49 protein-coding genes and 4 pseudogenes (1 of these 53 only partly in view) are annotated in these 57,361 nt (G+C 68.8%); 25 read left to right on the forward strand and 28 right to left on the reverse strand.

Going from position 1 to position 57,361, the window contains the following annotated elements:
* Positions 1-626 precede the first annotated feature (626 nt).
* The gene (locus ACGFZW_RS17655; protein ID WP_393894025.1) at positions 627-1,808 is read right to left on the reverse strand and encodes a PucR family transcriptional regulator; all 1,182 of its coding nucleotides are present in this window, start codon (positions 1,806-1,808) and stop codon (positions 627-629) included.
* Positions 1,809-1,932: 124 nt separating this feature from the next.
* Here ACGFZW_RS17655 and ureA point away from each other — a divergent pair, with 124 nt between their 5' ends.
* The 7 genes from ureA to ACGFZW_RS17690 all read left to right on the forward strand — a co-directional run bounded on the left by ureA (position 1,933) and on the right by ACGFZW_RS17690 (position 10,779).
* Positions 1,933-2,523 (forward strand): urease subunit gamma, encoded by a 591-nt coding sequence (ureA, locus tag ACGFZW_RS17660; RefSeq protein WP_393894026.1) that lies wholly within the window; start codon positions 1,933-1,935, stop codon positions 2,521-2,523.
* Entirely contained in the window at positions 2,520-4,205 is a 1,686-nt protein-coding gene (locus tag ACGFZW_RS17665; RefSeq protein ID WP_393894027.1) for an urease subunit alpha, read from the forward strand. The genes ureA and ACGFZW_RS17665 overlap by 4 nt, the downstream gene beginning before the upstream one ends.
* Before the next feature lie 15 nt (positions 4,206-4,220).
* Positions 4,221-5,948 (forward strand): amidohydrolase, encoded by a 1,728-nt coding sequence (locus ACGFZW_RS17670; RefSeq protein ID WP_393894028.1) that lies wholly within the window; start codon positions 4,221-4,223, stop codon positions 5,946-5,948.
* On the forward strand, positions 5,945-7,279 hold the full coding sequence (locus ACGFZW_RS17675; protein ID WP_393894029.1) for an MFS transporter: 1,335 nt from the start codon (positions 5,945-5,947) through the stop codon (positions 7,277-7,279). Before ACGFZW_RS17670 ends, ACGFZW_RS17675 begins: the two co-directional genes overlap by 4 nt.
* Complete coding sequence (locus tag ACGFZW_RS17680) at positions 7,276-8,949, forward strand: thiamine pyrophosphate-dependent enzyme (RefSeq protein WP_393894030.1); 1,674 nt, start codon at positions 7,276-7,278, stop codon at positions 8,947-8,949. The genes ACGFZW_RS17675 and ACGFZW_RS17680 overlap by 4 nt, the downstream gene beginning before the upstream one ends.
* A complete protein-coding gene (locus ACGFZW_RS17685) occupies positions 8,942-10,372 on the forward strand; it encodes an aminobutyraldehyde dehydrogenase (protein ID WP_393894031.1) in 1,431 nt (476 codons plus the stop codon). The genes ACGFZW_RS17680 and ACGFZW_RS17685 overlap by 8 nt, the downstream gene beginning before the upstream one ends.
* Positions 10,373-10,635: 263 nt before the next feature.
* Positions 10,636-10,779 (forward strand): hypothetical protein, encoded by a 144-nt coding sequence (locus ACGFZW_RS17690; RefSeq protein ID WP_393894032.1) that lies wholly within the window; start codon positions 10,636-10,638, stop codon positions 10,777-10,779.
* A 246-nt stretch (positions 10,780-11,025) separates the two neighbouring features.
* Here ACGFZW_RS17690 and ACGFZW_RS17695 read toward each other — a convergent pair whose 3' ends face one another.
* The 6 genes from ACGFZW_RS17695 to ACGFZW_RS17720 all read right to left on the reverse strand — a co-directional run bounded on the left by ACGFZW_RS17695 (position 11,026) and on the right by ACGFZW_RS17720 (position 16,030).
* Positions 11,026-11,223 carry a LysM peptidoglycan-binding domain-containing protein gene (locus ACGFZW_RS17695; RefSeq protein WP_393894033.1) on the reverse strand — a complete coding sequence of 66 codons (198 nt, stop codon included), beginning with the start codon at positions 11,221-11,223 and terminating at the stop codon, positions 11,026-11,028.
* 1,723 nt (positions 11,224-12,946) lie between these two features.
* On the reverse strand, positions 12,947-13,126 hold the full coding sequence (locus tag ACGFZW_RS17700) for a hypothetical protein (protein ID WP_393894034.1): 180 nt from the start codon (positions 13,124-13,126) through the stop codon (positions 12,947-12,949).
* A gap of 318 nt (positions 13,127-13,444) precedes the next feature.
* A complete protein-coding gene (locus ACGFZW_RS17705; RefSeq protein WP_393894035.1) occupies positions 13,445-14,356 on the reverse strand; it encodes a tyrosine-protein phosphatase in 912 nt (303 codons plus the stop codon).
* A gap of 389 nt (positions 14,357-14,745) precedes the next feature.
* Positions 14,746-14,967, reverse strand: coding sequence for a hypothetical protein (locus ACGFZW_RS17710; RefSeq protein ID WP_393894036.1), 222 nt, complete (start codon positions 14,965-14,967; stop codon positions 14,746-14,748).
* 446 nt (positions 14,968-15,413) lie between these two features.
* Entirely contained in the window at positions 15,414-15,620 is a 207-nt protein-coding gene (locus ACGFZW_RS17715) for a hypothetical protein (protein ID WP_393894037.1), read from the reverse strand.
* A 182-nt stretch (positions 15,621-15,802) separates the two neighbouring features.
* Positions 15,803-16,030: a hypothetical protein gene (locus tag ACGFZW_RS17720; RefSeq protein ID WP_393894038.1), complete on the reverse strand. Its 228-nt coding sequence runs from the start codon at positions 16,028-16,030 to the stop codon at positions 15,803-15,805.
* A gap of 262 nt (positions 16,031-16,292) precedes the next feature.
* On the opposite strand from ACGFZW_RS17720, the gene ACGFZW_RS17725 reads away from it, so the two are divergent.
* Genes ACGFZW_RS17725 through ACGFZW_RS17735 form a run of 3 tightly spaced genes read left to right on the forward strand, consistent with a single transcriptional unit; the run spans position 16,293 to position 18,627 of the window.
* Entirely contained in the window at positions 16,293-16,769 is a 477-nt protein-coding gene (locus tag ACGFZW_RS17725) for an HD domain-containing protein (protein WP_393894039.1), read from the forward strand.
* A complete protein-coding gene (locus tag ACGFZW_RS17730; protein WP_393894123.1) occupies positions 16,736-16,957 on the forward strand; it encodes a hypothetical protein in 222 nt (73 codons plus the stop codon). The genes ACGFZW_RS17725 and ACGFZW_RS17730 overlap by 34 nt, the downstream gene beginning before the upstream one ends.
* 44 nt (positions 16,958-17,001) lie before the next feature.
* Entirely contained in the window at positions 17,002-18,627 is a 1,626-nt protein-coding gene (locus tag ACGFZW_RS17735) for an adenosine deaminase (protein WP_393894040.1), read from the forward strand.
* Between the two features lie 620 nt (positions 18,628-19,247).
* Here ACGFZW_RS17735 and ACGFZW_RS17740 read toward each other — a convergent pair.
* From ACGFZW_RS17740 to ACGFZW_RS17750, 3 genes are all read right to left on the reverse strand, one after another.
* On the reverse strand, positions 19,248-19,463 hold the full coding sequence (locus ACGFZW_RS17740) for a DUF6243 family protein (protein ID WP_393894041.1): 216 nt from the start codon (positions 19,461-19,463) through the stop codon (positions 19,248-19,250).
* A gap of 877 nt (positions 19,464-20,340) precedes the next feature.
* On the reverse strand, positions 20,341-20,916 hold the full coding sequence (locus tag ACGFZW_RS17745) for a DinB family protein (protein WP_393894042.1): 576 nt from the start codon (positions 20,914-20,916) through the stop codon (positions 20,341-20,343).
* A 565-nt stretch (positions 20,917-21,481) separates the two neighbouring features.
* Positions 21,482-22,627, reverse strand: a complete 1,146-nt coding sequence (locus ACGFZW_RS17750) for a S1 family peptidase (protein WP_393894043.1) — start codon at positions 22,625-22,627, stop codon at positions 21,482-21,484.
* A 204-nt stretch (positions 22,628-22,831) separates the two neighbouring features.
* On the opposite strand from ACGFZW_RS17750, the pseudogene ACGFZW_RS17755 reads away from it, so the two are divergent.
* Both ACGFZW_RS17755 and ACGFZW_RS17760 read left to right on the forward strand, forming a co-directional pair.
* A pseudogene (locus tag ACGFZW_RS17755) lies at positions 22,832-23,013 on the forward strand (IS5/IS1182 family transposase); the annotation flags it as partial.
* A 409-nt stretch (positions 23,014-23,422) separates the two neighbouring features.
* Entirely contained in the window at positions 23,423-23,992 is a 570-nt protein-coding gene (locus ACGFZW_RS17760; RefSeq protein ID WP_393894044.1) for a hypothetical protein, read from the forward strand.
* A gap of 113 nt (positions 23,993-24,105) precedes the next feature.
* Here the strand turns inward: ACGFZW_RS17760 and ACGFZW_RS17765 are convergent, their stop codons facing one another.
* The 8 genes from ACGFZW_RS17765 to ACGFZW_RS17800 all read right to left on the reverse strand — a co-directional run bounded on the left by ACGFZW_RS17765 (position 24,106) and on the right by ACGFZW_RS17800 (position 32,336).
* Complete coding sequence (locus ACGFZW_RS17765) at positions 24,106-24,801, reverse strand: alpha/beta fold hydrolase (protein WP_393894045.1); 696 nt, start codon at positions 24,799-24,801, stop codon at positions 24,106-24,108.
* A 361-nt stretch (positions 24,802-25,162) separates the two neighbouring features.
* Positions 25,163-25,828: a response regulator gene (locus ACGFZW_RS17770; protein ID WP_393894046.1), complete on the reverse strand. Its 666-nt coding sequence runs from the start codon at positions 25,826-25,828 to the stop codon at positions 25,163-25,165.
* Positions 25,825-26,997 (reverse strand): sensor histidine kinase, encoded by a 1,173-nt coding sequence (locus ACGFZW_RS17775; RefSeq protein WP_393894047.1) that lies wholly within the window; start codon positions 26,995-26,997, stop codon positions 25,825-25,827. The genes ACGFZW_RS17770 and ACGFZW_RS17775 overlap by 4 nt, the downstream gene beginning before the upstream one ends.
* A 42-nt stretch (positions 26,998-27,039) precedes the next feature.
* Positions 27,040-27,615, reverse strand: a complete 576-nt coding sequence (locus tag ACGFZW_RS17780; RefSeq protein ID WP_393894048.1) for a hypothetical protein — start codon at positions 27,613-27,615, stop codon at positions 27,040-27,042.
* A gap of 303 nt (positions 27,616-27,918) precedes the next feature.
* Complete coding sequence (locus ACGFZW_RS17785) at positions 27,919-29,952, reverse strand: hypothetical protein (RefSeq protein WP_393894049.1); 2,034 nt, start codon at positions 29,950-29,952, stop codon at positions 27,919-27,921.
* Between the two features lie 82 nt (positions 29,953-30,034).
* Entirely contained in the window at positions 30,035-30,472 is a 438-nt protein-coding gene (locus ACGFZW_RS17790) for a hypothetical protein (protein ID WP_393894050.1), read from the reverse strand.
* The gene (locus ACGFZW_RS17795) at positions 30,469-31,872 is read right to left on the reverse strand and encodes a PrsW family glutamic-type intramembrane protease (protein WP_393894051.1); all 1,404 of its coding nucleotides are present in this window, start codon (positions 31,870-31,872) and stop codon (positions 30,469-30,471) included. Before ACGFZW_RS17795 ends, ACGFZW_RS17790 begins: the two co-directional genes overlap by 4 nt.
* A gap of 56 nt (positions 31,873-31,928) precedes the next feature.
* The gene (locus tag ACGFZW_RS17800; RefSeq protein WP_393894052.1) at positions 31,929-32,336 is read right to left on the reverse strand and encodes a hypothetical protein; all 408 of its coding nucleotides are present in this window, start codon (positions 32,334-32,336) and stop codon (positions 31,929-31,931) included.
* Positions 32,337-33,322: 986 nt separating this feature from the next.
* Between ACGFZW_RS17800 and ACGFZW_RS17805 the strand changes: the two are divergent.
* The 4 genes and pseudogenes from ACGFZW_RS17805 to ACGFZW_RS17820 all read left to right on the forward strand — a co-directional run.
* Positions 33,323-33,583, forward strand: a pseudogene (locus ACGFZW_RS17805) (hypothetical protein); the annotation flags it as partial.
* 411 nt (positions 33,584-33,994) lie between these two features.
* Entirely contained in the window at positions 33,995-34,720 is a 726-nt protein-coding gene (locus tag ACGFZW_RS17810; RefSeq protein ID WP_393894053.1) for a hypothetical protein, read from the forward strand.
* Between the two features lie 92 nt (positions 34,721-34,812).
* Positions 34,813-35,059: pseudogene (locus ACGFZW_RS17815) on the forward strand (IS5/IS1182 family transposase); the annotation flags it as partial.
* Positions 35,060-35,261: 202 nt separating this feature from the next.
* Positions 35,262-35,852 carry a dihydrofolate reductase family protein gene (locus ACGFZW_RS17820; protein WP_393894054.1) on the forward strand — a complete coding sequence of 197 codons (591 nt, stop codon included), beginning with the start codon at positions 35,262-35,264 and terminating at the stop codon, positions 35,850-35,852.
* Between the two features lie 241 nt (positions 35,853-36,093).
* Here ACGFZW_RS17820 and ACGFZW_RS17825 read toward each other — a convergent pair whose 3' ends face one another.
* Entirely contained in the window at positions 36,094-37,875 is a 1,782-nt protein-coding gene (locus ACGFZW_RS17825; protein ID WP_393894055.1) for an NUDIX domain-containing protein, read from the reverse strand.
* Between the two features lie 824 nt (positions 37,876-38,699).
* On the opposite strand from ACGFZW_RS17825, the gene ACGFZW_RS17830 reads away from it, so the two are divergent.
* The 4 genes and pseudogenes from ACGFZW_RS17830 (at position 38,700) to ACGFZW_RS17845 (ending at position 42,374) form a co-directional block, all read left to right on the forward strand.
* Positions 38,700-39,581 carry a phosphotransferase enzyme family protein gene (locus tag ACGFZW_RS17830; protein WP_393894056.1) on the forward strand — a complete coding sequence of 294 codons (882 nt, stop codon included), beginning with the start codon at positions 38,700-38,702 and terminating at the stop codon, positions 39,579-39,581.
* A 159-nt stretch (positions 39,582-39,740) separates the two neighbouring features.
* Positions 39,741-41,531, forward strand: coding sequence for an ATP-binding cassette domain-containing protein (locus ACGFZW_RS17835; protein ID WP_393894057.1), 1,791 nt, complete (start codon positions 39,741-39,743; stop codon positions 41,529-41,531).
* 121 nt (positions 41,532-41,652) lie between these two features.
* Positions 41,653-42,075 (forward strand): annotated as a pseudogene (locus ACGFZW_RS17840) (class I SAM-dependent methyltransferase); the annotation flags it as partial.
* Positions 42,076-42,212: 137 nt separating this feature from the next.
* Positions 42,213-42,374 carry a hypothetical protein gene (locus ACGFZW_RS17845; protein WP_393894124.1) on the forward strand — a complete coding sequence of 54 codons (162 nt, stop codon included), beginning with the start codon at positions 42,213-42,215 and terminating at the stop codon, positions 42,372-42,374.
* Between the two features lie 392 nt (positions 42,375-42,766).
* On the opposite strand, the gene ACGFZW_RS17850 is transcribed toward ACGFZW_RS17845, so the two are convergent.
* Positions 42,767-43,432, reverse strand: coding sequence for a hypothetical protein (locus ACGFZW_RS17850; protein WP_393894058.1), 666 nt, complete (start codon positions 43,430-43,432; stop codon positions 42,767-42,769).
* Between the two features lie 742 nt (positions 43,433-44,174).
* Positions 44,175-44,474, reverse strand: a complete 300-nt coding sequence (locus ACGFZW_RS17855) for a hypothetical protein (protein WP_393894125.1) — start codon at positions 44,472-44,474, stop codon at positions 44,175-44,177.
* On the opposite strand from ACGFZW_RS17855, the gene ACGFZW_RS17860 reads away from it, so the two are divergent.
* The gene (locus tag ACGFZW_RS17860) at positions 44,388-44,783 is read left to right on the forward strand and encodes a DUF6333 family protein (protein ID WP_393894118.1); all 396 of its coding nucleotides are present in this window, start codon (positions 44,388-44,390) and stop codon (positions 44,781-44,783) included. The genes ACGFZW_RS17855 and ACGFZW_RS17860 overlap by 87 nt on opposite strands.
* A 308-nt stretch (positions 44,784-45,091) precedes the next feature.
* On the opposite strand, the gene ACGFZW_RS17865 is transcribed toward ACGFZW_RS17860, so the two are convergent.
* On the reverse strand, positions 45,092-45,715 hold the full coding sequence (locus ACGFZW_RS17865; RefSeq protein ID WP_393894059.1) for a GNAT family N-acetyltransferase: 624 nt from the start codon (positions 45,713-45,715) through the stop codon (positions 45,092-45,094).
* A gap of 505 nt (positions 45,716-46,220) precedes the next feature.
* On the opposite strand from ACGFZW_RS17865, the gene ACGFZW_RS17870 reads away from it, so the two are divergent.
* Together ACGFZW_RS17870 and ACGFZW_RS17875 are read left to right on the forward strand one after the other, a co-directional pair.
* Positions 46,221-47,804: a class I adenylate-forming enzyme family protein gene (locus tag ACGFZW_RS17870; RefSeq protein ID WP_393894060.1), complete on the forward strand. Its 1,584-nt coding sequence runs from the start codon at positions 46,221-46,223 to the stop codon at positions 47,802-47,804.
* Positions 47,805-48,250: 446 nt separating this feature from the next.
* Positions 48,251-48,508 carry a hypothetical protein gene (locus ACGFZW_RS17875; protein WP_393894061.1) on the forward strand — a complete coding sequence of 86 codons (258 nt, stop codon included), beginning with the start codon at positions 48,251-48,253 and terminating at the stop codon, positions 48,506-48,508.
* Positions 48,509-48,640: 132 nt separating this feature from the next.
* Here ACGFZW_RS17875 and ACGFZW_RS17880 read toward each other — a convergent pair whose 3' ends face one another.
* Complete coding sequence (locus ACGFZW_RS17880; RefSeq protein ID WP_393894062.1) at positions 48,641-48,868, reverse strand: hypothetical protein; 228 nt, start codon at positions 48,866-48,868, stop codon at positions 48,641-48,643.
* Positions 48,869-49,067: 199 nt separating this feature from the next.
* Here ACGFZW_RS17880 and ACGFZW_RS17885 point away from each other — a divergent pair, with 199 nt between their 5' ends.
* Positions 49,068-50,339 (forward strand): MFS transporter, encoded by a 1,272-nt coding sequence (locus ACGFZW_RS17885; RefSeq protein ID WP_393894063.1) that lies wholly within the window; start codon positions 49,068-49,070, stop codon positions 50,337-50,339.
* A gap of 148 nt (positions 50,340-50,487) precedes the next feature.
* On the opposite strand, the gene ACGFZW_RS17890 is transcribed toward ACGFZW_RS17885, so the two are convergent.
* On the reverse strand, positions 50,488-51,972 hold the full coding sequence (locus ACGFZW_RS17890) for an oxidoreductase (RefSeq protein ID WP_393894064.1): 1,485 nt from the start codon (positions 51,970-51,972) through the stop codon (positions 50,488-50,490).
* 456 nt (positions 51,973-52,428) lie between these two features.
* On the opposite strand from ACGFZW_RS17890, the gene ACGFZW_RS17895 reads away from it, so the two are divergent.
* Positions 52,429-52,884, forward strand: coding sequence for a hypothetical protein (locus tag ACGFZW_RS17895; protein ID WP_393894065.1), 456 nt, complete (start codon positions 52,429-52,431; stop codon positions 52,882-52,884).
* 1,441 nt (positions 52,885-54,325) lie between these two features.
* Here the strand turns inward: ACGFZW_RS17895 and ACGFZW_RS17900 are convergent.
* The 4 genes from ACGFZW_RS17900 to ACGFZW_RS17915 all read right to left on the reverse strand — a co-directional run.
* Positions 54,326-54,526 (reverse strand): SCO3870 family protein, encoded by a 201-nt coding sequence (locus tag ACGFZW_RS17900; RefSeq protein WP_393894066.1) that lies wholly within the window; start codon positions 54,524-54,526, stop codon positions 54,326-54,328.
* A 155-nt stretch (positions 54,527-54,681) separates the two neighbouring features.
* The gene (locus ACGFZW_RS17905; RefSeq protein ID WP_393894067.1) at positions 54,682-54,822 is read right to left on the reverse strand and encodes a hypothetical protein; all 141 of its coding nucleotides are present in this window, start codon (positions 54,820-54,822) and stop codon (positions 54,682-54,684) included.
* A 540-nt stretch (positions 54,823-55,362) separates the two neighbouring features.
* Positions 55,363-56,328, reverse strand: a complete 966-nt coding sequence (locus ACGFZW_RS17910) for an LLM class flavin-dependent oxidoreductase (protein WP_393894068.1) — start codon at positions 56,326-56,328, stop codon at positions 55,363-55,365.
* Between the two features lie 409 nt (positions 56,329-56,737).
* On the reverse strand, positions 56,738-57,361 hold the 3' portion of the coding sequence (locus ACGFZW_RS17915) for a DUF4232 domain-containing protein (RefSeq protein WP_393894069.1). The gene runs 111 nt beyond the window's last position; only the last 624 of its 735 coding nucleotides appear in the window; its start codon lies beyond the right edge, outside the window; its stop codon occupies positions 56,738-56,740.

Genomic DNA, 57,361 nt, shown 5'->3' on the forward strand with positions numbered 1-57,361 from the left:
TGCAGTGTGCCCCTGAACTGGCAGAACAACGGATGAGCGGTCGGGGAGATGTCGTGAAGGTCTTCGGTGGCCGTGGCAGAGCGCGATGGCTCGGAGGCCATGCCGTCGGGGTCGCCGCGACGGGACCGGCGGGTGGCGATGTAGGGCCTGCCTGGTACCGCGCTCGCCGCGGTTTCAGGGCCGCCCGTGGGTCGGGGGGCAGATCGTGGAACCGGCGGAACCTCTCTGGTGGAGTCGAGGTGCGTTCCCGAGCCGGGTTCCGCAACCGTGGCGGACGCCGGTTGATACCGGCGTCCGCGGTCTGACTCTTGCGCCTGGCGCGGATCGCATCGCCGTGCTCGGGTTCAGGAAGTGCGGCTCGCATGGGGCCGCAGCGCACTGCTGAGCATGCTCGGCGGCACGACCGTCAGCGTGGTCCTGACCGGCGTGCTCGTCGCAACCCGACCCGCGATGATACGGGGAGGAGCCGGATCAGTCCCCGGCAGTCGCGCGGACGCGCACCGTGGTCGGAGTGCAGGGTTGCTGGTGGCGCCGCTGGGTCCGCACGGCGAGCTCGATCGTGCCCGAGGTGTCCCGGAGGGTGAGCGGCACCGCGATCTGTCCGTTGTGGCTCGTTCCCCGCCGCCTCATCGCATCCGCAGCGCCACCGCCAGCAACGCCGCGTCGTCCGGCCTGCGTACGTCGCGGCCGGTCAGTTCGTGGAAACGGGCGAAACGGTGCTGGATCGTGTTGCGGTGGCAGTAGAGGGCGTCGGCGGTCTCGGCGATGGAGCCGCTGCCGCACAGGTGCGTGCGGACGGTCTCCAGGAGACGCTCCGCCTCGTTGCGGGTGACACCTGGCACCTTGAGCCCGCCCAGTACGTCGGCTGCCAGTTCTCGTCCGAAACTGCCAGCCCGGTGGGCGAGGACGTCCAGCCAGCTGTCCTCCAGGAGGTGTGGCGAACGGGCGTCCGGGGGGAGCACCTGCGCCGTTGACACGGCGAGCACGGTGGCGCGCGGCACCGCGGCAAGACCGGTCACGGATGGGGCGACCCCGCAGGGTGAGCCGTCGAGGTGACCGAGGACGTCGTCACGCGTGGTGCGGTCGCTCAGCTGCACGACGAGGACGGCGTCTCCGCCCACCATCTGCTGCTGCACGGGTGCGCCCGCCGCGCGCAGTGCCATCGCCGCGCCGCGCAGTTCCGGTCCGGCCGCCGCGGAGGACGCCGCGCTCAGGAACTGCCCGTCGCCCGAGAATCCCAGAGCGAGTCCCGCGTCTCGTACGACCGTGGGGTTGCGGCCCTCGCTCTCCAGGAGCCGCGCGAACCACATGCGCCGCTCGTCCTCCTCGAGTCGCCCCATCTCCAGGACCGTGCGCTGATAAGCCGTCATGATCCCGGTGACATGGCCTTCCACGGCCTCCCACACGTGGTAGGCGGAGCCCACGAGTTCTGCCATGTCCTGCGGTGCGGCGCGCCGCACGAGGGCCTGCCAGACCACCCGAAAGTCCAGGTGCGCCGCCGCCAGGAGCGAGTCGAGCGGTACGCCCTGCCGGGCGCGCTCCTCGCCCACTCGCTCGGAGACGCCCGCGATGTGCGGCGGCACCGGCAGCTGGGCCACCGTGCGCAGCAGCAGCTCGAACGCCTGCCATGCCGAGTCACGGAACTGTGTGTCGGGCACCCGGTCCGCGTAGGACGTGCGCACCGGGCGGACCATCTCCAGCCAGTCGCCGATCAGGCCGTCGATGTTGTCCAGGCACTGTCCTGCGAGCTGGACGATGCGCGCAGGGGGAGGTGGCAGCCCGGGGTCCAGCTGTACGGAATTGTGCATCTGACCAATTCTAGGGGATGCATGGGCGATGTTTCCCCATTGGATTTGTGCCTCGTGCCACGGAAGCTGGTGCGGTCCCTGGGCGAACCGTCCAGGTCCCGCCGACCAGGAGGGCCGCTCGACCGTGCATCTGACCCCTCGCGAACAGGAACGGCTCCAGCTGTTCACCGTGGCCGAACTCGCGCGCCGTCGCCGTGCCCGCGGCCGCCGACTCAACGCCCCCGAGGCGATCGCCCTGATCTGCGACGAGATCCTGGAGGCTGCCTGGGACGGGCTCAGCCTGGACGAGGTGATCGAGGCCGCGGGCCGGGTGCTCACAGCGGACGACGTGATGGACGGTGTCGCTGACATCGTCACGACCGTGCAGGTCGAAGCGCTGTTCCCGAGCGGCACTTCCCTGGTCGCCGTCGACCGGCCGATCGGCCTCGGCGGCTTGGAGCCCCCCGGCGCGGTCCGCACCGCCGACGAACCCGTCAAGATCAACGTGGGCCGCCCTCGCACCAATCTCACCGTGCGCAACACCGGCGACAAGATCGTCTATGTCTCCTCGCACTACCCCCTGCACGAGGTCAACCCGGTCCTGGAGCTGGACCGGGAAGCCGCCCGTGGGCTCCGCCTCGACGTCGCGGCCGGCACCGCCCTCGCCTTCGCGCCCGGCGAGGAGCGCGACGTCGCCCTCGTACCCGCCAGCCGCAAGTCCCAGGAGCGCGCATGACCAGCGTCGACCGCCGCACGTATCACGCCCTTTACGGGCCCACGACCGGCGACCGGATCCGACTCGGCGACACCTGCCTGTGGGTGGAGGTCGAGACCGACGACGGCACCCCGGGCGACGAACTCCTCGGCGGCTGCGGCAAGACGGTGCGCGACGGGCTGCTCGCCTCGCCCCGCTCAGACCGCGACTCGGCCCTCGACATGGTCGTCGCGGGCGTCGTCCTGATGGACCCCGTGCTCGGCGTACGCAAGACCGACATCGGCATCAAGGACGGACGCGTCGTGTCCGTCGGCGGTGTCGGCAACCCCGACGTCATGGACGTCGCGTACGCCATCGACTCGCACACCTCGGTCGTGCCGGGGGAGGGGCTGATCGCGACGCCCGGCGTCGTCGACAGCCATGTCCACCTCTCCTCGCCCGAGGTCGCCCCGGCCGCACTGTCCGCCGGTGTCACCACCCTCGTCGGCATGGGTCTTGGCGGCGTCTGGGAGATCGGCTGCAACCCCGCCCACAATCTGCACACCCTGATGAGTGCCTGGCAGGGCACCCCGCTCAACATCGCCTTCCTGGCCCGGGGCTCGTCCAGTTCGCGTGCGCTGCTTGATGAGATAACGCTGGCGGGGGCCGGCGGCTTCAAGATCCATGAGGACTTCGGAGCAACCCCGCGCATCATCGACAACTGCCTGGACGCCGCCGAGCAGGCCGACCTGCCGGTGGCCCTGCACACCGACTCCATGAACGAGTCGGGGTACTTGCGGGACACCCTCGGCGCCACGCGTGGGCGGACCGTGCACGCGTACCACGTCGAAGGCGGCGGCGGACACCCCGACCTCCTGGAGATCCTCTCCGAGCCGAACATCCTGCCGTCGTCGACCACGCCCACCGTCCCGTACACCCCGAACACGGTCGGCGAACTCTTCCCGATGACGATGACCGTGCACCGGCAGAACCACCACTCCGAGAGCGATGTCACGATTTCGCGCGGCCGGATCCGCGCGCACGCCATCGCCGCCGAGAACGCCCTGCACGACGTGGGTGCCATCTCCATCGTGAACTCCGACTCCATGGGGATGGGAAGGATCGCCGAGACCGTTCGCAGGACCTGGCAGCTCGCGCACGTACAGGCGCTCGCGGGCGGCGGCGGGGGAGTCGAGCGGCCCGAGAACGCACGGGTGTTGAGGTATCTCGCGAAGATCACCCTGAATCCGGCCATCGCGCACGGCCTCGCCCACGAGGTCGGCACCGTGCAGGCCGGTCGCATGGCGGACCTGGTGCTGTGGGATCCCAAGTGGTTCGGCAGCAAGCCCGAGTTGGTCATCAAGTCCGGATTCGTGGCCTGGGGCAACACGGGCTCGGGCTCGGGGTCCACCCGGCTCACCCAGCCGCGTACCTACCGGCCCTACTACGGTGCGCTCGGCGCGGCGCCGGCCCGCCTCGCCAAGGTCTTCGTCGCCGAGGCCGCGCTCGCCGACCGGGCCGCATGCGCCGCGCTGCCGAGCGGGCTCACCTACGCGCCGATCCGAGACAGCCGCGGCCTGACCCGCGCCGACATGCTGCACAACACCGCGACGCCGCGCGTGGTCGTACCCCGCGAGCCCGCCCCGGTGCTCGTAGACGGTGTCGAGACCGGCACCGCGCCCGCCACCGAGCTGCCGCTCGCGCAACTGCACCACCTGGCCTGAGAGGTACGCCCATATATGCAACTCGATCTGCTGGTGCGCGACGCCCGCATCCGCACCCTCGACCCCGAACGGCCCACCGCCTCCGCAATCGGTGTCCTGCACGGCGCCGTCGTAGGACTCGACGAGGACGTGGTCCACCTACCCGCGCGGCGGGTCCTCGACGCGGGCGGCGCCACTGTCCTGCCGGGCTTCAACGACGCGCACTGCCACACCGCCTGGTTCGGCCTGACCCTCAACCAACTCGACGTCTCCACGGCCCGCTCGGTCGAGGACGTGTATGCGGCCGTTTCCGCCTACGCCGCTCAACTCGCGCCCGATGCATGGGTATTGGGTGCCGGTCTGGAGCACAACAACCTCGGCGGGGTTTACCCGCACCGCGACGCCCTCGACCGGGCCGCGGGCGGCCGGCCCGTCTGGATCAAGCACACGTCCGGGCATGCCTGCGTCGTCAACACCCCCGTACTGCGCGCCGCCGGAGCGCTCGACGACGGCTTCCGTGATCCGGCGGGCGGGGTCGTCTCGCGCGACGAACTCGGCCGCCCTGACGGACTGTTGGAGGAGACCGCCCAGCGCCTCGTGCAGCGGCAGGTGCTCCCGTATCCGGTGGAGACCGTCGCCGACGCCGTCGGATCGGCCACCCGCCGCTACCTCGCCGAAGGCATCACCAGCTTTACCGAGGCCGGCATCGGAGGCGGTTGGATCGGTCACACGCCCGTCGAACTCGCCGCCTACCAACTCGCGCGTGAAACCGGCCGGTTGCACACCCGCGCCCAACTCATGGCCGCCTCCGACGTGCTGCATCCGCTCACCGCCCACGCCGACGACGGCATCGCCCTCGGGCTCGACCTCGGCATGCGCACCGGGTTCGGCGACGAGCGGCTCTCCCTCGGCCCGGTGAAGATCTTCCTCGACGGATCCCTCCTCGGCCGGACCGCCGCGGTCACCGAGCCGTTCTGCGGGTGTACGCAACACGGTTCAGGTAATGACCGGCCTACCGGCTACTTCCAGAACAGCCCCGAGGCCATGACCGACCTGGTCGTTGCCGCCCACCGCTCCGGCTGGACCGTGGCAGCGCACGCCATCGGGGACCGAGCCGTCGACCTCGCGCTCGACGCCTTCGCACATGCCCACAAGTCGCGGCCCCGGCCTGATGTAAGGCATCGCATCGAGCACGCCGGCATCGTCCGCCCCGACCAGCTGGCCCGCTTCGCCGAGTTGAGCGTCGTGCCCGTCCCGCAGCACAACTTCCTGCACACCTTCGGCGACGCCATGGCCGCAGCCCTCGGCCCCGAGCGCACCGCATGGTCGTACCGCATGCGCTCCTTCGCCGACCTCGGACTGCCCGTCCCCGGCAGCTCCGACCGGCCCGTGGCGCCTGGCGCCCCGTTGCCCGCGATCCAGTCGATGGTCACGCGACTGACCGAGACCGGCGTGCCGTATGGGCCGGACGAGAGCATTCCGGTTCTTGCCGCGCTGCGCGCCTGGACCGAGGGGTCGGCCCTCGCCACCGGCTTCGGCGACCGCAAGGGGCGCCTCGCCCCCGGGCGGCTCGCCGACCTCACCGTCCTGGACGGCGACCCCGTCCTTACGGACCCCGGCCGCATCGGCGCCATCGGTGTCCTCGCCACGGTCGTGGGCGGCGACCCCGTCCATGACCCGCACGACCTCACCCGCACCCCCGCACGCTCCGGTCCCCCGCCCCGCCCGGCCACCGTGGCCGCCCCTCCCCAGGAGAACGCGTGAGCACGTCCCCGAAGCCGGCCCCCAAGGACATCAGAAGGCTGTTGACCGCCGCGTTCAGCGGCACCGCCCTGGAGTGGTACGATTACTTCCTCTACGGCACCGCCGCCGCGCTCGTCTTCAACAAACTGTTCTTCCCCGACCTCGACCCGAAGGTCGGCACCCTCGCCTCTTTCGGCACCTTCGCCGTCGGCTTCGTGGCCCGGCCCATCGGCGCCGCAATCTTCGGCCACATCGGCGACCGGCACGGCCGCAAGGTCTCGTTGATCATCACCGTGGTGATGATGGGCGCCACCACCGGCTGCATCGGCCTGCTGCCGACGTACGACACCATCGGCCTCTGGGCACCCGCGCTGCTGACCGCACTCCGCTTCCTGCAGGGGATATCCGTCGGCGGCGAGTGGTCGGGAGCGATGCTGCTCACCCTGGAGCACACACCGAAGGAGAAGCACGGCAGCTACTCATCCATTCCCCAGCTCGGCTCTCCTGTCGGCACGTTGCTGTCGAGCGGTGCTTTCGCGCTCGTCGGTCTTCTGCCCGACGACGCCTTCTATTCGTGGGGCTGGCGGCTTCCGTTCCTCGTCGCCTTCCCGCTGCTCGGCTTCGCCCTCTATCTGCGCCTCCACATCGAGGAGTCCCCGGTCTTCCGCGCCATGCTGGACGACGCCGAGCGCAACGGGCCCAAGCCGGCACCGCTCGTCGAGGCGTTCCGCCGCACCTGGGGCCGCATGATCATCGGCGTCGGTGCCGCGTTCCTCGGCGTGGGCGGCTTCTTCCTGATGAGCACGTTCATCATCAACTACGGCACGGATGAACTGGGCATCGACAAGCAGACGATGCTGAATTCCACCGTCATCGGCTCCGTCGTCGAGATCCTTGTCCTCGTCCTCGCCGGACGTCTGGCCGACCGCATTGGCGCCTGGCGGGTCTGCGCGCTCGGCGCGGTCGTCACGATGATCGTCGCGCTCCCTGCCTTCTGGCTCGTCGACACCAAGGAGACCGGCCTGGTCTACCTGGGCGTCTCGCTCGGCATCGGCGCGCTCTCCATCCCGTACGCGCCGATCGGCGCCGTCGTCTCCGGGATGTTCCCCGAGGAGTTCCGCTACAGCGCCGTCGCGATGTCGTACAACCTCGCGGGCGTCCTGTCCGGCTTCGTGCCGCTCATGGCAACCTCGCTCACCAGCGCCGCCGACGGCGCGTCGTGGGGTGCAGCCCTGCTCCTGATGACCATCGCCGCCTGCACCGTCGCCGGGGCCGTCGCCGCGGGCGCGGCCCTGCGCCGGCACGGCGCTTCCCTCTCCAGCTCCGTCCAGAACGTCGAGGTCTCCACATGAACCCGCGCCACCCTGCCCGCACCGGCGGGCAGGTCCTGATCGACCAACTCACCGCACACGGCGTCGACACCACGTACGGCGTCCCCGGTGAGAGCTACCTCGCCGCGCTCGACGCCCTGCACGACGCCCCCGCCCGCATGATCGTGTGCCGCCACGAAGGAGGCGCCGCCTACATGGCGGAGGCGCACGGCAAGCTCACCGGGCGCCCCGGAGTCTGCTTCACCACCCGGGGGCCCGGTGCCACCAACGCGCTCGTGGCTCTGCACACGGCCCGCCAGGACGCCACCCCGCTGATCCTGTTCATCGGGCTCGTCCCGCGCGGCCACACCGACCGCCACTCCTTCCAGGAGCTGGACCTACGCGGCACGTTCGGCGCCAGCGCCAAGCTCGTCGAGACCATCGACGCCGCCGCCCGTATCCCCGAGTACGTCGCCCGGGCCTTCGCGGTCGCGAGCAGCGGGCGCCCGGGACCGGTCGTGCTCGGCCTGCCCGAGGACATGCTCACCGACGTCGTGGAGGTCGCCGACGCGACGCCGCTTCCGGTTCCCTCCGGGGCAGTGGCATCAGCCGAACTGGCCCGTCTGAAAGACCTGTTGACCGCTTCCCAGCGGCCGCTGGTGCTGCTCGGCGGCAGCCGCTGGACACCGCGCGCCCGGGCCGACGTACGGGACTGGGCCGAGGCCTGGTCGTTGCCCGTCGCCGTCGACTTCCGCTGCCAGGACCTGATCGACAACGACGCCGAGGTCTACGTCGGGCACCTCGGCTACGGTCGGGCCGACACGCTCGCCGAGCGGATGCGCACGGCGGATCTGCTGGTGAGCATCGGCGCGGCCCCGGGGGATGCAACCACCGACGGCTTCACCCTCCTTCCGGGCGACGGTAGGGGCCCATGCCTTGTGCAGGTGCTGCCGGAGGGGCAGCCGCCGGGCGTTCTGTACCCGCCCGAACTGCCGCTGCTGGCCGCCCCCGAGGCCTTCGGAGTAGCGGTACGCACCCTGCGCCCCTCCTGCCCCGTGCCCTGGGCGGTGACCACCAAGCAGGACCGGGCCGCACACCTGGCCTCCCGGATACCGGAGCCGGAGGCCGACCCTCTCGACCTCGGCGCGGTCTTTGCCGCCCTCGACGCAAATCTGCCCGCCGACACCGTCGTCACGTTCGGTGCGGGCAACCATGCCATCTGGGCACAGCGCTTTCTGACGTACCGCGCGGACAGACGCCAACTCGCCCCCCGCAACGGCTCCATGGGTTACGGCATCCCCGCCGCCGTCGCCGCCGCCATCGAGAGCCCGGAGCGCCGCGTAGTTTCCGTAGCGGGCGACGGCTGCTTTCTGATGAACGGTCAGGAGCTCGCCACCGCCGTCGCTCAAGGTGCCGCACCCCTCGTCCTCGTACTCGACAACTCCCAGTACGGCACCATCCGCCAGCACCAGGAGCAGAGCTACCCGGGCCGGGTAAGCGGTACCGCCCTCGGCAACCCCGACTTCGCCGCGTACGCCCGGGCCTTCGGCGCCCACGGTGAAACCGTCACCACCACCGAGGAGTTCAGGCCCGCTCTGGAGCGCGCCCTGTCGTGCGGCCGGGCGGCCTTGATCGAGCTCAAGGTGGCTGAGGGACGGCTCGCCCCCGGCGTGACCGTCGCCTCCCTGCGCAAGGAGACCTCGCATGTCTGACCTGACCCTCCACGACATCATCGACGGCCGTCCGGTCGAGGTGTCGGACCGCATGGAGCTGACCGACCCGTCGACCGGGGAGGTCTACGGAACGGCACCCCGCTCGGCGCCGGCCGAGGTGGAATCGGCTGTCGCCGCGGCCCGCCGCGCCCTGCCCGCCTGGCGGCGCAGTACCCCGGCCCGGCGCCAGGAGGCACTCCTGCACCTCGCCGACCTCGTGGTGGAGCACGCGGACCGACTCCTCGACGCCGAAGTGCGCAGCACGGGCAAGCCGCGCGAAGCCACCCGCGCTCTCGAAATCCTGCGCGGCGCCGACCAGTTGAGGTTCTTCGCCGGCGCGGCCCGCGTTCTCGAGGGAGTGGCGGCAGGCGAATACGCGGAGGGCCACACATCGTACGTCCGCCGCGAGCCGGTCGGCGTCGTCGCCCAGGTGACGCCCTGGAACTACCCGTTCATGATGGCGGTGTGGAAGCTGGGCCCCGCCCTCGCCGCCGGAAACACCGTCGTCCTCAAGCCGTCCGACACCACGCCCTGGTCGACGGTCCTCCTCGGCGAACTGGCCCAGAATGCGTTCCCGCCCGGCGTCGTCAACATTGTCTGCGGAGACCGCGACACCGGCCGCGCCCTCGTCGCCCACCCGGACGTCGACATGGTGGCCATCACCGGCAGCACCCGCGCCGGCTCCGAGGTGATGGCCCAGGCGGCACGCGACGTCAAAAACGTCCACCTGGAACTCGGCGGCAAAGCCCCCGCCGTCGTCTTCGCCGACGTCGACCCTGCCCGCACGGCCCGCGCCCTCGCCGACGCGGCGTTCTTCAACGCAGGCCAGGACTGCACGGCCGTGACCCGCGTACTGGTCCAACGCGAGGCCCACGACGCCCTGCTGGCGGCACTCGCCGAGGCGGCCCGGAACACGCGCATCGGCTCACCCGCGGAGGACGGCGTCTTCCACGGGCCGCTGAACAGCACCGCACACGTGGCTCGCGTCGCCTCCGTGGTGGCCGGCCTCCCCGACCACGCGAAGATTGAGACGGGCGGCGCACGCCTGGACCGCCCCGGCTACTTCTTCCCTCCCACGGTGATCTCCGGAGTGCGCCAGGACGACGAGGTGGTCCAGGGCGAGATCTTCGGCCCGGTCGTCACCGTCCAGCCCTTCGCCACGGAGGAAGAAGCGATCGCGCTTGCCAACGGCGTCGACTTCGGTCTGGCATCGAGCGTGTGGACAACGGACCTGGGGCGCGCCATGAGGGTCAGCGCCGAACTCGACTTCGGCTGCGTGTGGCTCAACTGCCATCAGGTGATCCTCGCCGAGATGCCCCACGGCGGCTACAAGCAGTCCGGCGTCGGCCGTGACCTCAGCCGCTACGGACTCGACGACTACATGAGGGTCAAGCACGTCATGGCATCACACACGGGGCCATGAAGGCGGACTGAGGTGGGGCGGCACCGTGAAAGGAAGCCCTGTCCCGGAGATCTTGCCGGTCATGGAGCGCTGCATCACCGGTGAGGGAGACCCCATCGGACCCAACGTCGCTGCGCGCCATCAAGCAGGCGGTGAAGTCTGACATCGGCACTGTGTGCCAGCCCCCGCCTGCTACGCCAACTACGGACCAGCGCGCCTTGGCCGGAGCTGGACAAGCCCTGGTGCCGCCCCGACATCCGGAAGATCGCCAAAGGCTGACGCTGATGCTGACCGGCCGGGCCCCGCTCGCCTGCTCTTCCCACTGCGTCATTTACCCGGCCCGGGGGCTGTCCGCGCTGGAGCTGATCCTCCGCAAGGACGCGGGCAGCCAGGTAACCGGAGCCGTCCGCTTCGGCATCGAGCCCTAATCCGTCCGAAATTCAAATCTCCAACGTCGACACCGCCGAATTCGGATTCTGCCTTGGTGTGAGGGGAGGGCGGCTGTGTTCTCTGTCAACCTCTTGTGTTCAGACCTGCAAGGTTTGTGACGTGCCCGGCCCCTGGAACCCGGGTGCGGGGCCATCACGGCCGCTGAGGCCGGTGCATCACCGGCCTGGACAGGCGCGGGGGATTCGTTCCCGGTCTGAGAGTTCTCGACCTGTCGGCTCAGATCATCATTCGCTGCCCGGCCCTGATATGGGTTCGTCTGCCAGGGCGACGATCAGTTGCTGCCCGACCTCGATGTGGTTCCTGTCAGGAATGCTGTTCCAGTCAACGAGCTCGTCGACCGTCGTCCCGAACTTGGCAGCAATGGCGGTGAGTGTGTCACCGGGCTTGACCGTGTAGTACGTGTGTGTAGTGTTTGTGGTCATATCTCCACGCTAGTCCGGATGAATGGACTTCGCTCGGGGCGCGTCGTTCAGACAACCCACGGCCCCGCCACACCCAGGGGGAGTTCTGAGGGCCCGGTAACCGGTCTGAGAACGGTTACGCGCCCATGGTTGGTAGCGGTGGCGGGCCGTAGCCCACCTAGTGGCTTTCGTCCGCCAGGACCACGTGCGGCCCCGCCCAGGGCCTTCCGCGGCGGCGGGGAACGCGTAAGAGGGCGGTGACGTCTGTGAAGGCAGGCGCGCAAGCCAGGGTTCCGCGCGATCATCTGCAGCGAGGTGGATCTTTGTGTTCAGTCCGCTGCGGGACCGGCCGATAGCGTGGTCGGCTGATTCTCCGTCCGAGGCCCCGTTCCGGCCTGGAAAGTTGAAGGCGATCGCGTCGAAAACCTCCCGGTGGCCACGCCGTTCGGCATTCGGTCCGGGAGCAAGCGCAATTCGCCTCTATTGCACATCACTTAACGGCACACCAGGACCAACGACCGGCTGATCCAGTCAAATCGGCCTGGTCGGCTCTGATGCACCACCTGAGCGGCTCGCCCTTCCGGGCGTGGTGTCCGGAATCGAAGGGGTAGCCCGAGCGCGCGGGGCTCACCCGGCTCCCCGCCCCAGCCCCGCAGTGATTCGTACACGCTCCGTGAATTGTTGAACGGAGGACATTCAGGCTCGGTGGCACCGGGCGCAAGGCTGAGGGACCATGGTTCTGGGGCTCCGAGCACTCGACGCTGAGGAGCGAAACCATGAACACCAAGCCCGCCTGCGGGCCGCAACGCGACCCTGACTTCTTCGAAGAAGTCGACAAACTATTCGCCAAGTACCCCGAGGCCGCCGGCAGGTACGCGGTGACTTGCAAATGACTGGAGCTCGACATATTGAAGATAGACTTCAGTCGGCAGGTAGGGGTCACGCGTATTGAGGACGGCCGCATCGTCACGGAGTTCCTCGATCGCGACAAGGTCGCGCGTGCCGCTTACAGCGGCTGCTGCGAGTGGCCGAACAACAACGACGGCCTTTGCAACAACATATGTGATGTGTGAAAACCTGGACGGTCGTGCGTAGGTCCGGGCCTGAAGAGGGACAGGGGCCAGGCAGGATTTGGGTGCGATCCCGCGCCCTCGCAGGTGCCGACGGGTGAACCCGGGACGAGCAGGTCCGGACACGGAGCGCCCGGGGGCTGAGCGCACAGCAACTCGCGGACCGCCTGGGCACCTTCGGCCACGCCTGCCTCTGGCAGTTCGGCTGCCTGGGCTGCGAGCATCGCTCCACCGGCGTCTCCTACCTCCCCGACCTCCAGGTCTACCTCGCGACCTGCTGCGTAGCCGCGAACGCCTCAGGTCCGTCTTCGAAGCCGACGACTGGGCCCGCGCCGGAACCATGCCCAGCAACGAGGTGATCAGCCGGGTCCGCCGCCTTATCGACCGCGTCCGTACGGACCGGGACGACCTCCTGAGGTGCCGGGCCAGCGCTCGGTCTGGGATCGGCGCATCCCATTGATCGCGGGTCGGGCCGTCGTGCATCGGCGAGCAGTCTGAGTGGCGGCCGGCCTGTCGGTGACGGCTCGGTCCACTTCGTCGGTGCGTAGGCGGTTTCGCCGGCCGCAGGAGATGGCGTACTCGGGCACGGGCTCGCATGACGACGGGTCGTCGAAGGCGCAGACGGCCAGGGCGGCAGCCCGTCGATCCGAGGATGACGATCTCTCGGTGAGGCGCTACTCGTTGCCGCGGTCGGCTGTCACCTGCGCATCGAACCATGGGCGGAGGGCTGGCGCCGTCCAGGTGTGGTGGGCGATGGGGCCCGCGACGATGTGGTCGATATGGGTGGCGAAGTGCTGGGCAGCACGCAGGCCGAGGGGTGGCGAACCCGCCGCGCGAGCGGGCCAGGTTCTCACCTCCAGCACCACCTCCACCAGGCGGGCGACAAGGTGCTGTTTCGGCGTCTCGAAACGCGGCAGATCTCGGCCTCCGCCTGCTCGTAGCTTGAACCGCGTCGTGGTGTCAGCGTCATGGTGGCTCCTGGACGGCCCACCGGACATGTGCGGCGCTGAGCGGGTATCGCGCTGGGGAGACAGGACAGGGGCGGCGGCGCGACGGCTCCTCAGTCATGTTGTCAGCCCCCTGATCGCCGCCACCGTCTCGGTGGTTCGGTGGGCCGGGAAATTTGCCGGTTTCGGTCGTAGAGACCCCCGAGTGCTCTGAATGACGCCTCGTCACATCACACGCTTTGTCCGCAGTTGGAGGATTGTGGATGCGTCGATGCCCAGACCCTTGCTGAGGAACTTCCCGAAGCTGCCGTACGAAGCGACGGCTTGGTTCCTGAACGCCTTCAGGTACGCGGTCTCAACTCGCTGCAACGGAATGAGCAGGTCCGGGTTCTCCATGTAGCCCGCGGCCTTCACCTGATCCCGCAGCGCCTTGTCCGTGGCGGCGCGCAGCTCGTTCGACAGCAGGTAGTCGCCCTCGCTCGTCGACGCGGGAACGCCGACCGCCCGCAGGATCGTGTCCGCGAGAACCCCCGTCCGGTCCTTGCCTGCTGAGCAGTGGAACAGCACCGGCAGGGGCGTGGCAGCCACGTGTTTGATCGCGGTTCCGAGGGCGGCGCGGTTGGCCGGGTTGGTGACGAATCCCCGGTACAGGCCCCGCATCCGTGCGGCCGCCTTCCCGTCCCCGAGCTGCGCTTGCTGATATGCGGGGTCCTTGCTGCGCACCACCTGACCGATGAACGCGAATAGGCTGTTGTCGTCCATGGCCAGCGGCACGGTCGTCACCCCGGCAGGCAGTCTGTCCGGCCCGTCCGCCTGAATTTCCGGTGCGGTGCGCAGGTCGATCGCGCTCCCGAGGCCGAGGCCGGCCAGGGCCGTGACTCCGTCGGGCGGCAGGTTCGACAACGACTCGGTGCGGTACAGCACACCCCACCTGGTGGTCTTTCCGTCCACCGTGCGGTAGCCGCCCACGTCCCGTGCGTTCACCGTGCCCGGCACCGGCACCACTCGGGCCGCCGAAGGCCGGTGCGCGCCGTGCGTCGGTGTGCTCGGCACGGCCGGTGCCCCCTGCGCACCGACTGGAGTCATTAGGCCGGCGGCAGCGAACACCACGGCGGCAATTCGCAATCCGTTCCGCATAGGGCCCTCCTTGCGTAGGGGGAGGGCCGGAAGGTAGCGGGGCTAGCCGAAGAAGGGAATGTGCAGAGCAGCAACAAGCTCTTGGCGGACACCACGGTGGGAGTTGAGGGCAGCGGCCATGTCGAGCTGAACGCATTCCCTCGTGCGCACAACGCGGCTGGTCCGAACGGGGCCTGTACATTTTCGCCGCCATCTTGCCGGAGAAACGTAGCCATCTGATGGCACTTATGCCTGGGATGTACTGTTCGTATGGTCGCAGACATCGCCACCGCAGCAGCCGCGACAGCGGGTAAGGCGATGAACGTGGCGCCCGCGCCGTTGGGTTCGTAGATCGCGGTGATCGTCCGGTGAGCATCTTGAGCTGGATGCCGCCAGCCCGGAGCTTGTCATCAGCCGGGCCGGACCTTGATTCGGGTGCTGATCTGCTCCTTGAAGGCCTTGTGGCACTCCGGCCGGTGGCGGGCTTCGGGTTGGCTCGCCAGCGAGGGGGCGAGTTGGGTGAGGGCGCCGCGGGCGGCCGCGGGGGCGCGGCTCGCGTCCATGACGGTGCCCCATCTGTTGTGCAGGTGGCGGAAGGTGTGGCCGTCGGGGTCGGTGAGGTTGGCGGGCACTCGCCAGCGGTGCCAGGTCCGCGCCGGGAACGGGTGGGCGCGGGAGCCGGAGGGCAGGTGGATGGTGAGGGGGTCTTGGAGACGCCGATGTCGACGACCGGCCCACTGCCCTCGGCGGCAGCAAGCAGTCGCAGGGCGGCCAGTTCGCGCTCGCGGCCGGCGACCCGCGGAATGAAGGGGCACCAGGGCCAGGTCGCGGATGCTGGTGGCCGCGGGGCACTGTGGCGGCAATGGCCTCTATGTACCGGAACACAAGGGCCTCGGCAGGGCCGTGGCCGCGCCGCTAGGCCGCCCCTTCTCCATGGCCGTGACCTTCGCCTTGAACAGGGCGCGGGCCTCCTCGGAAACCTCGCCCTGCGAGCCCCCCCCCGAAGGCGCCCGGTAACAGCTCTCTCGGGCTGTTACCGGGTTCCATCCGCGCGCAAATTGATCGGCGACGCGGGCGGTCAGAGGAAGACGATGGTGTCCACCTGCCCGTCGGAGCGGTTGGAGAACGCGAACTCTCCGGCGATCTGGGCGGGCTCGTAGTTGACGAATTCTACGGCGCCATCAAGGGTCTCGAAGGTGAGAGCATGCCACACCTTGGTGTCACGCTTTGACGCCGTCATTGCGGCCTTGCGCTCCTGGGCGTCAGTTCTGGAGATAGTAGCCATGGGGAGTAACTCCTTGGATGAGTTGAGTTGGTGTGTTGGGGCCGTGATCAGCCGTCGGTGATCTTGACAGGCCAGGTGTCATGAGCGGCGCTCATTCGCCGAATCTCGCTCGAATGAATTAAGCAAGAGATAGGCCAGTTTGAGTAATTGCAGCGGTAGGAGGGACCGGTCTGCTGCTGTTGTTACTCGTCCTGCCGCTCTGGGCGGTGGCGGCAGAGCCCGGCCACGGTCCGCAGGTCGTCCGCCCTCAGTTCGGTGAGATGGACCGGGGCGAGCTCGGCCGCCGACGAGACCATGCCGTCGGCGTGACATCGGGCGAATTCGAGGGGCAGCATGCTGGTCGGCGTGCTGATCACGTTGGGGTGGGTGGGGTTGATGTCCGCCCGGCGGGTGCCTGTTAAGACCCTCATGCCGTCACCGGTGTTCGCCTTGATGGTGCACGGAATACTGGCTGTCAGAGCGTGCCGGAGGCGAGGCATTCGGTGAGTGTCGCCGGGCCGCGGGAGCGGAATCCGGTCAATGTTCCATCCAGTTCCGACGCGGCGTAGAACTTTGCCATACGAGTTCATTCCTTTGCTGTTGCTTGCTGACAATAGGTTTCGCAGGAACGTAATAACTTGCCTGGAAAACTATCAATGATCATTTCTGGGCGCGGAATGGCAATGTGCGAGCGTGGCGGAGCACTCCTGGCACCTGGCCATGGTCAGCTGGCTGCTCCACCAGCAGTTCGAGCGGGAATTCGGGCACGCTCTGGAGCTTGAGCGGATGCTCAAGATGTGCCTGATGCGTGATCTCGTGGAGATCGAGGCGGGAGATCCCTCGGCGTGGGCCACCCAGCACAGCGCCGAGCACTCCCACGACAAGGCCCGCATCGAGGAGGAGGTCGCCCAGCGCCGCTTCACTCCTCTCCCGGGCCCGCTCGGCACGGAATTCCTGGACGCCTGCAACTCCCGCGGGTCCAGGTCAGCGAGACCCTCCCCGCTCTGTACGAAGAAGTCCGGGACGCGGCCGTGGAGCGGGGGCTCCTTCCGGCGGCGTCCTGACCCTCGCGCGGCCTGCCTTGCACCGCCGGCCCGACCACCAAGAGGAACCGATTCCAAGAGGGCCAGGAATCTGTGGCCGGCGTCGACGCACGGTTCGACTCTCTAGCCCTGTTCCTCAGCCCATGGTCCCCACACCAACTCAGCAACCGCTACGGCACGGCCGGACGCCTCTTCACCGGCTGGTTCGCCCCCAACCTGACCATGACCGGCGTCTTCACCGGCACGGTCGCGTCGTTCCCTCTTCACGACGGCGCCGTGGCTGTGGTGGAGACGCAAGAGGTGGAGATCGGGTGAGCGGGATTGAAAAATGCCTTCCGGACACCGAAAATATCGTGTCCATGAGCCAAATTTTCGCAAGGCGCAGGTCACTCAAGGGTCTACGCGCGTCGACAGTGGGTGTGGGCGTCTTCCTCGTCGCCTCTGCGGTCACCCTGCCGCTCGCCACCGCCGACGCCGCGAAGCCAAAGCCCGACTCCGAGCGCAACGCCATCGCCAGGGAACAGCGGGTCGCTGCGCACCTGGAGCACATACGCAGCGACCCCCACCAGCTGCGGGAGTTCATGCGCGCCATACCCAAGGGCGCCGACCTGCACAATCACCTTTCCGGCGCGGCCTCCACACGGCTCCTCATCGACCTCGCCGTGCGGAACGGCATGTGCATCGAGGAGGACAGCTCAACTGCCGTGCAGGGCCCCTGCAAGGACGGCAGCCGCCCGGCCTCCGATGTGCGCGCTGATGCCGCCTTCCGGGAGAAGCTGACGCGGGCCTGGTCGATGAAGGACTTCCCGCAGAACAAGCCGAGCCGGGCGGGGCACGACCATTTCTTCGCCACGTTCGACAAATTCATGGCGGTCACCACCAATGACTTCAACGGGAAGCTTCAAGCCGACGTGGCCAACACGGCTGCCAGGAACCACCAGCAGTACCTGGAGACGATGATCAGCCCCGCGTTCCCGCAGGCCGCGAAGCTGGCGAAGCAGGTCGGCTACGACAAGGACCTGGCCGCCATGCACCAGCGCCTCACCTCGGGCGGCAAGCTCGACCGCTTGGTGAACGTGGCTCGCACGGAGGCCGACAACACCGATCGCGACTTCCGCAAAGCCGCGCAGTGCGGCACCGCCTCCGCACAGCCCGGCTGCAAGGTCGAGACCCGTTTCATCTCTCACGCGTTGCGCGCGCTGACACCCGCGGATGTGTTCACGCAACTGGAACTCGGCATGGCGCTCGCGGAAAAAGATAAGAGGTTCGTCGGCGTCAATCTCGTACAGCCAGAGGACGACAAGAACGCGCTGCGCAACTACCGGTTGCACATGCGCATGCTGGACTTCCTGCACAAGAAATATCCGGACGCCCACATCGCCCTGCACGCCGGCGAATTGACCCCCGAGCTCGCCGAGCCGAAGGATCTCACCTTCCACATCAACGAGGCGGTGCGCACCGGCCACGCGGAGCGCATCGGCCACGGCGTCGACCTGAAGCACGAGGACCTGCCAAGGAAGCTGCTGCACACCATGGCGAAGCGCGGCGTCGCCCTGGAGGCGAACCTCACCAGCAATGAGCAGATCCTGCAGGTCTCCGGAAAGGGCCACCCCTTCCAGACTTACCGCAAGGCAGGCGTTCCGGTGACGATCTCCACCGACGACCCGGGCATCTCGCGCACCGACATCTCCCGCGAGTACGAGCGGGCCGCGACGACCTACGGACTGTCGTACCCGGAGCTGAAGGGCATCGCCCGGACGTCGCTGGAGAAGGCGTTCCTGCCGGGCAAGAGTCTGTGGAACGGCAAGACGCCGAAGCGGAGGTACGTTCCCGTGGCGCGGTGCGCCGGGCAGGAACCCGGAGCCAGTGATCCGGGCGCCCGCTGCCAGGCGCTGCTGGACTCCAGCCCGAAGGCTCAGCAGGAGTGGGAGCTCGAAGCTGCCTTCCGGAGCTTCGAGCGGCGCGTCCTTGAGCACCTCTCGTAGCCCGCGCACATCATGAGTTGCTTGCCGCCGCGGCGGGAGAACCTCGCGGCGGAGCTGTCCGGCTGCCGCGGCGGTGAGCAAACGGATCAGACCGATTTCGGCAGCATCAACGAGGGGCGTGGCTCGACGACGCCGACACCCTCGCCCTCTATCTGCGGACCCGGAGGACACTCCGGGAATCCGCCCTCGACGGGGCCGACGCCCACCACATCATCCACGCCGCCAGGCGCGCCCTGAACCCGCGCTGACCTCTCGCACCCGCTGGATGGTGCGAGCCTTCTACAGCGCCGGTCCCGCCTCATGGAAGCTGTCCCGATCCCCGATCCGACAGCCGCACGACACCCGGCGGTGGGCCCCAGCTTCTAACGCCCGTCCGACACCGTTGGTGCGTCGCGCCGTGCCGGGCGTGGCCTCGGCGGTGACCAGCCTCGGACACCAGCCACCAGACCAGGAAGGCTGAGTGTTGGCTGAATCGGCGGCTGCCCCGGGTTGTCGGCCGAGACGCGGGTGTCGGCCGGAAGCAGATCGGGACCGGCCGCGTCAGGTACGGCAGCAGGGTCCGGACCGCGCGTCGCGGTCCGGACCCTGCCCCGTTTGGTGCCGCCGCCGGCGGCGGCGTGTCAGCTCTGTGCGGTGTCTCCGCCGGCCTGCCCGGCGCCCTCAGCTGCGCCTGCCTTCTCGCGCATCTTGCGCACCAGCTCCGCCTTCTGGTCGGCCGCACCCTGGCGGTCGAGGTTGCGGTGCGGACCGTTGTTCTGCCGTTCGGCGCGGGACAGCCTCTTGCGCTGGCCGCCACCCATACCCACGGGGTTGTTGATGTTCTTGCTCACGGTCATGGGTTCTCCCGGTAATGGTGTGAAGTGATCTACGGATTCATCGGTGGGGGAGGGGCGGCGACGCCGAAGGACGTCAGCAGGGGCCCATCACGCTCTCACTCGTAAATCGGCGTCTGGAAGAACATGACAAAGACGTTACCCGGTCCCGTCGGCCCCGCACACCAACTTGTTCGCCGCCCCGGCGTCGGCCGGGCCTTCGGCGAGCGCCCGGGGCCAGCCGTTTCCTTCCAGGAACAGTACAGCCAGCCCCCGCCGGTGGTCGCCGCCCGCCCGGGGCGGGTCCGGAGGGGCTCGATCCTCCAGCGCTGCCGACCGAGGCGTTCGACGGACTCGATGCCGGGCCGCCGATGCGCGCGGCGAGCCAGCCTGCGCTCGCGCAGGCAGGCCGGTGTTCGGCGAAGAAGTACGCCTTGTCCGCGCGGAGTTTGACGGGTCGCGCCGCCGTGGTCCCCGGGGGACCGGACGGCGGGTATGCCGCGGATGAACGGTTTGAGGGCGAGGCTGTCCTGCATGTTCGCGCCGGATACGGCGACGGCGAGCGGGATGCCCTGGGCATCGGACAGCACGTGCGGCTTGCTGCCCTTCTTGCCGTGATCGACCGGGTTCGGCCCGGTCAGCGCTCCCCCTGTTGACGCGAACGGAGGCCGCGTCGACGATCGCCGAGGTCCAGCCCACCTCGCCCCGGGCCCCGAATTCCTCCAGCACCGCCCGGTGCAGCCGACGCCACGGGCCGGCCTCGGTCCATACCGTGAAGCGGCGATGCGCGGTGGCGGGCGACGTGCCGAACGTCGGCGGCGGATGCCGCCAGGTACGGCCGCTGGTCAGCACCCACGACCGGCAGCATGCCGCACGGACATCACGTCACGGGAGACAACCTCTAAGCCTTGGTTGGTGCGGCCGACCTGGCGGCCTGCTCGATCTTCAAGCAGAAGGCTGCACGGGCTTCCTCGTCGATCTGCTTCTCGTGGTCGGCGCGCAACCCGGTCCGGCCGTCGAGGCCCTCGCGCAGGATATCGGCGTGCCCGGTATGCCGGATGGACTCGCCGAGGACATGGACCATGATGGCGAACAGGTTCGTGTCCTCCGCCCACCACGGCACGTGGCCGGGGGCGTCGAGGGGAAGCTCGTTGATCGTCGCGTCCGAGTGTTCCCACGTGCGCCGGTAGAACCCGATGATCTGATCGCGGGTCTCGTCCTCGGTAGCCCACAGATCGCTGCCGTTGGAGTCCTGCCAGCGGGGCAGCGGTTCCGGGGAAGGGCGGTCGAAGACCTCGCCGAAGTACCTGGCCTCGACGGTGGCCACGTGTTTGACCAGGCCGAGGAGGTTGGTCCCGGTCGCTGTCAAAGGTCGACGGGCGTCGTATTCGGACAAGCCGTCGAGTTTCCAGAGCAGCGCCTTGCGGTCCCGCCGCAGTCTCCCGTGCAGGTTGCTTTTCGCGAATTCATCGATCATGCGGCATGAGCCTGCCATGGGCTGCTTGTGGTCTCAAGATCCAGTACGTGGCCGCAACGACCGGCAGAGCCGAGGCCTGGCCATGGCCGCCGCCCTGACCTGCTACAAGAAGCTCATTGCTCGCCGTTATGGTTCCGCGATCGACTTGGTCGCGCATCCGGCGTGCCCGAAACGGCCACCGCGACAACTTCACGAACCTGACCGCCCGCCATGCCTCCCCGACATGGCGGGCGTTCTGCCGTAGCCGCCCCATACTGGGGGGTGCCTGCGAATGTCGCCTTGCCGAAGCCGGCGAGTCCGGTGAGGGTCGCCAGCTGAAGTAGGCGTCGCTGGCAAATGTCACGCGTGGAAGATGCCATGACCGTGCCTGGCCTGGAGCGCGCCAAGGGGCGGTCATTGGTGCGCCACAGTTCTCCGAGCGGGGCTGCGGCCGGGGTGGCAGTCTCTGCGTCGGCTGCGCTGATGGCCGGGCCTGGCCTGTTACGCGTCTCTCTCGGTGCGGAGACGGGCGGCTCCGGAGGAAAGACGGGCCCTGCGTGGTGTCAGGCCCCGGCCCTGCGCAGCGTCAGGATGTGTGGAGGGTCAGACCGTAACGGCTCAGGATCTCGTTGATCGGCTGGTACCAAGTCTCGCCCCCGCTGGTGCAGTTGCCCCAGCCACCGGAGGTGACGCCTTGGGCTTGGTCGCCGCTGAGGAAGGAGCCGCCCGAGTCGCCGCCCTCAGCACAGACACTGGTCTTGGTCATCTGGTGGACGGCGCCCTGGCTGTAGTTGACGGTCTCGTTCTTGGCCAGGACGGTGCCGCAGTGCCAGTGAGTGGTGGAACCGGACCGGCAGATCGAAGCACCGATCGGCGCCTCGTTGGAGCCGCGGACCAGCTGGTCGGGCACGGTGCCCCAGCCGAGGACCACGGGCACGGTCCACCAGCCGCTGCCGACGTTCACCCATGCGTAGTCGTTGTCAGGGAAGGAAGAGCCCTGGAAGTTGCCGATGGCCGAGCGGTCCCAGCCGCTGACCGAGGCGCCCGCCTGGCCGCAATGGCCGGCTGTGACGAAGCCGCCGTGTACGGAGAAGCCGATGGAGCAGCGGACGTTGCCCGTGTAGTAGGGATCGCCGCCGACCGTGCCCGCAGCGAAGGTCCGGGGCTTTTGTGCGGCCTCCTTGACCGTGACGGGACCGGCCTGCCGCGCTCGGTCGAGGAATTCGCGGACGTTGTTGTCGTTCTTGTGGGTTGTGACGACGTCTACCACGACGCGGTTGGCCTTGGGATCGACGTGCCAACTGCTCACGCCGGCCGGGGCGGAGAGCGCATCGATGCGCTTCTTGGCCGCGTCGAGGTGCCTGGCGTTGTGTTGGACCAGTCGTACGGTCGCACCCGCCGCCCGTACGGCATCGGCCTTGTGGGCGCTGGTGACTGCGACGGTCAACTTGCCGCTGCTTGGAGTGAACCAGGAGCCGCCGTAGGACTCACCCGCCGCGCGACGTGCCTTGGCTTCGACAGCTGTCGCTGTCTTCTCGGCGGCCAGGCGCGCCTGGGCCTGACCAGCTGTCAGGCCGAGGTCTCGTTGCATCGCGGTGAGCAGACCGGTGGATGCGGGGGCTTCAGGTACGGGAGAGGGGGCCGCGGAGGCCGGGGCGAACCCGACGGTGGCCCAGGAACCGAGGAGGAGGAATGCGGAAATTCCTGTGCGTATCGCTGTCTTACGTCTCACGGCAGATGGCCCTTCTGTGTTCCAGTGCGGTGGGGTGGAACAGCGAGCAGGTGAGAGCGCTCTCATTCGGTGTCAGCCGGAGCGTAGCCGAGGATCACGAGGAAGGTCTACGCCAAGTGGGAAGTAGGTCCGGTTCAATTGGGAGGGGACTGGTAAGAGGGCCTGCGCCGAGTGGGAGGGCGGGCCGGTCCCAGGAAACCGACCGATGGCCAGGTCTGGCGCAACTCCGGCCTCGCCCGGCACTGCGAAGGTGTCACCGTGCTTGGCGACGGGGCCAAATCAATACCGGCCTCTTCGTCTCGCATCGCAAATGGCCCGGCCGACTACTCCTGGCCGACGAGGAAGCGGATAACGCGGAGCACCGCCGAGTCAGAGGCCGCGTCGAGCAACCCTGAGCCCGAAGGAAGCGGCCGCCACCTTGCCCAATGGTGGCTGTTGGTGCTGGGAGATGCGAAGGAATTCCTGTAGGTCTTGGTGCCTCTCACCACTGCATGACCGTGACCATGCAGCGGCCGGCAACAGAGCACGGTCAGCCACAGCAGGCGTGCAACGTCGATCACGAGCTATCCCTCGTGCGGTTGCCACCCTGACGTTCTTCACAGTGGCGTACGGAGGCTGGGCACAGAAGGGTGCGGCGTCGGCTCATCTTCGGGGAAAGGGGAGCCACTCCATGGTCGTGCCGGACCGCTGCCCCGACCAGCGCGCTGCTGGTCACGACCGGGCAACCACGATCCATCCAACATGCTGGCGTAGTGCAGACTTTGCATTCTGCGTCTGCTTCTACCCGGGGGGATCATGCGCCACATCATCAGAGCATCCGCGCTCGCAGCAACCTGTTGTCTGAGTTTTACTGCCTGTTCCGGCAGCGATGACAAGAGCGCTCCGCATCCAAGTTCGCCCACGGTTCTCAATTTCGGGCAGAGCGCCGACACGGCCGGTGTCCGTGGGAGGGGTACCGCGCAGATCACCCCAGATGCTGTCGTCTACGTCGACAAGGCCGGCGCTGAGACCCCGGAGCACGGTCTCTTCGCTGTCGTCAGGTTTGAAGCCGGGAATCGGTCCAAGACCAAGGTGACGACGACAGCCGGCAACGGTGGCTTCCGTTGGAGGGCACCTGGTGGGAAGACCGTCAAGGCAGGGAACAGCAACGGCGCGGGAAGGCTCGCTCCCATAGGTTTCAGTGAGGATGCTCCAGGTGTCCCGCCCAAGACCTACCAGGTCGACTCTGTTGCGTTCGATATCACCGTCGCGGAGAAGGGCGGCACACTCATCTACGTCGACGGCGACGGCAATGCTTTCCGCTGGAAGGTCCCTTCCACGAATTCAGGGTCTACTGCTGCAGCGCTGGAGTCCGCCTTGAGGTAGGGCTTCATCACCGATGAGTCTTCTCGGAACGCGAGGGGTTCGGCAGGGAGATCCCGAGGTTGAGGGCACCGGACTTGTGGTCGAGCTGGACAGACCGTCCTCCGCGGCTGCGGTCACAGGCTCAGCAGCACGTCCCGGACCGCGGCGGGTTGGGACAAGAACGGGTGGTGCCCGGCGTCGAGTTCGACGACGCTGCCGGCCCGGCGGGCGAACTCGCGCTGTAGGCGCGGTGGGGTGCCGCGGTCCTGGGCGCAGATGAGGTACGTCGAGGGCACCTGCTGCCATGCGGCCGCACCGACGGGCTGCCCGGTCACCTGCACGCTCTGCCGGGCGAGGTGGTCCGCCGCCTGCGCCTGGACCTCGGGGTCGCAGTCCTGCAGGAACGTGTCCACGAGAAGCTCGGGGCGCACCCCGAACGTGCCGGCGTCGGGGTCGACATCGAGGAACGGGGCGGGGCTGCCGTCCCCGAACTCCGACAGGCTCTGCCCGACTTCCGGAAGGTAGCTGGAGACCAGCAGCAGGTGGCGTACCGACCCGATTCCCGCGGCGGCCTCCGCGGTGACGATGCCGCCGTAGCTGTGGGCGACCACGACGGTCGGCTCGTCGCCGGCCCGCAGCACCTGCCGCACCGCGGCAACGTCCTCGGACAGCCCAGGGCCGTCGAGCCCGCCGGGCAGGTCCGGCTCGCCGCAACTCGGCAGCCCCGGGGCCACGCTCAGCACCCCTCGCTCCTGCAGCAGTTCGGCGGTGCGGTGCCACCACCACGAACCGTCCCGCACGCACGCCCCGTGCACGAACACGACCCTCATCGCTACCTCCACGTCCGCCTGACTACCCTTCGATCAACGGTAGACGTAATGGCCCTTGGAGGTCCGCAGCCACCGTCCGCAGTGACGCCGCATCTTCGGTTGTCAGGTTGACGAGAGCCTGCAGCGTCTCGACCATGACGCGGCCGCGGTCGCGGGCGGACGCAGGATAGGCCGCTGCCGGGGTCACGGACCTGGGCTCATTGTCGGTGGCTGATGCTGAAATGGGGCCACGCACAGGCCGATGTGACCCGACCGGCGAGAGGAGAGCCGCATGACCAGCCCACAGAACCCTGAAACCGCATAGACGTTGGCGGTCCGGCCAACCGCCTACGGGGCGCCTTCGTTCGTGCGCCCGCCGCTGTCAGTTCGTGAGGCGCCCCGGGACCACCAGGCCGGTCTCGTAGGCGGCGATCACGGCCTGGACCCGGTCGCGGAGTCCCAGCTTGGTGAGGACGTTGCTGACATGCGTCTTGACGGTGTGCTCGCTCACCACCAGCGCCGTGGCGATTTCCGCGTTGGACAGGCCGCCGCCGAGCAGCCGCATCGTCTCGCGCTCGCGCGCGGTGAGGACGCCCAGGCGTTCGGTCCGCGGTGGCGGCCCGGCAGCGCCCGACGTGAAGGCGGCGATCAGGGTGCGGGTGACGGAGGGGGCGAGCAGGGAGTCGCCCGCCGCGACCACCCGGACCGCGTGCACGAGGTCGTCCCGCCGTACGTCCTTGAGCAGGAAGCCGCTCGCGCCCGCGCTCAGGGCGTCGAAGAGATAGTCGTCCTGCCCCCAGGTGGTCAGCATGATCACCCGGCAGTCCGTCTCGCCGCAGATGATCCGGGCCGCTTCGATGCCCCCCATCCCCGGCATCCGGATGTCGAGCAGGACGATGTCGGGGCGGTGTGCGCGGGCTGCGCCGACCGCCTCGAACCCGTCCCCGCTCTCCGCGACGACCTCGATGCCGGGCTGCGCCGCAAGGATCATGGCGAATCCGGCGCGTACCAGCTCCTGGTCGTCGGCCACCACCACGCGGATCGTCACGCCACCACCCCCACTGCCGGCGCGGCCAGGGGCAGCCGCGCCCTCACTTCGAAACCCGGGAGGCGGTCCTCCCGGGGTCCCGCCGTCGCGGTCCCGCCGCAGGCGGCGGCCCGCTCGCGGAGGCCGATCAGGCCCATCCCGCCGGAGGGAAGGTTCTTTCCTGAGCTGCGGCCGTCGTCGACGACGCGTATCTCCAGCACGTTCGCACACCAGCGCAACCGCACTTCGGCGCGCTGAGCGCCGGCGTGCTTGACGACGTTGGTCAGTGCCTCCTGCACGATCCGGTACGCCGCGACACCGCAGTCGGTGGGCACCGGACGTGGCTCGCCCTCAGCGGTGCAGGACACGTCCAGACCTGCCCCTGCGACCTGGCGGGTGAGCGCGGGCAGGTCGTGGATCGTCGGTTGCGGGTCGCGCGGGTCGTCGTCGTCCTTGAGGGCGGCCAGCATCCGGCGCAGCTGATCCAGGGCGTCGCGGCCGGTGCCGGCGATCGCGCCGAACGCGGTCGAGGCGCGGGCGGGGTCCGTGTCCAGCACGACCGGCCCTGCCTCGGCCTGGACGACCATGAGGCTGATCGAATGGGCCAGCACGTCATGCATGTCGCGGGCGATCCGGGCGCGTTCGCGTTCGGCGGCGCGCTCCTCGTCCATCCGGCGTTCCCGTTCGAGGCGGGCGGCCCGTTCGGTCAGTACGGCCGCCTCGGCACGGGAGCCGGCGGATGCCCGTCCGAGCGCGTATGCGGCGACGTACAGGACGAGGCCGCGTGTCGCGGTGTCGGGCGAGCCGACCGAGGCGAGGCCGCCCGCGCATACCGCCAGAAACACCGGCACCCGTACCCGGGGCGGGGACGTGGACGCCACCCCGTGCAACGCGATGAGGACTCCGTACCAGAGCGGCTGCGGAGCGAGCGGGGCGGCGAGGTCGTACAGGGCGGAGAACGTGGCGCAGACGAGCAGGACCGGCGCCGGCGCGCGCCGCAGCACCGCCAGGGGAAGCGATGCCCCGACCGCTGCGACGTACCCCCACCAGTGCCAGGGGCGTCCGCTGTCGCTGTGCACGAACAGGAGGGATGCCATCTGGGCGACGGTGGTGACGGCGGCGAGCGTGACCTCCGACCACGGCGAATCCGCGAGGCGGCGGAGCGAAGGGGAGAGGGGCAGCGCGCGCATGAGAACGGATTCTTCCACGGGGGTGTTCGACGGTTTCTCAGTTCAGCTGCGCGCGGTGGCGGGAAAGACGCCGCGACGGGGAAACGACGCGAGTCCGGCGTACAGCAACAGGCCCACAGCGGGCAGCGTGTCCAGTCCGAGGAGGGAGACCAGCACGGCGAGCACCACCGCCACCGCCCTCCATACGGGAACGGCCCGGACCGCCGCGAGTTGGCAGAAGAGGACGAGCAGGCCGAGGAAAAGCAGCACGGGACCCACGGTGTAGATGACGACGTTCACCCCGGGGACGCTCCGGATGTTGGCGAACATCCCCCGCATGGCCTCGTGGTCCGCGGCGAGCGCACCGACGACGATATCGACGGAGATCTGTGCCATGGAGCAGATGGCACCGACGAGGCCGACGACGGCCACAGTCGTGGCGAAGAGGCCGCGGCCAGCCAGTCGGCGCAGTTCCAGGAACACCGGGACGAACAGGATCAACGCGGCGAGGAACGCGAGGTGACCGCTTGTCCAGGCCGGACCGGGACCGCGCTCGCCGTCCAGACCGTCCAGAACGCGGATGCCTGCGTAAACGGTGACGAGGAGTGGGGCGGTGGTGAAGGCGACGGGTTTGTTCATGCCCTGGATCCTCGCCGCGGCAGCGCCCCCGGACATCGCCGACGTGACCCATCTTCTCCCTCCCTCGGAGGAGGGAGGAGCGGCCGGTGGGGGGCTCCTTTGGGAGCAGGCCGTTTCCTTCGGTCATCCCGCCTCCGCCCGAACTACCCTGCTCTGCCTGATGTGGATGCGGGGAGCTGGCCCCGGGGCAGCGTCAAGGCGACGCTGCCCCGGGGCCAGCTCCCGCGTGGCAGTCCGCGAGCGGTGCGATCGCACCGTCGCGGGTGCCTCCGCCGGGCGGTCGGCCGTGGGATCCGGTCGGGTTCACACGGTGGGGCGTTTGGTGCGGCTCGGGCGGTTGCGGAAGCCGAACAGGACGGCTCCCAGGGCGAGCAGGATCACCACGAGGAGGGGACCGTTTCCGCTGGTGAGGCGGGTGGTTTGGTCCTTGAGGTCGTCCCAGAAGCCCCGTTCCGGCACCTGGACGGAACCGCCCAGCCAGATCGAGCCGTCGGCTGCGGTCACCCGGCGGGCGGTGGAGGACCGTGCGGACTGGGCGAGTTGTGGGTACCGCTTGCGCATCTCCGGCCCGGAGACGCCGGTCAGCTGGACGTTCGTGAGGTCCGCGCCGCCGTACACGTAGCGGGTGAGGCGTCTGAACCGTCCGTCGTTGGTCTCCCGCGTGATGTCGAACTCCTTGTTGCGATAGGAGCGGACGTAGTCGTCGAAGACCTTCCTGGGACGCCAGTCGCCGGTCATCTTGGCCGGGCCCAGGTCCTTGGAGCCGATCAGCGAGTCGAACGAGGTCCGGTGCCCTTGTTGGTGCCGCTCGCGCACCCACTGCGCGATGATCCGAGCCATGAACGCACGGCGCAGCGGCGCGTACTCCGGGGCGTCGTTGACCGCCTGCACGACCTTGGGCAGGACGAGCGTGCGCTCCAGGTTCTCGTTGTGGGCGTTGGTGGCCGGGTCGGCGTTGCACGGCTTGGCGTAAGGGTCGTCGATGTGGTCCGACTGGGTCTTCACGTCGAGCTGCGCCTTGAGGATGTAGAGCGCGTCGCCGTCCTGGCGGACCTCGACCTTTCCGGGCACGATCCACATCCGGGAGGAGAAGCAGAGAGACCCGTCCGCGGCGCTCTTGAGTTGCCGCCAGTACTGTTTTCCCGTCGCCGAGTCGGGGTGCAGGATCTTCGCCGACGTGCGCTTCATCTGGAAGTCCGCCTCCAGCATGGCGCGTCCGGCGTTGGTCTCCCCGAGCGCGGAGTCGACGATGCGGTCCGGTTCGGTGGGATTGAGGTTGACCCAGAACTTCTGCGGATCGAGCACCAGCCATGTCCGCAGGTCGGATCCCAGGTTCTTCACCATCCGCATTCCGAGTGCGGTGTCCTGCTGGTAGCCCTTGGATAGGCTTCGCGAATTATATGCGTACTGAACCCCTTCTGAGCCGTCGGAGATGTAACGCATCTCCAACGTCGAGAAGTCCACGCCCCCGTAAGCGTCGGCACCTGGGTTGGCGGACAGTGCTTGGCCGAGAGCGCCCGACTGCGCGCTCTCGTCGTCGTCACATGGGCCGGCGGCAAGAGGTGTGGTCATCGCCATGACGGGACGTTTGTTGCTGTTCCCCATCGAGACGCAGGGGGCTTGTGTGTCGCCCGATACCGGTAGGGCTGACTTGGCCTGTTGCCTCGCCTGTTCCTGCTCCCGGTCGAGTATGGATTTGGCCTTGCTGTTGAGGGCGTTCACCCGGTTCGCGGACTCCGACTTCTCCTGCTTGGTCGCGTAGCCCGTTCCGGATACGAAGTTACTCTTGCTCTTATCCTTGTTGTTCTCGTCGATGGCGCTGGTGAGTTTGCGGCATTTCGCACACCGGCCACGGTCCGAGAAGCCGGCCTTCGCCCGATTCTCCAGCCTTTTGATCGCCTTATGACCAAGGCCGAGGCTTCGGAGGACGGTGTACAGAAATTTGTCGTAGATGATGGCTTCGGAGTGGTCCAGGCGTGGATCGTTGACTGCGGCGAACTCCAGGAGTGGGCCGTCTCCCTGAATGCCTATCCGCTTGAAGAGCGCCTCGTTTCCCTCGCGCTTCAGCAGTTTGCCGTACCCGATGTAATAGTCCGAGCGGGAGGGTTTTGCGTCGAACTGCCGTGTGATCGATTCCAAATGTGAGGCCTGATAATTGCTCACATCGAACCAGATGACGGCCAGATTACGGTTGCCGTCATGCATGTTGAGTGTTCGGTGCGCTTCGTATCCGGCCCGGCCGATCGGGTCGGCCAGGAGTTCGTGAACGATGTCTGCGAACTCGCCTCCCGCCTCGGGCGTCGCGGACTGGCTGGTCCCGGGGGTGTCGGAAGCCACCGACGAGGGTGCCGGCAGGCTGATGGTCAGGAGGCCGACGGCCAGTAAGGCGGCGCCCCACCGGCCTCCTCGCACGGCGCGGCTAGAGCGACCGTTCCGCACTGTGCCCACCCGTTTCCTGCTCGGTCCGGCTCGCGGAGCCGGAGACCGGATCCGCCGAGCCGTCGCGCCGGCGGCCCACCGCGATGCCAGTGGCGTCCAGGTAGCTGGCCAGGGCTTGGCTCGGTCCGGTGCTCCCGTTCTCCGATGGTGCGCCGAAGCCCCTCTCGGTCTTCCGATGGGCGCACCAGCTCGCCGCGACGAGGGCGCCGGGGACCAGGACGGCGACCGCGCCGGCGCCGCCGAGCGAGGCGCCCGTCGAGCACGTCTTCGGGTGGCTCAGGTCGCGGACGTCGAACGACGGCTTGTAGCCGATCCCGACCGTGCAGGCCGAGGCCGGCTGTGGGGTCAGGAGCAGCACCGATGCGGCGAGGGCGGTGGCGCCGGCGGCCGTCCGCCAGGTAATTCTGAGACCGTTCATGGGGTTACCTCCAAGGGCACGCCCTTGAGCCGCGCGATCCGTGCGCGCAACTCGTCGGCGTGAGCACTGTCTGTGGGATCGGTGTGCACGTGGTGGCCGGCCAGGTCCAACTGGACGGAGTGCAGGCGGTGCAGCGCGTGGGCCGCTCGCCAGCCGTGCCAGCGCCAGGTGCCCACCACCGCCCAGAGCCGCAGCGCGGGCGAGGTCAGGACCGGCGCCTCCGCCTGGGTGATGGCCGGGCCCGCTGCGACCTCCTCCGCCACGGCCGCCCGCAGCGCTGGTGCGCGCGCCCGTAGACCACGGACCAGCAGCGCGACGGCCAGGGCGATCAGGGGCAGTTGGGGAAGCAGCCACAGGAACGGGGAGACCACCAGGACGTCGAGCGCGCTGCCGACCTCGACGTGATCACGGACGAGTCCGGACAGCCATCCCGACAGGAGCTCGGAGGCGGTGGCCCCGCCGGTCGCCCCCACCACGGCGGCCGTCGCGATGAGCCCGCGCCGCCGTGCCCGGGCTGCGACGCCGAGCCCGGCCCCCAGCAGCGCGCCGTAGGCCACCTGCCCGCCGAGCAGACCAATCGACTGCCGGATCCAGTATTCGAAGCCGCCGGTCGAACCGAGCATGCCGCCCAGCGAGCCGTAGATCTTCATGTACAGGGCGCTCTCCACGAAGTTGAAGCCGAGTCCGACGGCGGCGCCGAGGACCAGGCCGCTCACGGCATCGGTGACGCGGTGGCGGAACAACAGCAAGAGCAACGCGACGCCGCCCGCGACGGCCAGCGTGTCGACGACGCTGAGGTGCACGACCAGCATGTCGATGGTGCGGAACTGGTTCTCCATAAGTCGGCTGATGTCGGTGGGGGAGGTCTTTCCCAGGTAGCCGAAGAGGGTGCCGAACGCGAGCCCGCTGTAGGCGCGGCCCAGTCCGAACACGATCAACGCGCCCCAGGCGAACGCGGCCAGCAGTGCGGCCAGCGGGACCCGGGCGAACCGCACCCCGCCGCGCAGCAGGAGCAGGACGAGGGCCGTACTGGGCACACAGGCGAGCACCAGCGGGAAGTACTCGACGACGACCACCAGCGACAACAGACCGAACGGCAACAGCAGGCACCCCAACGTCAGCCAGGTCAGCGCCACCGAGCCCCGTTCGGATCGGCGCAGGACGGCCGCCGCGATCTGGATGACCACCCCCGCCACGATGCCCGCCAGCGTGCACCAGAAGACGGCGCGCGGCATGGACAGCAGCCGGTCGAGCGAGCCGGCGATGCCGGGCATCTTGCCGAGGCCCGCGGGCAGTTCGTAGAAGATCGACAAGGCTGGTTCGTCGGGCAGGACCCGGGGACGGGTCATGTTCAACAGCAACTCGACCAGGTACAGGACGATCGCAATCCGAGCGATCATCAACGCCCTGGTGTGCGCCAGTCGGTCGTCGCGTAGCGGCAAGGAAGCGAGGCCCTTCACGAGCCACCTCCCGTCAGATCGGTCGGCAGGGGAGGCAGGCTCGGCAGGTTCGTGGGCAGGTCGGTAGGCATGCCCGTGGGAAAGTCGGTGGGCATCGAGCCGGGGCCCGACGGTCGGGACGTCGGCATCGGGGGCAGACTCGGCAGGCCCGAGGGCAGACTCGTGGGGAACCCCGTCGGCATCGAGCCGGGAGCCGTCGGCAACGAGGGCATCTTCGGCAGCCGTGGGACGCTCATGCTGGGAGAACTGGTGAGGCCGACGACCAGGGACGCCGCTAGCAGCGCCGCACCGACCAGCCCGCCCGCAAGGACCAGACGGACCGCTTCCCGGCCGGGTCCCCCCTCCCCGCCTTCGGCCTCGCGCACCGCCGACTCCGGCGGTGACGCGCCAGATGTGTCCGTCATACCCATTTCCACGCTCCCCCTGACTGGCCATCACTCATCGAAACTCCACACACACTCCACGCGGATCCGGCGGAACGTGCGGCCAGGGACGAACATCGCCCCGACACCGCACCGGGCCCGCCGGCGGCCCAGATACGCCTTACGGAGCCGGGCGATGGTGCCGCCCAGGTCGCGAAGGATTGTCTTCGGCTGCGCTCGCCGGCGACGCCGTCGAGAGGACTCCGGCCCCACCGAAGGCCATCGCCGCGGAGATTCCGCCGACGGCATTCAGGGCACCCCTGCGGGTGGGGCGGTGCTCGCTCAACGTGGTCTCCTCATCGGGACGTCCCCGCTGTTCCCGTGCTTTCTCGCGGGACTGCTGCTCAGCGGATAGCGCGTCGGCTCCGACGCGGTCCGGTTCACTGTCGCGGGAGGCACTGAAATTTCGATGAAACAGCGATGAAGCGGGCGACAGCCGGGCGGAGGCGAGCCTGTGGCGAGCCCGTTGGAGAGGCCTCGCGCGCATCCTTTTTCCGTAGCGCTCGCTTCCGACCGACGCCCCGGCACCTCCCCGTTCCTGTCGTTCGGCAGAGCGGCGGATCGACCGTGGGGTGCATGCCTGGCGGCTGCGGGCACCCGTTCGGGGCAGCGTGTCACGCACTGGTCCGTTCCGTCGTGTCGTCCACGGTGCTGCCCGGCACGGCCGTACGCACGGCGGCGGAGACGGCCAGGGCGCTGCCGGCGGAGGGCGCTGCCGGCGGCCCCCAGGGGGACCGCCGACAACTGGGTCGGCGCAGCAGTCGGCCCGGCCGGCCGGTGAGAGCTCACGCGGGTGTCAGACGCGTCCGCCGAGTGTCCCTGCCGTGTCTCCTGGCCTCCGATGATGATTCGTTGCAACCGCCGGTCGGTGCGTCCGGAGTCTTGGGGGCGACGTTTGGCTACGGCCAAAGAATCTGAAAGTTGTCTGGCCGGTTCCCTCCCCGCATAGCCTGGACATCGAAGATCCAATACACGGGCGGCACGCAAGGGGTGCCCAGGCTGAGACCAGGGGGCAACGGAGTGTCGTTGGGGGCTGGGGTTCCGGAGTCGGTGGGCGGGTACCAGCTGGGGCGGGCGGGATGGGCGTCGTCTATCTCGCACGCTCGGTCTCGGGGCGCAGGTACGCGGTGAAGCTGATCCGCACGGAGCACGCCGCTGATCCCGAGTTCCGGACCCGTTTCCGTCGTGAGGTGGCGGCGGCTCGGCGGGTGAGCGGGGCCTTCACGGCTCGATCTTCCTCACCGACGCGCAGGGACGGCTGCACACACTTGACGCCCTTACCGGCCGCCACCGGTCCACGGGTAAGCCCCAACGGGTTCAATGGACGCCAATTCCCGCTACCACGCACCGGCTCCTGTCGTCATCGACAAGGAGGTATACGTGGTGACACCCGGAAGCACGCTGTACCGGACCGCGCTGCCGGCTGAGAAGTGATTGCCCGCCAGCGACGCATTGCTCACAGCGCCCGACAGAATGAAGTGGGCTGGTGCTGAGGGCTGTGTCCGACGGTCCGGTTGGGCGCCACCGGATGCGTGGGCATGCGTCTGACGTCAGGAGCGAGTGTCAGTGCCGGCACCTATTATCCGGGCTGACTGGTGATCAAGTGTGACCACCGTTTCCGTCTGAAGGGGCGCCCCAGCGTGACCACGATCTTTACCGTGTCCGTCGACTCCGTCGAAGGCTCAACCCTCCGTGGGAGGGTCCACATCGTTAACCCCGACGTCCCTTTCGTGCCAGAAGAGACCGTCTTCCCGCTGTCTCTCCTGGCCGACGCCTGGTGGAAGCTGGACAACGGGTATCTGCACAACGAAGACGATGAAAACGGTGAGCGGTACCCCTTCACCGAGGAGCAGGGCAAGAACATCACCGCAGGCATGCGGCTGAAGGATGAGTTCTCGAATCTCTTCGAACTCATCCTCGGTAAAGAGATAAGGGTTACCGAAGAGGGGTACCTGCTCGCGGACGACGGCAAGACCGTCCTCGAACCCAGGTGTAAAGCGGAAGATGTGTACATGCTGAGCGGGGGCAGCCGCCCCGGCTACTCCGTCTTTACTTCCGGCAATGCCGAGGAGTTCTCACAACGCGCCGCCGACATCGTGACCTCCTACGACATCAACCGGTATCGGAACGTCCCGCTACTGAGTGAGGTCGCAGCGCTGAAAGACCCGAACGCGCCCTGGGATCCGCAGGAGCCGGACGGCCCCGCCGATCTGGACGACTACGAGGTGTGGGATCTGTTCGGCGACCACTCCATCGCCGAACTTCCGTACGCGGAGGTTGTGGTGACGGTCAGCGACGCGGGCTACCTGGAGCACATGGCCGCCGGCATGCGCTGGGATACGACCATGACCGGGCATGTGTGCTGAGACTGCGTAACACGTCCCTCAAGGGTGTCCGGGAGTAGTTAGCTGCGCTGGTGCAGGCACGGCCCCCGATCATGGAGTTCTCTCTACGTCTCATGGTGATCGAGGGACCGTGCGCTGCCGTTCCGTCATCCATTCTCGGCCCCGCCCGGGTCCAGTTCCTTGCGCTGCCGCCCACGCGTGAGGACCGGCATCCGCAGGGCTGCCACAACCCGCGGATGGCGGATGCGGTGGTCTTCGACCCGGTGGTGCAAGTGCATCGGCTGTGGATACGAGCGCATCGCGGACGAGTACTGCTCAGCCACGCCCCTTCGTCGCCGGGGCGAGGGGATCGCACCAGGTGCCTGTCTCCAGTCGTGATCACGCGGGATGGAGGCTCCCGCTGGCGCAGCGTTCCGCCGTGTGCCGGTCACGGTGGAGCTCGGAGTCGTGGATGCTCCGCAGCCGGATATTGTCCCAGGTCAGATGCACGGTGATTATTGAGGCACCCATCGGCCGACCGGTCGGAGGGCGACCGACCTGCCGATCCACAAGGGGACGCTCCGTGCGCAAGCTCGTCTACTACATTGCCGCAACCCTCGACGGTTTCATCGCCGGGCCCGACGGCGCCAACCCCACAGGACCTGACGGCTTCTGGCCGGTCCCCCAGGACTATGTGCAGCACCTGGCCGCCGAGTATCCCGAGACCCTGCCCGCCGCGGCCAGGGAGGCACTGGCCATCACAGCAGAGAGCACCCACTTCGACACCGTCCTTGAGGGGCGTAAGTCCTACGAGATCGGTCTGGACGCCGGTGTCACAGACGCCTACCCGCACCTGCGGCACCTGGTGTTCTCCACCACCCTGGTGGAGAGCCCCGATCCGGCCGTGGAGTTGGTCACCGGCGACCCCGTGGCCAAGGTGCGGGAGCTGAAGCAGGAGGACGGCAAAGACATCTGGCTGATCGGCGGTGGCGAATTGGCGGGTGCCCTGTATGGCGAGATCGACCAACTCATCGTCAAGCTGGGCCCGCTGACCATCGGGACCGGCATCCCCCTCTTCGGCCGCACGGCCGCCTTCGATCCGCGGGTCTGGAACCTCACGGACCACACCGTCCTGGACAGCGGCGCGGCCTTCCTCACCTATACGCGTGCCTGAAGGCTGGTGCCCCGACGCAGTCGCTGGTGAGCGCACTCTGCCGACTTGCCGCAGTATCCCGGGCATCCTGCTGGAGCAGACGGGTCCACGGCTCCACGAAGGAGAGGGGCACGCTCCCGGCCTGGCCTTGGCACTCGAAGCGGTGAGCTGTTCAGCTCGTGGTTGCCCGTCCCGCCGCCAGCCAGGTCGGCCGGGAACCTGCTGCTCCTCGCGCGCGGGGCGATCGTGGGGGATCGCGCTACTACCGTCCGGGCCGGTGCGTGGTCAGGAAGGTGCGCAACTGCTCTGTAGTGGGGGGTAGTTCGTCGGTGTCGCGGATCCACTGGTGGCGGTCGTGTTCGGTCAGGGTGATCGGGCCGGGCTTGTCGGGGATCAGTGTGAAGACGAACTGACGGCTGGTGCGGCCGCGTGCGTTGGTGTAATCGAAGTGGCCCAGGTACTGCTCAACCGTCCGGACGGCCAGGCCGGTCTCTTCGCCGACCTCGCGGGTGAGGCAGTCCAGGATGGATTCACCCTTCTCGCGGCGGCCGCCGGGGAGCTCCCAGGTGCCGCCGCGGTAGTCGTCCGCGCTGCGTCGCACGAACAGGACGGCGTCGTCGTGGGCGATGACGCCCGCGGGGACCAAGTCGCGGATGCCGTCCGCGCGGGCCTGGTCCTGAAGGTCGGCTGAGAGCCCGCTGAGGGCGGCGTACCTCGCCGGCGGGCTCATCGGCAGGCCGCGCATGTCCCGGGGGTCGACGAACGCGAGCGCGGTGCCTTCGGTCAGGACGAGGCTGTCGGGGTCACCGTCCCATTCGCCCCGGAAGACGTAGGTGAGATGGCCGGAGTCCGCGGTGTGGGTGAGCAGGTGCTCAAGTGGCACCTGCAGGCCGACCTCCTCACAGGCTTCGCGGCGGATCGTGGCGGCGGGGCCGGCGTCCTCGGCTTCCGGTTTGCCGCCGATGGGTGACCAGGTGTCGGGCCAGCAGATGCCCGGATTGTTGTCCCTGCGGTGCATGAGCAGGTGTCCCGCATCGTTGCGGATCAGCGCGAGGGTGCCGTAGCCGTACGGGGCCGGTTTGGGGGTGGTCAGGTCCAGCACGCGGCGCGTGTCCTGCTTCACCGAGGCGTTCATCGGGATCCGGTCGAAGCCCGTCTGAGCGATGAAGGCGAGAGCCGTGCCCTCGCTGAGGACCAGCGTGGTCGGGTCGCCGTCCCAGCATCCGTGGAAGACGTGGACGGGGTAGCCGTCGGAGTCGACGCGGAACATCGGGGAGAGTGCGACGTCCTGTAGGCCGACCTCCTCGTGCAGCTCGCGTACTCCGGTGGCGTGCGGATCGGCGTCGTACGGTTCGGCGCCGCCGCCCATCGGTGCCCAGGTGCCCGGCGCCCAGATGCCTTCCTTGTCGTCGCGTAGGTGCATGAGGACCTCGCCGGCCTCGTTCGTGATCACCACCAGGGTGCCGTAGGGGTCGTCCTCGGCCGGGCGGCCTTCTTTCGGGCGTCCCAGCACGCTCAGAAGGCGGGCGCGCAGCACGGGGTCGCCCAACTGCGAGGGGCCGCACCATTCGGCGCCTGCCACCTCCTCGATCTGCAAGGTCACCTCGGGGTTTCCCCGGGTGCGGAAGACGTAACGGACGTCGACGTGCTCGTGCGCCGGCTCGCCTCGGTCGGGGCGGGCTTCGATCGGGTGGACGTCGATGTGGACCGGCTCGCCGCCGCAGAGGGGCTCCAGCGCGGTGACGCCGGTCTCCTCGGCGATCTCCCGGTGTACGGCGTCGGCCAGGGTGCGGTCGGTCGCCTCGCAATGGCCTCCGGGCTGGATGCGTCGCCCCGAGGCCCTGTGGTGGATCAGGAGGACTTCGTCCGCGTCGTTGACGACGACGCCCGAGATGGTCACATGGCCTTCGAAGTCGGTGCGGTCGGTGACGTCGCTGCCGGCCGCGACGCGGGCGAGGAGCGGCTGAAGCAGGGCCTGCTCGTCTGGGTGTCGGTGCAAATAGGCGGTGATCGCGTCGTGGATGTGCGGGGCGGGGATGGCCATGCTGCGCTCCTTCGTCACCTTCCGGCAGGCCACGGCTCACCGCCGAGCAGTGTCACGGGACCAAGGCCGGGGCGTCGGACCGTAGCGGTGCTTCGGGCGCGTGCGGGACGGAGTTCGTGAACCGCACCCTCGCGGGCGTCCGGCGCTGAAGGGGCTGACGTTAGCCGCCGGTCACCCTGTTCGCGGTCCGCCACCCCGGAGTCCGACCTGGCCGGCGCCACCGTGCGGGCAGATCAAGCCATCTCACCGCCCGCTCAACCACGGGACCTCCTCGACCAATTCGAGAATCCTTTCTTCCAGCTCCGTCCCAGGCCATCCGGCCCGATCGAGGACTCGTAGCCGCCGCCGAAAGGGCCGTTCGGATTGTCCGGATTCAGGCACCGGCACCACCTGATTGTCAGTGGCGTGGCCGAAGGTTTCGACCGCAGCTCCCATCCACGCCTCACCGAGGAGACCGGTGCTCTCGACGCCTTCACGCAATCCCCCGCTCGGGTTACGGCTTCGCCGCTGTCCCCTTGACGAGTGAATCGAACGGGCAGGAGTGCCGCCCGCACTTGCCCGCCACGCTCCACCTCGAACTTGCACTCGACCAGTCGCCCGGCCGGTCCCGTATCGGCCTCGTGATCAGCGACGTTGTCCGGAGTGCTCCACCCGACCCCTACCGAGGAGAAATCCGTGAATCCCGTACGCCACCTTCCCGCCGCCCATCCCGCGTTCGAAAATCCTCCCGCTCGGCCCGTCAAGCCCGCAGTGCTCCGGCGCCCGACGGACGCGCGCCGTGCCCCGTTCGCATCCGCGTCACGACCGTCACCGAGGTGGGGGGCATGAGCGACACGAAGGCTCTTCCCAGGGCTCTGCGCGGCTGGGCCGAGCGAGAGATCGGGGTCGTCAACGACGTCCGGGACGCCTCGCACCCGCGCAAGAACTCCCGGGTCTGGGAGCTCGTGCGCGCCGACGGCTGCCGGTTCTACCTGAAGATCGCCCCCGAGGCTCGGATGTACGAGAGGGAGACGCTCGCCATGCGGCACGCGACGCCCGCGCTCGGAGCCGGCCGAGCACCTCAGTTGCGTGCGTCCAGCGCCGAGCACCTGGCGCTGCTGACGACCGCCGTGCCCGGCCGCCCGGTGAAGGAACTCCCGCTCACGGCGGCCGAGGAGTACGAGGCGCACCGGCAGGGCGGTCTCCTCCTGGCCCGGCTTCACGCAGCCGGCGACCTGACCGGCCGCTGGCGCCGCGAGGCCGAAGGGGCGCTGGGCGCCGCGACGCAGGGCGCGGACAAGCGCCTGGAGGATGCCGGGGACCGGCTGACACCGGCGGAGCACACGCTCCTGCGCAACCTGGCGGCCGAACTGCGTCGAGTGGGGCCGCTGCCGCTCGGGTTCATCCACGGCGACGCCTGGCCGCGGAACCTGCTCTGGGCCGGGCGCGCGGCGTGGATCGACTACGAACGGTCCCGATTCGCCCCCGTCGTCCAGGAGTTCGTCGCTTTGGCCTGCGGGGTATGGGCCGACAAGCCGTGGCTGCGCACCGCCTGCTTCAGCGGGTACGGGCGCGAGCTGACGCCAGAGGAGCGCCACGTGTTGAAGTGCCTGGCCGGTTTGGAAGCGGTCAGTGCCCTCACTTGGGGCGAGACGCACGACGACCCGCACGTCACCGCGCGCGGGCGACGCACCCTGGACCGGCTGATGACGGGAGTGTTCGCGTGAAGCGGCCCCGCATCGCCACCCGACGGCCGGCGACCGCGCCGGCGCAGGTCTTGCCTGCGGCGGGCGACACAGCAGCCGTACCCGCAGCGCGCTCGGCTGAGCCGCAGCCCTCGGCTCCCCCCCGAGCTCGACTACAACGGGCGCAAGCACCGCCGGGCCATGGACGACGCCACCTTGTGGGACATGGCCCGCCGGATCCCGATGGCGCTCGCCCAGTCGGCCCGGCTGGCCTGGTCCGTCGACCGGCGCATGACGATCACGATCTTCCTGTGCCAGTTGCTGTCCGGCCTGGGCACCGCCGTCATGCTCACCGCGGTCTCCAAGGCGCTGCCCCACCTCGCCACCTCCGACGCCCGAACCGGACTCCGGGATGCATGGCCGGCGCTGACCGTCGCGGTCATCGCGCTGGCGGCAGGCGCCGGGATGTGGATCCTCGCGGACTGGGCCACCCGCCGTCTGAACCCGAAAATCGCCTCCGCCGCCGATCTCACCCTGGTCGACCTCCACATGAAGGCCGAGCTGTCCGCCTACGACACCGAAGGGTTCACCGACCGAGGCCAGGCCGCGGAGATCGGCGCCCTGCGCGCGGTAGACCTCGCGGACGACGCCAAGACGCTCACCAACGGCCTCGTCCAGCTGGTGTCCGCAGCGACCGTCCTCACCTCCCTCCACCCGCTGCTCCTGGGCGTACTACTGCTGTCCGTCATCCCCAGGGGCCTGGGCGGGGTGATCGCCGCGCGCATCGACTACCGCGTCCACGACCGCACCATCTCCGCCCGCAATGTGCGCGGCATGATGCGCTGGTGGCTCACCACCTCCGAGCTCGCCGACGAACTGCGCGCCAACACCATGCGTCCCTACATGCACTCCTGGTACCGGGCGATGTGCGACCGGGTCGAAGGACGCGAACTCGAGGGAGCCCGCCCGTACCTGCGCGTCACGCTGCTCGCGGCATTCCTCGCGGGCCTGTTCACGCTCGGCATGTGGGCGGCGCTGGCCGCCCTCGCCCTCTCCGGGGCCATGTCCACGGCGATCGCCGGCACGGCCATCGTCGCCTCGCAGACAGCCGGACGCGCCCTCAACGCGATCGTGCGCTACGGCGCGGTGATGTTCCACCACGGCCTCTACCTCAGCGACTACTACCAGTTCATCGACGAAGTCCGCTCCATGACCACCGCCCGCGGCACCACCCAAGCCAACGCGCCGCAGCAAATCCGTCTGGTCGAGGCCGAGTTCACCTACCCCAACAAGGACGCCCCCGCCCTTCGGCCCATCACCCTCACCCTCAACCGCGGCGAGGTCATTGCCCTGGTCGGCGAGAACGGCGCCGGTAAGTCCACCCTGATCCGCATGCTCACCGGTCTGACCATGCCGACCGGCGGAACTGTCCGGTGGGACGACACCGACCTCGCCACCGCCGACGCGGAATCGGCATGGCGGCACGTCGGCCTCGTTCCCCAGAAGAACGGGCACTGGCCGCTGCGGGCCCGGGAGAACATCACCCTCGGCCAGCCCCGCGAACACACCGACGAACGCATCTGGGACGCCGCGGACCGTGTCGGGATGACCGAGGTCCTCCAGGGGCTTCCGAATCAGCTCGACACCCTGCTGGCCCGCTCGGTGTGGGGCGGACACGAGCTGTCCGGTGGGCAGTGGCAGCGACTGGCCTGTGCGAGAGCGATGTACCGCGAGCCCGCTGTACTCGTGCTGGACGAGCCGACCAGCGAGATGGACGCCCGCGGCGAACACCTGATCTTCCGCAAGCTCCGCGAGATGGCTCCGGACCGGATCACGGTGGTCGTCACCCACCGCCTGGACAACGTGCGGATGGCCGACCGCGTCATCGTTCTCGACCGAGGGCGCATCCGTGAGGAGGGCACCTTCGACGCCCTCGTCGCGACCGAGGGAAGTCTCCTGGGCGAGCTGTATGCGCTTGCCCAGGACCGCTGACATCCCTCACCCCTCCCCGGGGGGGGGGGGGGGGGGGGGGGGGGGGGGCGCCCCCCCCCCCCCCCCCCCCCCCCCCCCCCCCCCCGCCCCCTCCCCGTTCCCGACGTCCCCCAGGAGCACCATGACCAGCACCGACACCGGCGACGCCGAGGCGACGAATACCCGAGCGTGGACCGCGTACGGCGAGCATCACCTTCAGCGCGGCACGCCGGTACCCGAGGTCGACCGGCTGGCCTGGGGGTTCTGGCCCACCGGACCAGGTGCCGAAGTCCTCGGCGCACTCGGCGGACAGCGGGTTCTGGACCTCAGCTCCGGAATCGGCAAGTACGCCGCGTTCCTCGTCCAGGAGCACGGCGCCCGCATCGACGCCGTCGACGCCTCCCCGAGCCAGCACGCACGCGCCCTGGCTCGGTATGGCGACCTGCCGGGGCTCACCCTTCACCAGGCCGGCGCCGTCGACTACCTCCGCCATGCAGACCCGTACGACCTGGTCTATTCCGTTCACGGCTTCGGTTACATCGACCCGGTCCGCCTGCTACCGGCCCTCGCCACCGGGATCAAACCCGGCGGGCGCCTGGTCTTCTCCGTCCTGCACACCAGCCTGGACGGGCGCGGCCCGTCCGGGCTGAGCGCCTCCCTCTCGCCGCCGGCTGCGACACTCCGCTCAACGTACGGATGTGGGTGCTCAGCCCCGAACTCTGGGAGGACCTCCTCGTCGACCACGGCTTCGTGGTCGAGCAGCTCGAGACGCTCAACGCGCCCGAGGACGACAATCCCGTCTCCTGCCGCCTCTTCCACGCCCGCCGCCGCGCCCGGGTCACCAGCCGCCCCCGCGCCACCTGAACCCCGTAGCCGAACCCTGCGCTCGGCGTCGGGGCCATCCTTCACGGCCTGTTGGACGGTGACCCAGGCGGCCGGTGCTGCCGGCGGACGGGCCAGCACTGCGCCGGCCGGCCGCTGCAGAGATTCAACTCGGGGAACCTTTGCATGGGGGAAATGAGCGAGTCGCCTCTGTGGAGCAGGTGATGCAGCAGCGGCTGTATCAGCAGCTGTGTCCCAGGCGGAGTGCTTGCGTATGCCGACCATCAATTGCCGCCCAGTCCACACCTGCGGGCGACCGGGCTTGATGCCCCGCGGCAGCAACGGCTTGAGCCGGGCCCGCTGGTCATTCTTCAGATCCCCGCGTCCCACAGCACGCGTTCGTCAATGGACAAGATCGACTTTTGCGCCATGGCCTAGCCCCGCAGTGCCGCCCGCAGGGACAGTCCGTGGTGCCGGCGCAGCCGGTGGAGCTCCCACGCGGACAGCACCGTCACGGTCACCGGCGCGCCCATCATGAACGCCACTCGGGCGAGCGGCGGGACGTTCTGATAGGCGCCCGTGGACACGTCCGCGATCGCCATCTCCCACACCAAAATGGTGGCGAGGACGGGCGGCAGCACCTCGTGGATGTCGGCCGTGCGGAAGACATGCACGAGCGAGAGCCCGATGCCGTAGAGGGCGAAGCCCAGCGACCACAGCGCCAGAATGGCGATGACCACCTTGCCGGGGATGCCCACGAGGTCCCGCAAACCCTCCAGCTCGGGTGCCATCGCCAGGGGGAACGTGAACATGGAGACCACCACGGTCACCACTGCGCCAAGACACTTCAGCGCGCGGCGCACATAGACACGCCGCAGTCCGCCACGGGCCGCGGCACAAAATGCACCGACGACGACAGGGAACGTGCAGATCAGCACCAGCACGCTCACCCAACTCTGAGTGAAGCGCTCGGAGACGACATCAGCCGCCTTCCCCGAGTCGCTGATCGCCGTGTAGGTGAGGGTCAGCCACACCCAGGCGACGAACCCCGCCACCGTGCGCCACAGCTGAAGCCTGCGGACGGTGCGATCCTCGACCACACCGGGCCGCGACGGTCGGAAGACCCACTGCGCCGCGCGGAGCGGATTGAAGATGCACCGCAGGATCCGCTGCCGCCGCGTCAGGGCCCCCGCAGGACGCGGTCCCCAGTTGGCCGGGCCGGCCTGCGACGGCACAATTGGGCCGGGCGGGCCGCCCGGCACCCCTCCGCCGTGGAACCCCTGCGGGGGCCATCCCTGTCCGGTCCCTTGATCGCCGCCCGGGCCGCCACCCCAGTGGCCGCCCCCCGGCACGCCTCCACCGGCTGTGTTCATGGCACCAACCCCCGTTGCCCGGCACTGCAGTTCGCCGATCCGCGCGATTCTCCCACGGCGCATCGCCTCTTCGGTCAGTCGCCGCCCGTTGCTTCCGCAGCTGTCGTGACCGAATTCGCCTCCGACGCCGGCGCTGTCCGTACTGCTGCCGCCGCGGTGCTCCAAGGCCAACTCCGGAGATCGTCGGCGGCGAAGCTCACGGCAGCCGCTCCGACCGCGACCAGGACATCCTCTCAACGGGATCCACCGATTCCGCCTCCTCCGTCACCGCAATCCGGGCAGTCTAGGCGGGGGCACCCACAACGCACTTTTACGCAGGTCGGGGGTCCAGAATGGGTCTTGGCGGTTGGGCAGGGGCTGAGCTTGTATGGCGTCCCGGCGTGCCCAGCTACAGGACGCCTCCTCCCACATCCGCCCGCGGCCGACGGTGTGGGCTTCCCGGCTCCACATCACGCCCGCAGAGCGGCAGCTAACGCATGATCGAGCCGGGGGCTTTATTGGCTGCGCCAGAGGGCTGGTTCCGTCGGTCAATCAGCCATCGGATGTCACGCTCGTACGCCGCCGACTTCATGTAGGGGCGCACCAGGGGGCCGTCGACGATCGGCTCTTCCGCCGGCTTCACGTCGGGAGGATGCTGGGGATCGCGGAGCCGGCGTTCGCGACCGACGGCAATGACGAGCCACTGAGGTCGATGGCCGGTGAACTGCGTGAGCGGTTTCCCGATGCGCGGATCGTGGGCCGGGTTACCTACCACGGGGGCATGGAGCATACCGAGGACATCGTGTGGCTGCCGGACGGTGCGATGTTCCACGCGTCCGGGTGGCCGGGGGAGGAGCCGTTCGTCGTTTCCGGTGATCCGCACGCGGTGATCGCCGCTCTGGGCCTGCCCGACTGGATGCTCGACAGCGCCGGCGTCGACCTGAACGAGGACGCGAACGAGGTCCACTGGGCGAGCCTGGCGGGCCTGGCGCTGGGACATTCGGACCCGTGGGGGTGGGAGCAGATGCAGACCACCGCGTTCCGCGTGCGGCATTCCCAGGAGGCGGTGCGGGACATGGAGGCCCTGTACTTCATCTAGCGCCGCATCAACGACCCCTTGCCCCGTGGGAACGTGGCGCGCCGTCCGGACGCTGGTTCCAACGACGCTGTGTTGCCCGACTGCCCGACTGCCCGACTGCCCGACTGCCCGACTGCCCGACTGCCCGGCTGCCCGGCTCCCCGGGTGAACGTGTAAGCGTCCGCGAGGTTGATGACGACGAGGGCAACGCCTGCTGCGGATCACCCGTGGAGGTGCCGGGCCGGTAGCGACCTGGTGGCGCGCTCAGGTGGGGTTGCGTTCGAGCCCACTGCACATCACTTGACGGTCCCTGACCCACGGCCCACTGATCAGGACGAAACTGCCTCGGTCCGGGGCTCAGTTTGCTGACCCTGCTGCTGCCCGTCTCCGCGGAAGTCCAGCATGTAGAAGACCTTGTCGTAGCGGCGGCCGCCCATCGTGACGAAGTCGGGGAGGCGACCGTATTCGCTGAAGCCGAGTGACCGGTAGAGGCTTAGTGCCCTGGTGTTGTCAGCCCGGGCGTCCAGGGTGAGGACCTCGATCCCCGCACCCCGGGCGTCCTCGACCAGAGCACTGGTCAGCGACCGGCCGACGCCCCGACCATGCACCTCGGGCGCCACTGCGACCTTCTCCAGATCCGCATGCTGCCGATTGGTCGGACGGGCATAGCGCAACCAGTACCCCAGCCCGACCAGCCGACCGCCCACATAGGCCGCACGCAGAGCACCGTCCCCGGACCGTGCGGCGCGTAGCACGCGGTCAACGAGTTCCGCCACCTCGTCCGCAGGGGGCGGGTCGACCCAGCCGAGCGGCGCACCGTCGCGGACCAGGTCCGCCAGGATCCGGTGCGCTGACGATGTGAAGTCGGCCGCCAGCTCCGGATCGGCAGTCAGTCCTGTCGCGTCGAGGAATTCGGGCTCTGGGCTCGTCCCACTGGCCGTCACTGCATTCATGATTGACAGCCTAGGCGGGGCCGCACGGTCCAGCGGGCTCGTTGCGGACTCGAGCCCGCGGCTTCGATCGCCTGGGTCGCTGTGTAGGTGAGGCAGGGGTGCAGACAGGCATGCCTGCGGCCGTCGGCTGACCGGGAGGGCGCGCTCCGGTCGGGGACCGCCTGCCCAAAGTTCCGGTCATGGGCAGGTTCCACGCCCCGCACGGCAGCGGCCTGTCGTTCGCGCGGCGGGTCGGGCCGACCTTGCTGTCGGTCCCTCGACCTCAGTGCAAGGGCCTTCCGGGGCCACCCCACGGGGAGCGTTTCCCGCCATGATGATGGGCGCTCGTGCGCTCTCTCCAGCGCTCAACTTACCTGCCAGTACCGAGTTTTCATCACGGCATGGACACGGCATTCCACTAGCTGATGGCCGAAGGCTGCCCCCATGAGGACACGGCTTCTGAACTGCATGTTTGGATGTATTGGTGATTGCTGACGCACAGGAAACATCCGAGCCACGGACGTACGTGGACCGCATTCTGGAGCACTGGTACAAGGACGAGGACACTGAGGCGCTCGTCCAGGGTGCACAGCGGCTGACCAGAGGAGAGGCTCGACGGCAGCTGTTCAGGTTAGGCCATGCACTGCGCGGGCAGGGGCTCGCGCCCGGCGACGGAGTGGGCTTATTCCTGGCCAACCGCGTGGACTCCGTCCTGGTACAGCTCGCCGTCCATCTCATAGGCTGCCGCGTCGTGTTCCTGCCGCCCGAGCCAGGACCCGGCGAGCTCGCCGCGCTGGTCGAGCAGTCCCGGGCACGCGCCGTGGTCACCGACCCGCTCTTCGCGCAACGGGCCGCCGACGCGGCCGGCCGCAGCGTCCACGCCCCCGCACTGCTCAGCCTCGGGCCCTGCGAGCAGCCGTGCACGGACCTGCTGGCCCTGGCGGTCGAGTGCCCGGACGAGCGCCCCGACGGCGTGCCCGCCCCGGGAGCGGACGAAGCCGTCACCGTCCTCTACACCGGCGGAACCCTGGGCCGCCCCAAGCTCGCCGCGCACAGCCACCGGCTCTACGACGCGCTGGTGAACCTGGTGGATGACGCCCCGCAGAACTCCCTCCCCGCGCTCTTCCCGACGATGAACCAGAGCACGGACAGGGTGCTCGCCTCCACGCTGCTCACGCACGGCAGCGGCCACCTCACCTCGATCCAGGCACTGGTGACGGGGTGCGCCCTCGTCGTGCTGCCCGAGTTCGAAGCGGGTGCGGCTCTGACGGTGCTGCGCGAGGAGCGGATCACCGCCACCATGTTCGTACCGCCCATGCTGTACGCGGTTCTCGACCACCCGGAGTGCGAGCCGGGCGCCCTGCCCGCGCTGCAGCGGATCGTCGTCGGCGGCGCGGCCACGTCGCCCAGTCGGCTGCAGCAGGCGGTCGAGGTGTTCGGGCCCGTGCTCAGCCAGGGCTACGGGCAGTCGGAGGCGCTCGGCATCACCGCGTTCGGTGCGGCGGATCTCGCCTCGGAGGGGGCGAGGCGCCCAGAGCTGTGGCGCAGCTGCGGTCGCGCGATCTCCGACGTCGAGATCGAGATCCGTGGTGAAGACAGTGCGGCGGCACTGCCCGTCAGGCAGGGCGGCGAGGTGTGCGTCCGTGGCGAGACGGTGATGCTCGGCTACTACGAGGACCCGGAGCGCACCGCGGCGGCGCTGCACGACGGCTGGCTGCGGACCGGGGACATGGGATATCTCGACGCCGAGGGGTACCTCTATCTCGTCGACCGGGCGAAGGACATCATCGTCACCGGCGCCACCAGCGACAACGTCTACTCCCGGGTCCTGGAGGATTTCCTGCTCACGCTGCCCGGTGTGCGCAACTCCGCAGCGCTGGGCGTGCCGGACGAGGAGTACGGGGAAGCCGTACAGATCTTCCTGGCCACGGCAGCGGGCGCTGACGTCGACCCGGAAGCGGTTGGCGCTGCGGTGACCGCCGAGTTGGGAGAGTTGTACAGGCCCCGGAAGACGGTGCTGCTGGACCAGCTGCCGACGACCAAGGTCGGCAAGGTGGACAAGAAGGCGCTGCGCGCCGCGTGGACCAGCGGGGCCTTGGACACGCCGTAGGCTCCGTTGTTGTGGATCAGCCCGACCGATGCGGGGTCAAGTGCGCCGGGACGGCAGGGTCTTTGTGGCGCACTCCGAACGGCCCCCTTTCCCCTGTGAAAGGCGGAAGTGCGGCACCGCGGTCCTCTGGGTGCCCTGTCGGCAGTCGCAGGGGCTGTGCCCGCGCCGGAGCTACCCCGCCTCGATCTCTTCACCGAGGGGCACGTCGCCGGCTGGATGCCGAGCAAGTGGATCACCCTCGGTGAAGAGCGTGCTGACCTGGGGAAACCCATCAGAGTTTCCGGAATCGGCGAAGGACTTTTCAGGGCACTCAAGCGCAGGGGTCCCGAGCTCCGGGGGATCTCACTACTCACCAAGGCCCCAAGACCCTGCCTCCCGGGGCGCCATGACGTCGCGCCGGCGGGAGCCCGCAAGTGACCCCTGCGGCTGGAGATCGTTGATGGATCATGAACAACACCAAGCGAGTACTCGCCGCTGTCGCCATCGCAGGGGCCGCCTTGTCCTTCACCTCCGTCGCACATGCCGCACCCAAACCGCCCGGCGGCGGCCTGTTGGCTCTCGATGGACGCCCCGGCGTAGCCGATCGCAACACCCTCGGCGCCACCGTGGATGATCTTCTTGGAACCAACAACGTGCGGGATACGACGGCCCCTGGCTCCGTCGGCAACGACCTGGACCGGCTGCTCACCCGCGACGCCAGGTGACGTGATCGCTCTGCTCCGAGTCCGGCGGTGGGGCGTCGTCCGCAGAGCCCACGGCTGACCGGTAGCGAGTCGTCCACAATGTCGGTCCTCCCAGAAAGGGCCGCCGCGCTCGGATAGGGCGTTAGGCGTGCCCTAGGGGACCGCTTGTCCCGACAGCATGCGATTGGGGAAGTGCGTCGTGTCGAACCCTCGCGGGTTGCCATGACACTGGGGCAGATGCTCGGGGACCGCGGCGAGGGTGGAGGCGTCGGCTCCCTGGTTCTTCGGCTTCGCGGCTTGAAGGGCGTCGACTGCGGCGAGGCACGGGGAGCAGCTCAACAGCAGTGCGCGGTCCGTTGCCTCCATCAGCTTCTGCGGCACGGCCAGCGTCTCTTGCTAGAGCGGGGTGGGCCAGCCGGGCTGAGGCCCGCATGACGGCGTCGCGCAGCGCGCATCGCCGTGACGTACTGATCGGCGCCGTGACGCACTGATACGTATGAGCCTCGGGCCCCCGTAACCGTTGGTCACCGTGGGTAGTTGACGTGGCATGCACGACGTACGCACCGTAAGGGCGCCCTCCATGCTGCGCCTCGCGACCGCATCACTTGCCGGGACGGCCATCGAGTTCTACGACTTCTTCGTCTACGGGACCGCTGCGGCGCTCGTCCTGGGGCCACTGTTCTTCCCCACGTTCTCATCGGCCGCCGGGACGCTGGCCGCCTTCGGAACCTTCGGCGTGGGTTTCGTTGCCCGACCACTGGGCTCGGTGCTGTTCGGACACATCGGGGACCGGCACGGAAGACGCCCGGTTCTCATCGCGTCATTGCTCCTCACCGGTGCCTCCACGGTCGCGGTCGGCTGCGTGCCGACGTACGACACGATCGGGGTGGCCGCTCCCGTGCTGCTGCTCGTCCTGCGTTTTCTGCAAGGGCTCGGCCTCGGTGGGGAATGGGGCGGGGCCGTGCTGCTGACCGCGGAGCACGCGCCCGCCGAACGGCGGGTGCTGTGGACGAGCGTTCCGCAGGTCGGGCCGTCATTGGGGTTCCTGCTTGCCAACGGCGTGACGCTGGCCCTGTCGGCGACGCTGTCCGACGCGCAGTTCGCGTCCTGGGGGTGGCGCGTGCCCTTCTGGGCCGCGGGACTGCTGGCCGTCGCAGGGCTGTGGCTGCGATCGTCGCTTGCCGAGAGCCCCCAATTCCTTGAAATCGGCGACCGCGCACGCGTGCCGCTTGCCGAAGTCGTGCGCGACCACTGGCGGCTGGTCCTGCTGACCGCCGGCGCACTCGCGGTGGGATACGCGATCTTCTATGCCGTGACCACCTGGTCCCTCGCCTACGGGACGGAGCGACTGGGCGTAGGCCGTACCGTCATGCTGACCTGCATCATGGCCGCGGTGGTGGTGTTGGGCTCGCTAACGCCGCTGGCGGCCATGCTGGCCGACCGCTTTGGCCGGCGGCCCCTGTGCCTGGCGGGATGCGCCGGCTCCGCCCTGTGGATGTTTCCGATGGTCGCACTGCTCGCCACGGGGGCTCCGCTTTTGATGTTCCTCGGCATCCTGGGGGCGATGCTGGCGTTCATCACGATGTTCGCGGTGATCGCCGCGTATCTGGCGGAGCTGTACGAGCCGCGCGTGCGCTGCACGGGAGCTGCGGTCGGCTACAACCTCGGCGGAGTCCTCGGCGGCGCGCTGACGCCGATCGTGGCGACGGCGCTCGCCGAGCAGGGCGGTCGAGTGCCCTGGGGCGTGGCCGCGTATCTGACGGGGCTCGCTCTGCTCAGTCTGGGCTGCTTCGCCCTGCTGCCGGAGACGCGCCCGGTGCGTGTGATGGCGGCGGAGCCCGCCGTCGGATGACCGGTGAGGTGTTAGGCCGTGCCGAGAACGGCTCCCTGCGGAGCCGGCGCGTGGGTGGGGCCGGTGGTGTCGGACCTGATGCGCGACATCGGGCAAAGACAAACTCGAAAGATCACTCATCACTGAGCGCGTGAGCGCGTCGTGTCTGTCAGTTCCTGTTCAGGGTGCGGGATACGCCGGCGACAACGGCTGTGGTGAGGAGCCAGCCGACCGCGATCAGTAGGTACGAGAGCCACTGTGTTGCCCCAGCCCAATGCCATGCGTTGCGCTGGCCGAAGTCACCGATGGGGAAGAGCAAGTCGACGGTGTAGATGAAGGGGTTGAACGGGTCGCCCTCTCCCGCCTTCGTCCGGATCGGCGAGCGGACGCCGAAAACCAGGCTGCCGAGCAGACAGAGCGCAGTCATCCACAAGGCAGCCAGCCAGGGCCGATAGCCGTACCCGACGGCGGCATCGAGCAAATATCCCCACACCCGTCCGGGTCGGTTCAGGGTGCGGCGGCGGTGGCGTTGCTTCTCCAGTAGCACCGTCCGGGCATCGTCGTCGTGGCCGGCCTGGCGGTAACAGGCGGCAAGCTGCTCGTACGGCTGCGGTGCGTAGCCCGGGTTCCGGTGGATCCACGCCAGGCGGTGGGCAACATCCCCCTGCAGGGATGTCCTGCCGGAGCGAAGGGAGCCGTAGACGAAGCCATCCATTCGCACCTCCTCCGGCCAGCTCTGCTCGCGGTCGTGCAGAACAGTTGCCCTGGCACCTTGCAGGTCCACCACTCCCGTTGGCCTTGCGGCGAGGCTGAAGTCGAATGTTCCGACCTGCATGCCGACGCCGAAGAGCGCCGTGTCGCCACCGCTGAGGGTGGCTCCCTCAAGGGTCAGCAGGTCCGATATCTGAGCACCCCGCATCCGCAGAGTTCCCACCGCGCTGAAGCCTTCGGACATGTCCACCACCGTGGCATTCGCGTTGTCCGCAATCAGCGCCATGCCGCCAGGGCTCTCCAGGCGAGCACCCTGCATGAACAGGCCACCGGACAATTGCGCGCCCGGCAGCCGCACCCCACCGTGCGTGACGAAGCCCTTCTGACAGAAGATGCCGCCGCCCATGACCAGCCCGCCCGCGAACACCGCCCATTGCCCGGACGCCGATATCCGCGCCCCGTTCAGGTCCAGCTCTCCAGCCACATGAGCGTTGATAAGGGAGAGACGGCCTGTTTCCATCACGGACTTGTTCAGGTCGAGATGACCCTCGATGCGGGCCAGACCGGCGTCCACGCCGGGGATCCAACTGCTCGTGATGCGGATTGTCCGCGTGGAGGCCGCGTTAATGCTGACCTCCTGCTCCAACCGGCATTCCCTCAGCCAGAGCAGGTGGCTGATCTGGGCACCGGCCAGATCGAGGCGGCCGGTGATCCGTGCGCCTGCGAGGTGCAGGGAAGGGACACTGCTCGACCGCTCGGTGTTGCCGCCCAGTAGAAGGGCAGCCACGACCTCGGCGCGGACTGTGCGCTCGGGCCCCCAGTGAGCCCCTCTGGCGGGATCGTCGTTCTCAGGCGCCCCGGTCCGCAGATCCACCCACCGCCCTTCGGGGAAGGAATCCCACAACGCACGCTCTGCCGGGGTCAGTTCGTCGTAGATCAGCATCGCTACAGGCTACGAGTGCTTCGTAGCTGCTGTATGCCTCTGAAACGATCTGGCTGTGGACGAGGTCATCACGGACTCCGAGCGGTCCCGAATAGCCCGTTCACCGGGATGAACCGGCTTCAGTTCAGCAGGCTGACCACCAAGCTACGGCGACGACGGTTCGGATCCGGCCCGCATGGTCGACCCTGGAGGCCGGCGCTGGAGGAGCGCATTCTGCTGACCGCCGCGTACTGGCGCGCAGCCGGTGACTCCTGGCTCGTGCGGACCTGGACTTCGATTACCTGGCGGGTAAGGCGCGAGGGGATCCGATGCTGGGAGTCCGCCCGGACCGATTGAGCGTGACTGCTTCAGCGGCCGTTCCCGCCGCTCGGATGGGATTCGGTGGAATGGTCCAGAGCTGCCGCCTCCGCTACAGTGCGATCTTTGTTCGATTCGTTTGTGGTGTAGGGGGAGATCGTGAGTGTCCAACTGCGAGACACCGCACAGGCTTTGGCGCAGACACTCTGGCGGGAGCACACCGTCTACCGGGAGCGGTCCGGGGGAGTGGTCATCCGAGGTGAGCATGTGCAGCGCTGGATCAGTCTCGCGCCTGCTGGAGGTAGGGACGAGATACTCATCCGGGCGGGGCGCATCCTCGAGGGTGGCACCACCGCGCCGGCGCGATCGGAAGCCGTGGTGTCGCTCTCCACTGAAACTGCCCAGCTTGCGGCCACCTGCCGCCGCCTGCTCGCCGAAGCAGCCTCCAGCCCTGCGCCGGCCACGGCCAGGCCGGGGGCACCTCGTCAGGCGGTCGACTCCGTTGCGCGTACCGGTCGAGGCGCGCGTGGTAGGCGCCTTGGCTACTGGGCAATAGTCGTCTGTGTGGTCGGGATTGCGGCCCTTTCGGTCTACGGCGCTTCGCTGAACACTTAACGGGCCTGGCCATGCAGTCGTCGGGGAATTGCCGCCTGGAGTGCAGGCGGCCGCTGCGAGGCTGCGGCCGCGGGCACTTGCTCGTGGGACCGGTCTCCTTCGCGTTACGACTCCGTCCGCGTGCCCGGGGGCGGATCGGTTGCGACGCGCAGGGCCATCGGGGCGGTGCGCCGGCATCAACCCTTCCTTCTGGCGTATGCACGGCTTCGGTGAACGAGCTACCCCGGCTGCTCCCGACGGGTTGAGACACGCGGCGGCGGACTCCACTGTGCGAGTCGCTCACCCCTAGAGAGGGGGGGTCTGCCGTTTTCCACGTGCTGTCGGCGAGCGTCGAACTAGGCGGCCTTTGCCGGCGGTTGGAGGGAGAAGGGTTCGTTGGGCGAGATGCCTTCCGTGCGGATTCAGGTCCGGTGCTGACGTGAACAGTTGGAAGGCAGTGAGTCAGTTGGTGTTCGCGGCGCGGAACTTCCGCAAGGGGGCGCCAGGCGGAGCGCGGAAACGGGCGTTGCCCCCGACCAGTACGGCCGAGCCATCGAGCTGGATGCGAGGGCCGGACGAGCGCATCCCGGTGCAGCAGGCGTTCGGGCACCTGCGCCGCCCTGGAACGATGTGTCCTGACCTGCACCGTTTAGGGAATCGGCTCGTCGTCTGAGGGGCCCTTCGATTTTCCTGGGGTTCGTTGTCAGTGGTGGGCTCTACCTTGGTGGTACGGCCTTTGGAAGGGGCCAGGGGACGTTAAGGGGGAGGCGGCATGCCTGAGTGGGTTTGGGCGATACTCGTTCCGGTCGGTCTGTTGGCTGTGGGTCTGGGGGCGTTCTTGGTCTGGGCTCGTCTGGGGACGAAGGAACCGTTGAAGCACGACAACCGGATGCCGGAGACCCATTTTCGGCAGGGTGGCGGTGTCGGCGGCGGGTGACCGGCGTCCGGCTCGGCATGGCCGGCGTGGCTGTGACCGAGCCGGGCTGAATACGGCGGCTGGGTCGGCCGCTTTCGGCAGCGGCATCGAGGGAACCGTCGTAGCCGGTTGACGTCGCGGCGCGTTGCTCAGTCCTGCCTACAACACTCCGCGTCCACGGCGGTGCGCCCCGCGAGAGGGTCAGCCTCACCAGCGTTTTACCGGTCCGTGCTTCTTCGTCATCGAGGATCAGCAGCGGCACCCGGGAACCGGCAACGGGGGGGCGATGCCCGCCCCGTGGCCAGGCTCGGACTCGACGGCGTACCCCACCCACTCATAGGCGGACCTTGCCGACGCTGGGATCGCGCTAGCTGCTGCATGTGCCGGTGCGGATGTGGTGCTCAACTTGGCTCTGCGCGGCGGTGCGACCGCAGTGGCCCGTGCCCTTCAGCGGCGAGGTCGTCTTCAGGTCGGAAGGCGGTGGTCGCGAAGAACTGGGCGGGAGCAACGGCTTCAGCAGCACCGGGCGGCTTGCCTGTGCAGCGGTCAGTTCGCTTGCGACCGGCCATCGCGGACCCATGTCACCACAGTCAGAGCTGCGGTGATGTACATCAGGATGCTGAATGTGGCTACTGATTCGACGTACTGCTCATAACCGTTTGCGCGGAGCTGCAGTGCCATGGCGCCGAGCGCAGTCCCAAGCGTCGCGGTAGCGACGGACACGGCGATGAACGGGGCCTTACTCATGGGTACTTCCTCCAAGCCACGAGGCGACTGATCAATACCGAGACTACATGCACCGAGACTCACTGCCGGAAGGGGATGTTGACGGGCGCGCAGTGAACTACCGCTTCATTTCTGCTAGTTGCACTCAGGAGTCGGAAGGAGGCGACCATCGGAGCTCAGTCGACTGACAGGTGGTGGTGCAGCTCTTCCTTCGCTTGTGGTCCCAGCCAGGCGCAGAACCTGTTCGCGGCCGTGTTCCAGGGCGGGGTCTGCCACTGGACTTGGTCGAGCCCCAGCTCACGTGCTTCGGCTGCCACGACCTGCACCAGAACAGCCAGTCCACGTGGAGACACTCCGCCCCGTCCCATGTGGACACCTCCGGAGCGCACGTGGCGTACCCGATGATCTCGCCGTCGTTCAGCTGCGCTACGAAGCAACTCAGTCGCGGAGTCTGTGAACCGAACAGCAGCGCCTCCAGTCGTCAGGACGAGCTGGGTGCCGGCGGCGCGGTCTCTCGTACGCGGCGTGCTCGGGCGCGAGCTGGGCAACATGAGGACGATCGATAACGCGGGCACGGCGCATCTTGGCCGAACCGGTGTCCGTCACCGGACCTCACCCTCCAGCATGTCGCCGCACCAAGCGACAAGTCGCTCGTCGAGCCCACCCCGACCGTCCAGCATGTGCCTGGTGATCGGAGGCGACCCGCAGCGCCGTCTGCGGGTCCTCGTCCGTCACACTCCGCCCCGGCGTTTGATCGCATAGGGCTTCACCAGGTGCCAAGCAACCGCGCGGCTACCCAGTGGCCGCACCGTGCGCGCGTGGCCGTCCGACGGGGCTCGGCGGCCAACTGCCCCCGGTCACACGCCGCTTTCAGACCTCCGGAACGGGTCCTCGTGGGCGGCGTCCGAGGAGTGTGCGCGTACTTCGTCGACCGCGTCCAAGTGCGCCTCGCGCACGACGTAACGGGTAATGCCCCAGCGACGCTCATGGTCGGCCATCGCGGCTCTGATCTCGTCCACTGTGCCGACCCACGCGTAGGGGGAAGCCAGCACCGTGGACGCATCGCAGTGAAGTCGCCGGGCGATCTCGTGGGCCGCACCCTCGGCGTCATCAGTGACTTCCACCATTTGGACAAGCGCTTCGCGGGCCGGGGCGTCGACCCGGTCCGCGGCTCCCTGCTCGATGAGATCGACCTGGCGGTCGATATCCGCGCCGCTCCAGCGCACCTCGTGCATGTGCCCGTCAGGCAGGGTGCGCCCCAGCCCGCTCAGCCCCACGACGTCCGCGTGAGCCCCGGCCCAGCGCAACATGGCCGTGTTGCCGCCCCCGAAGGTGAAGGGCACCCGGTGCTGGACCGGGCGGGGGTTCGTGAGCCGCGCCTGGTAGGTCCGTACCTCGGGACTCTCGACGGTGGTCGTCTCGCCTGCGAGGAGCGCGCGACAGGCCTCGGCCACCGCCTGGAAACGCCGGACGCGTCCCGCGACGTCGGGGCGCTTCGCCCCCAGCATGTTCCACTCGGTCGGGGTGTGGCCGGCGCCCAATGCCAAGCGAGCACGTCCGCCGGACACCAGATCGAGGGTGGCGACATCCGAGGCGAGCAGCAGTGGCTCACGGACGCCCGCCTGGGAGACGTAGGAGCCAACGCCGATGCGCTCGGTGACAGCCGCGGCGGCAGCCAGCGCGACGAAAGGGGAGGCCGTGGTGCCCGGGTGGTCGGCTGCCAGCAGCGCGTCGTAGCCGCCGACTTCCACGCGCCGGGCCAAAGAGATCCAGGAAGCGGCGTCCCGGGGCTGGGCTTGGACGGAGATGACCGGTGATTGCATCTCCGGACACTACGGTCGTCGCCCGGCTCTGGAAGAAGTTGCGCGTGTGGCGAAACAGGCCCCGCCCACTACTACCGGACGGCGAGACCGGCCCCCTTCGGATCGTAGGTCCTGTATCCCTTGGCGCCTGGGGCGAGGATGCGGCAGGTCGACCCCTTGGCGCGGTGCTGGGGTGCCCTGCCAGTGTCTTGGCTGCTTCGTCAGCTATACGGCCCATCGACGCGCGGCGCGCAGGTGTCCCTTGGCGGCCTGGCGGCTCGGGGCGCGGCCGTGACAGGTCCGCCGCCCTTGCGCCGGGGCAGCGGACTTTCCTGGCGCAGCGTCGGAGGACGGGGCAGCGCCGGGTGTGGAGCAGTCTGGTCCAGTTGCGAGACCTCGTTGGCTCTGCTCCGGGGCAGTACCGGGGTGGTCAGCCGATGGGATTGACGAAGGTGGCCGGGTGGGTGGCGCCTCGCTGGTCGACGAGTGCGTCCCAGGGCCAGTCCAGGGTCAGCGACGTGGTCTCGTTCGGCGGGGTGATGACCGCGAAGGCCGGCTGCCAGAAGCCCTCCTCCTCCTTGGTCAGAGCGAGGTTGATCGTGAAGTCGGTGCTGTCCCCGGGCTCCAGGGTGATCGAGCCGTGCTTGGCCGTCGAGCGCTGCAGCGACCAGACCCCACCGCCGTTCTCGGTCTTGAGGTCCACGCCCGGGAAGCCGCCGATCTTGCAGGCGCGGCTGCTCTTGTTGGTCAGCACGACACTGGTGGTCGTCGAGCCGCCCGCGTTCGGGTCCGGGACCGCGTCCTCGCCCGTGGCGAAGGCGGCCTTCAGACCGGAGGTGTGGCAGCGCTCCACACCCGAGTCCGCCTTGCCGGCGTTGGCGGCCTGCGTGCCGCCCGCCTGCCGGCCCGTGCCCCCCGCTTCGGTGCCGGCCTTGGCATCAGTGCCCGTCCTGGCATCGGAACCCTGCGCTCCGGCGGAGGAGCCCGCGCCGCTGGACTCGCCGGCGGCCGCACCCTTGTCCGTCCGGCCCGCGGGCTTCGTACCGGTGGCGGC

Source organism: Streptomyces sp. NPDC048248 (assembly GCF_043201875.1).
Lineage (GTDB): Bacteria > Actinomycetota > Actinomycetes > Streptomycetales > Streptomycetaceae > Streptomyces.

Bases quoted from the DNA above. Each gene is read 5' to 3' on its own strand.
- ACGFZW_RS17900 (WP_393894066.1), bottom strand. From the start codon at position 54,526: ATGAGTAAGGCCCCGTTCATCGCCGTGTCCGTCGCTACCGCGACGCTT.
- ACGFZW_RS17735 (WP_393894040.1), top strand. From the start codon at position 17,002: ATGAGCCAAATTTTCGCAAGGCGCAGGTCACTCAAGGGTCTACGCGCG.
- ACGFZW_RS17670 (WP_393894028.1), top strand. From the start codon at position 4,221: ATGCAACTCGATCTGCTGGTGCGCGACGCCCGCATCCGCACCCTCGAC.
- ACGFZW_RS17795 (WP_393894051.1), bottom strand. From the start codon at position 31,872: ATGATCGCTCGGATTGCGATCGTCCTGTACCTGGTCGAGTTGCTGTTG.
- ACGFZW_RS17885 (WP_393894063.1), top strand. From the start codon at position 49,068: ATGCTGCGCCTCGCGACCGCATCACTTGCCGGGACGGCCATCGAGTTC.
- ACGFZW_RS17685 (WP_393894031.1), top strand. From the start codon at position 8,942: ATGTCTGACCTGACCCTCCACGACATCATCGACGGCCGTCCGGTCGAG.
- ACGFZW_RS17775 (WP_393894047.1), bottom strand. From the start codon at position 26,997: ATGCGCGCGCTGCCCCTCTCCCCTTCGCTCCGCCGCCTCGCGGATTCG.
- ACGFZW_RS17740 (WP_393894041.1), bottom strand. From the start codon at position 19,463: ATGACCGTGAGCAAGAACATCAACAACCCCGTGGGTATGGGTGGCGGC.
- ACGFZW_RS17875 (WP_393894061.1), top strand. From the start codon at position 48,251: ATGAACAACACCAAGCGAGTACTCGCCGCTGTCGCCATCGCAGGGGCC.
- ACGFZW_RS17655 (WP_393894025.1), bottom strand. From the start codon at position 1,808: ATGCACAATTCCGTACAGCTGGACCCCGGGCTGCCACCTCCCCCTGCG.
- ACGFZW_RS17695 (WP_393894033.1), bottom strand. From the start codon at position 11,223: ATGACCACAAACACTACACACACGTACTACACGGTCAAGCCCGGTGAC.
- ACGFZW_RS17680 (WP_393894030.1), top strand. From the start codon at position 7,276: ATGAACCCGCGCCACCCTGCCCGCACCGGCGGGCAGGTCCTGATCGAC.
- ACGFZW_RS17790 (WP_393894050.1), bottom strand. From the start codon at position 30,472: ATGAACGGTCTCAGAATTACCTGGCGGACGGCCGCCGGCGCCACCGCC.
- ACGFZW_RS17910 (WP_393894068.1), bottom strand. From the start codon at position 56,328: ATGCAATCACCGGTCATCTCCGTCCAAGCCCAGCCCCGGGACGCCGCT.
- ACGFZW_RS17745 (WP_393894042.1), bottom strand. From the start codon at position 20,916: ATGATCGATGAATTCGCGAAAAGCAACCTGCACGGGAGACTGCGGCGG.
- ACGFZW_RS17715 (WP_393894037.1), bottom strand. From the start codon at position 15,620: ATGGCTACTATCTCCAGAACTGACGCCCAGGAGCGCAAGGCCGCAATG.
- ACGFZW_RS17800 (WP_393894052.1), bottom strand. From the start codon at position 32,336: ATGACGGACACATCTGGCGCGTCACCGCCGGAGTCGGCGGTGCGCGAG.
- ACGFZW_RS17825 (WP_393894055.1), bottom strand. From the start codon at position 37,875: ATGGCCATCCCCGCCCCGCACATCCACGACGCGATCACCGCCTATTTG.
- ACGFZW_RS17855 (WP_393894125.1), bottom strand. From the start codon at position 44,474: ATGCTCCATGCCCCCGTGGTAGGTAACCCGGCCCACGATCCGCGCATC.
- ACGFZW_RS17865 (WP_393894059.1), bottom strand. From the start codon at position 45,715: ATGAATGCAGTGACGGCCAGTGGGACGAGCCCAGAGCCCGAATTCCTC.
- ACGFZW_RS17780 (WP_393894048.1), bottom strand. From the start codon at position 27,615: ATGAACAAACCCGTCGCCTTCACCACCGCCCCACTCCTCGTCACCGTT.
- ACGFZW_RS17705 (WP_393894035.1), bottom strand. From the start codon at position 14,356: ATGCGGAACGGATTGCGAATTGCCGCCGTGGTGTTCGCTGCCGCCGGC.
- ACGFZW_RS17830 (WP_393894056.1), top strand. From the start codon at position 38,700: ATGAGCGACACGAAGGCTCTTCCCAGGGCTCTGCGCGGCTGGGCCGAG.
- ACGFZW_RS17835 (WP_393894057.1), top strand. From the start codon at position 39,741: ATGGACGACGCCACCTTGTGGGACATGGCCCGCCGGATCCCGATGGCG.
- ACGFZW_RS17765 (WP_393894045.1), bottom strand. From the start codon at position 24,801: ATGAGGGTCGTGTTCGTGCACGGGGCGTGCGTGCGGGACGGTTCGTGG.
- ACGFZW_RS17690 (WP_393894032.1), top strand. From the start codon at position 10,636: ATGCTGACCGGCCGGGCCCCGCTCGCCTGCTCTTCCCACTGCGTCATT.
- ACGFZW_RS17720 (WP_393894038.1), bottom strand. From the start codon at position 16,030: ATGAGGGTCTTAACAGGCACCCGCCGGGCGGACATCAACCCCACCCAC.
- ACGFZW_RS17890 (WP_393894064.1), bottom strand. From the start codon at position 51,972: ATGCTGATCTACGACGAACTGACCCCGGCAGAGCGTGCGTTGTGGGAT.
- ACGFZW_RS17665 (WP_393894027.1), top strand. From the start codon at position 2,520: ATGACCAGCGTCGACCGCCGCACGTATCACGCCCTTTACGGGCCCACG.
- ACGFZW_RS17760 (WP_393894044.1), top strand. From the start codon at position 23,423: ATGCGCCACATCATCAGAGCATCCGCGCTCGCAGCAACCTGTTGTCTG.